Annotated in this window: 59 protein-coding genes, 1 tRNA gene and 2 pseudogenes (2 of these 62 cut by a window edge); 12 read left to right on the forward strand and 50 right to left on the reverse strand. The window is 43.8% G+C overall.

The window, feature by feature from the left end:
* Positions 1-658, reverse strand: the 5' portion of a protein-coding gene (gene cobA / locus BC792_RS10105; protein ID WP_148908886.1) for a uroporphyrinogen-III C-methyltransferase. 107 nt of this gene lie to the left of the window's left edge; 658 of the gene's 765 nt are visible here — the first part of the coding sequence; the start codon lies at positions 656-658; its stop codon lies off the left edge, out of view.
* Between the two features lie 20 nt (positions 659-678).
* A complete protein-coding gene (locus BC792_RS10110) occupies positions 679-2,781 on the reverse strand; it encodes a HEPN domain-containing protein (RefSeq protein ID WP_148908887.1) in 2,103 nt (700 codons plus the stop codon).
* 170 nt (positions 2,782-2,951) lie between these two features.
* Between BC792_RS10110 and BC792_RS10115 the strand changes: the two genes are divergently transcribed.
* The 4 genes from BC792_RS10115 to BC792_RS10130 are packed head-to-tail and all read left to right on the forward strand — an operon-like array spanning position 2,952 to position 6,424.
* The gene (locus BC792_RS10115) at positions 2,952-3,917 is read left to right on the forward strand and encodes a PstS family phosphate ABC transporter substrate-binding protein (protein WP_148908888.1); all 966 of its coding nucleotides are present in this window, start codon (positions 2,952-2,954) and stop codon (positions 3,915-3,917) included.
* Between the two features lies 1 nt (position 3,918).
* Positions 3,919-4,809 carry a phosphate ABC transporter permease subunit PstC gene (gene pstC, locus BC792_RS10120; RefSeq protein ID WP_148908889.1) on the forward strand — a complete coding sequence of 297 codons (891 nt, stop codon included), beginning with the start codon at positions 3,919-3,921 and terminating at the stop codon, positions 4,807-4,809.
* Entirely contained in the window at positions 4,806-5,660 is an 855-nt protein-coding gene (locus BC792_RS10125) for a PstA family ABC transporter permease (RefSeq protein WP_148908890.1), read from the forward strand. Before pstC ends, BC792_RS10125 begins: the two co-directional genes overlap by 4 nt.
* Positions 5,615-6,424 (forward strand): phosphate ABC transporter ATP-binding protein, encoded by an 810-nt coding sequence (locus BC792_RS10130; RefSeq protein WP_148908891.1) that lies wholly within the window; start codon positions 5,615-5,617, stop codon positions 6,422-6,424. The genes BC792_RS10125 and BC792_RS10130 overlap by 46 nt, the downstream gene beginning before the upstream one ends.
* A gap of 32 nt (positions 6,425-6,456) precedes the next feature.
* On the opposite strand, the gene BC792_RS10135 is transcribed toward BC792_RS10130, so the two are convergent.
* The 20 genes from BC792_RS10135 to BC792_RS10225 form a co-directional block, all read right to left on the reverse strand.
* Entirely contained in the window at positions 6,457-7,302 is an 846-nt protein-coding gene (locus BC792_RS10135; RefSeq protein ID WP_148908892.1) for a sulfurtransferase, read from the reverse strand.
* Positions 7,303-7,471: 169 nt separating this feature from the next.
* Positions 7,472-7,663: a 30S ribosomal protein S21 gene (gene rpsU, locus BC792_RS10140; RefSeq protein ID WP_148908893.1), complete on the reverse strand. Its 192-nt coding sequence runs from the start codon at positions 7,661-7,663 to the stop codon at positions 7,472-7,474.
* Between the two features lie 559 nt (positions 7,664-8,222).
* Positions 8,223-9,341 (reverse strand): response regulator, encoded by a 1,119-nt coding sequence (locus BC792_RS10145; RefSeq protein WP_148908894.1) that lies wholly within the window; start codon positions 9,339-9,341, stop codon positions 8,223-8,225.
* A gap of 1 nt (position 9,342) precedes the next feature.
* A complete protein-coding gene (locus BC792_RS10150; protein WP_148908895.1) occupies positions 9,343-9,783 on the reverse strand; it encodes a response regulator transcription factor in 441 nt (146 codons plus the stop codon).
* Complete coding sequence (locus BC792_RS10155) at positions 9,761-13,180, reverse strand: hypothetical protein (RefSeq protein WP_148908896.1); 3,420 nt, start codon at positions 13,178-13,180, stop codon at positions 9,761-9,763. Before BC792_RS10155 ends, BC792_RS10150 begins: the two co-directional genes overlap by 23 nt.
* A gap of 195 nt (positions 13,181-13,375) precedes the next feature.
* A complete protein-coding gene (locus BC792_RS10160; RefSeq protein ID WP_148908897.1) occupies positions 13,376-13,903 on the reverse strand; it encodes a hypothetical protein in 528 nt (175 codons plus the stop codon).
* 89 nt (positions 13,904-13,992) lie between these two features.
* Positions 13,993-14,808 carry a DUF4099 domain-containing protein gene (locus tag BC792_RS10165; RefSeq protein WP_148908898.1) on the reverse strand — a complete coding sequence of 272 codons (816 nt, stop codon included), beginning with the start codon at positions 14,806-14,808 and terminating at the stop codon, positions 13,993-13,995.
* Positions 14,809-14,836: 28 nt separating this feature from the next.
* Entirely contained in the window at positions 14,837-16,075 is a 1,239-nt protein-coding gene (locus BC792_RS10170; protein ID WP_148908899.1) for an ArdC family protein, read from the reverse strand.
* Positions 16,068-16,223 carry a hypothetical protein gene (locus BC792_RS18340; RefSeq protein WP_157739352.1) on the reverse strand — a complete coding sequence of 52 codons (156 nt, stop codon included), beginning with the start codon at positions 16,221-16,223 and terminating at the stop codon, positions 16,068-16,070. Before BC792_RS18340 ends, BC792_RS10170 begins: the two co-directional genes overlap by 8 nt.
* A 1-nt stretch (position 16,224) precedes the next feature.
* Positions 16,225-16,749 carry a M23 family metallopeptidase gene (locus BC792_RS10175; protein ID WP_148908900.1) on the reverse strand — a complete coding sequence of 175 codons (525 nt, stop codon included), beginning with the start codon at positions 16,747-16,749 and terminating at the stop codon, positions 16,225-16,227.
* Between the two features lie 49 nt (positions 16,750-16,798).
* Positions 16,799-18,835 carry a type IV secretory system conjugative DNA transfer family protein gene (locus BC792_RS10180; protein WP_148908901.1) on the reverse strand — a complete coding sequence of 679 codons (2,037 nt, stop codon included), beginning with the start codon at positions 18,833-18,835 and terminating at the stop codon, positions 16,799-16,801.
* Positions 18,836-18,870: 35 nt separating this feature from the next.
* Positions 18,871-19,719, reverse strand: a complete 849-nt coding sequence (gene traN / locus BC792_RS10185; protein WP_148908902.1) for a conjugative transposon protein TraN — start codon at positions 19,717-19,719, stop codon at positions 18,871-18,873.
* Between the two features lie 21 nt (positions 19,720-19,740).
* On the reverse strand, positions 19,741-20,904 hold the full coding sequence (gene traM / locus BC792_RS10190) for a conjugative transposon protein TraM (protein ID WP_148908903.1): 1,164 nt from the start codon (positions 20,902-20,904) through the stop codon (positions 19,741-19,743).
* Between the two features lie 15 nt (positions 20,905-20,919).
* Entirely contained in the window at positions 20,920-21,360 is a 441-nt protein-coding gene (locus tag BC792_RS10195) for a hypothetical protein (protein WP_148908904.1), read from the reverse strand.
* Positions 21,338-21,958, reverse strand: a complete 621-nt coding sequence (gene traK, locus BC792_RS10200; protein WP_148908905.1) for a conjugative transposon protein TraK — start codon at positions 21,956-21,958, stop codon at positions 21,338-21,340. Before traK ends, BC792_RS10195 begins: the two co-directional genes overlap by 23 nt.
* A gap of 21 nt (positions 21,959-21,979) precedes the next feature.
* Complete coding sequence (locus tag BC792_RS10205; RefSeq protein ID WP_246154976.1) at positions 21,980-23,122, reverse strand: TraJ family protein; 1,143 nt, start codon at positions 23,120-23,122, stop codon at positions 21,980-21,982.
* 18 nt (positions 23,123-23,140) lie between these two features.
* A complete protein-coding gene (locus BC792_RS10210; RefSeq protein WP_148908906.1) occupies positions 23,141-23,926 on the reverse strand; it encodes a hypothetical protein in 786 nt (261 codons plus the stop codon).
* A gap of 80 nt (positions 23,927-24,006) precedes the next feature.
* Positions 24,007-24,687 (reverse strand): hypothetical protein, encoded by a 681-nt coding sequence (locus tag BC792_RS10215; protein ID WP_148908907.1) that lies wholly within the window; start codon positions 24,685-24,687, stop codon positions 24,007-24,009.
* Positions 24,684-25,343, reverse strand: coding sequence for a hypothetical protein (locus BC792_RS10220; RefSeq protein ID WP_148908908.1), 660 nt, complete (start codon positions 25,341-25,343; stop codon positions 24,684-24,686). Before BC792_RS10220 ends, BC792_RS10215 begins: the two co-directional genes overlap by 4 nt.
* Entirely contained in the window at positions 25,340-25,990 is a 651-nt protein-coding gene (locus tag BC792_RS10225) for a hypothetical protein (protein ID WP_148908909.1), read from the reverse strand. The genes BC792_RS10220 and BC792_RS10225 overlap by 4 nt, the downstream gene beginning before the upstream one ends.
* 115 nt (positions 25,991-26,105) lie before the next feature.
* Here BC792_RS10225 and BC792_RS10230 point away from each other — a divergent pair, with 115 nt between their 5' ends.
* Both BC792_RS10230 and BC792_RS10235 read left to right on the forward strand, forming a co-directional pair.
* Positions 26,106-26,303 (forward strand): hypothetical protein, encoded by a 198-nt coding sequence (locus BC792_RS10230; RefSeq protein ID WP_148908910.1) that lies wholly within the window; start codon positions 26,106-26,108, stop codon positions 26,301-26,303.
* Positions 26,296-26,724: a putative toxin-antitoxin system toxin component, PIN family gene (locus BC792_RS10235; RefSeq protein WP_148908911.1), complete on the forward strand. Its 429-nt coding sequence runs from the start codon at positions 26,296-26,298 to the stop codon at positions 26,722-26,724. The genes BC792_RS10230 and BC792_RS10235 overlap by 8 nt, the downstream gene beginning before the upstream one ends.
* Positions 26,725-26,735: 11 nt before the next feature.
* Here the strand turns inward: BC792_RS10235 and BC792_RS10240 are convergent, their stop codons facing one another.
* From BC792_RS10240 to BC792_RS18705, 14 genes are all read right to left on the reverse strand, one after another.
* Positions 26,736-29,222 carry a TraG family conjugative transposon ATPase gene (locus BC792_RS10240; protein ID WP_148908912.1) on the reverse strand — a complete coding sequence of 829 codons (2,487 nt, stop codon included), beginning with the start codon at positions 29,220-29,222 and terminating at the stop codon, positions 26,736-26,738.
* Positions 29,194-29,505, reverse strand: coding sequence for a DUF4133 domain-containing protein (locus BC792_RS10245; RefSeq protein ID WP_148908913.1), 312 nt, complete (start codon positions 29,503-29,505; stop codon positions 29,194-29,196). The genes BC792_RS10240 and BC792_RS10245 overlap by 29 nt, the downstream gene beginning before the upstream one ends.
* Positions 29,502-29,810 (reverse strand): DUF4134 domain-containing protein, encoded by a 309-nt coding sequence (locus BC792_RS10250; RefSeq protein WP_028069947.1) that lies wholly within the window; start codon positions 29,808-29,810, stop codon positions 29,502-29,504. Before BC792_RS10250 ends, BC792_RS10245 begins: the two co-directional genes overlap by 4 nt.
* Positions 29,811-29,851: 41 nt before the next feature.
* Complete coding sequence (locus BC792_RS10255) at positions 29,852-30,157, reverse strand: DUF4134 domain-containing protein (protein ID WP_148908914.1); 306 nt, start codon at positions 30,155-30,157, stop codon at positions 29,852-29,854.
* Between the two features lie 7 nt (positions 30,158-30,164).
* Positions 30,165-30,485 (reverse strand): hypothetical protein, encoded by a 321-nt coding sequence (locus BC792_RS10260; RefSeq protein WP_148908915.1) that lies wholly within the window; start codon positions 30,483-30,485, stop codon positions 30,165-30,167.
* Positions 30,482-30,829, reverse strand: coding sequence for a hypothetical protein (locus BC792_RS10265; RefSeq protein ID WP_148908916.1), 348 nt, complete (start codon positions 30,827-30,829; stop codon positions 30,482-30,484). Before BC792_RS10265 ends, BC792_RS10260 begins: the two co-directional genes overlap by 4 nt.
* Positions 30,826-31,461 (reverse strand): ParA family protein, encoded by a 636-nt coding sequence (locus tag BC792_RS10270; protein WP_148908917.1) that lies wholly within the window; start codon positions 31,459-31,461, stop codon positions 30,826-30,828. The genes BC792_RS10265 and BC792_RS10270 overlap by 4 nt, the downstream gene beginning before the upstream one ends.
* Before the next feature lie 59 nt (positions 31,462-31,520).
* Positions 31,521-32,747 (reverse strand): relaxase/mobilization nuclease domain-containing protein, encoded by a 1,227-nt coding sequence (locus BC792_RS10275; RefSeq protein WP_148908918.1) that lies wholly within the window; start codon positions 32,745-32,747, stop codon positions 31,521-31,523.
* Positions 32,744-33,154, reverse strand: coding sequence for a ribbon-helix-helix domain-containing protein (locus BC792_RS10280; protein ID WP_148908919.1), 411 nt, complete (start codon positions 33,152-33,154; stop codon positions 32,744-32,746). Before BC792_RS10280 ends, BC792_RS10275 begins: the two co-directional genes overlap by 4 nt.
* A gap of 635 nt (positions 33,155-33,789) precedes the next feature.
* A complete protein-coding gene (locus BC792_RS10290) occupies positions 33,790-34,839 on the reverse strand; it encodes a toprim domain-containing protein (protein ID WP_148908920.1) in 1,050 nt (349 codons plus the stop codon).
* The gene (locus tag BC792_RS10295) at positions 34,760-35,593 is read right to left on the reverse strand and encodes a hypothetical protein (protein WP_148908921.1); all 834 of its coding nucleotides are present in this window, start codon (positions 35,591-35,593) and stop codon (positions 34,760-34,762) included. Before BC792_RS10295 ends, BC792_RS10290 begins: the two co-directional genes overlap by 80 nt.
* A 30-nt stretch (positions 35,594-35,623) precedes the next feature.
* A complete protein-coding gene (locus tag BC792_RS18595; RefSeq protein ID WP_246154978.1) occupies positions 35,624-36,148 on the reverse strand; it encodes a hypothetical protein in 525 nt (174 codons plus the stop codon).
* A 48-nt stretch (positions 36,149-36,196) separates the two neighbouring features.
* Positions 36,197-36,472 carry a hypothetical protein gene (locus BC792_RS10305; protein WP_037533307.1) on the reverse strand — a complete coding sequence of 92 codons (276 nt, stop codon included), beginning with the start codon at positions 36,470-36,472 and terminating at the stop codon, positions 36,197-36,199.
* Between the two features lie 160 nt (positions 36,473-36,632).
* Complete coding sequence (locus BC792_RS18705; RefSeq protein ID WP_148908922.1) at positions 36,633-36,887, reverse strand: helix-turn-helix domain-containing protein; 255 nt, start codon at positions 36,885-36,887, stop codon at positions 36,633-36,635.
* Between the two features lie 110 nt (positions 36,888-36,997).
* On the opposite strand from BC792_RS18705, the gene BC792_RS10315 reads away from it, so the two are divergent.
* Complete coding sequence (locus tag BC792_RS10315) at positions 36,998-37,216, forward strand: hypothetical protein (protein ID WP_148908923.1); 219 nt, start codon at positions 36,998-37,000, stop codon at positions 37,214-37,216.
* Here BC792_RS10315 and BC792_RS10320 read toward each other — a convergent pair.
* From BC792_RS10320 to BC792_RS10375, 12 genes are all read right to left on the reverse strand, one after another.
* Entirely contained in the window at positions 37,211-38,386 is a 1,176-nt protein-coding gene (locus BC792_RS10320) for a hypothetical protein (RefSeq protein ID WP_148908924.1), read from the reverse strand. The two genes, BC792_RS10315 and BC792_RS10320, sit on opposite strands and share 6 nt — an antisense overlap.
* Before the next feature lie 134 nt (positions 38,387-38,520).
* Positions 38,521-39,429 (reverse strand): hypothetical protein, encoded by a 909-nt coding sequence (locus BC792_RS18345; RefSeq protein WP_170250008.1) that lies wholly within the window; start codon positions 39,427-39,429, stop codon positions 38,521-38,523.
* Positions 39,430-39,462: 33 nt separating this feature from the next.
* Complete coding sequence (locus BC792_RS18505; RefSeq protein ID WP_148908925.1) at positions 39,463-39,687, reverse strand: hypothetical protein; 225 nt, start codon at positions 39,685-39,687, stop codon at positions 39,463-39,465.
* A gap of 42 nt (positions 39,688-39,729) precedes the next feature.
* On the reverse strand, positions 39,730-41,772 hold the full coding sequence (locus tag BC792_RS10335) for a heavy metal translocating P-type ATPase (RefSeq protein ID WP_148908926.1): 2,043 nt from the start codon (positions 41,770-41,772) through the stop codon (positions 39,730-39,732).
* A complete protein-coding gene (locus tag BC792_RS10340; RefSeq protein WP_211357520.1) occupies positions 41,772-42,371 on the reverse strand; it encodes a methyltransferase family protein in 600 nt (199 codons plus the stop codon). Before BC792_RS10340 ends, BC792_RS10335 begins: the two co-directional genes overlap by 1 nt.
* 22 nt (positions 42,372-42,393) lie before the next feature.
* Positions 42,394-43,134, reverse strand: a complete 741-nt coding sequence (locus BC792_RS10345; RefSeq protein ID WP_148908927.1) for a methyltransferase family protein — start codon at positions 43,132-43,134, stop codon at positions 42,394-42,396.
* Between the two features lie 101 nt (positions 43,135-43,235).
* A complete protein-coding gene (locus tag BC792_RS10350) occupies positions 43,236-43,658 on the reverse strand; it encodes a Fur family transcriptional regulator (RefSeq protein ID WP_148908928.1) in 423 nt (140 codons plus the stop codon).
* 15 nt (positions 43,659-43,673) lie between these two features.
* On the reverse strand, positions 43,674-44,951 hold the full coding sequence (locus BC792_RS10355; protein ID WP_148908929.1) for an efflux RND transporter periplasmic adaptor subunit: 1,278 nt from the start codon (positions 44,949-44,951) through the stop codon (positions 43,674-43,676).
* Positions 44,952-44,959: 8 nt separating this feature from the next.
* Positions 44,960-49,321: a CusA/CzcA family heavy metal efflux RND transporter gene (locus BC792_RS10360; RefSeq protein WP_148908930.1), complete on the reverse strand. Its 4,362-nt coding sequence runs from the start codon at positions 49,319-49,321 to the stop codon at positions 44,960-44,962.
* Positions 49,322-49,453: 132 nt separating this feature from the next.
* Positions 49,454-49,837: a DUF6660 family protein gene (locus BC792_RS18760; RefSeq protein WP_317131713.1), complete on the reverse strand. Its 384-nt coding sequence runs from the start codon at positions 49,835-49,837 to the stop codon at positions 49,454-49,456.
* A gap of 356 nt (positions 49,838-50,193) precedes the next feature.
* Positions 50,194-51,495, reverse strand: coding sequence for a site-specific integrase (locus tag BC792_RS10370; RefSeq protein WP_170250009.1), 1,302 nt, complete (start codon positions 51,493-51,495; stop codon positions 50,194-50,196).
* Positions 51,496-51,678: 183 nt separating this feature from the next.
* Positions 51,679-51,752, reverse strand: a tRNA-Ile gene (locus BC792_RS10375).
* A gap of 263 nt (positions 51,753-52,015) precedes the next feature.
* On the opposite strand from BC792_RS10375, the gene BC792_RS10380 reads away from it, so the two are divergent.
* Entirely contained in the window at positions 52,016-52,645 is a 630-nt protein-coding gene (locus BC792_RS10380; protein ID WP_148908932.1) for an HAD family hydrolase, read from the forward strand.
* 80 nt (positions 52,646-52,725) lie between these two features.
* Here the strand turns inward: BC792_RS10380 and BC792_RS10385 are convergent, their stop codons facing one another.
* Complete coding sequence (locus BC792_RS10385; RefSeq protein WP_148908933.1) at positions 52,726-53,013, reverse strand: putative quinol monooxygenase; 288 nt, start codon at positions 53,011-53,013, stop codon at positions 52,726-52,728.
* Between the two features lie 10 nt (positions 53,014-53,023).
* Positions 53,024-53,617: an NAD(P)H-dependent oxidoreductase gene (locus BC792_RS10390; protein ID WP_148908934.1), complete on the reverse strand. Its 594-nt coding sequence runs from the start codon at positions 53,615-53,617 to the stop codon at positions 53,024-53,026.
* 91 nt (positions 53,618-53,708) lie between these two features.
* On the opposite strand from BC792_RS10390, the gene BC792_RS10395 reads away from it, so the two are divergent.
* From BC792_RS10395 to BC792_RS18795, 4 genes and pseudogenes are all read left to right on the forward strand, one after another.
* Positions 53,709-54,629 carry a LysR family transcriptional regulator gene (locus BC792_RS10395; RefSeq protein ID WP_148908935.1) on the forward strand — a complete coding sequence of 307 codons (921 nt, stop codon included), beginning with the start codon at positions 53,709-53,711 and terminating at the stop codon, positions 54,627-54,629.
* Positions 54,630-54,877: 248 nt separating this feature from the next.
* Positions 54,878-55,864 carry a GTP 3',8-cyclase MoaA gene (moaA, locus tag BC792_RS10400; protein WP_148908936.1) on the forward strand — a complete coding sequence of 329 codons (987 nt, stop codon included), beginning with the start codon at positions 54,878-54,880 and terminating at the stop codon, positions 55,862-55,864.
* Positions 55,864-56,796: pseudogene (locus tag BC792_RS10405) on the forward strand (molybdopterin molybdotransferase MoeA); the annotation flags it as partial. The gene moaA and the pseudogene BC792_RS10405, both read left to right, overlap by 1 nt.
* Positions 56,773-56,903: pseudogene (locus BC792_RS18795) on the forward strand (hypothetical protein) (its annotated part continues 151 nt past the right edge of the window); the annotation flags it as partial. The pseudogenes BC792_RS10405 and BC792_RS18795, both read left to right, overlap by 24 nt.

Consider the following 56,903-nt stretch of genomic DNA (forward strand, 5'->3'; position numbering starts at 1 on the left):
CCGCTTCATCCAAAATAGTGTCGACGCGGGCTAGTGCTATCCGTTCTGTCGGTAGGGATCCGTTCTGGATAAGGGCAATAGGTAGTTCACCTTTACCGTAGCTTTTGTACAGATCGACAATCTGCGCCAGTTTAGCATATCCCATCAATACGACCACGGTGGCATTGGTCTGTACGGCCTGCTTCAGATCGTCGGACAGCCGTCCATCGGCCGTCGCCCCCGTAATTACCCAGAAGCTTTCGCTGATACCGCGGTACGTCAGCGGAAGCTGCTGCAGTCCTGTGAGGCCTATTGACGATGAGATCCCCGGAACGACAGCGGTGGGGATACCAAACTGCCTTACATAATCCAGCTCTTCGCCCCCTCTTCCGAATACAAATGGATCGCCTCCTTTCAGCCGGACTACATGTCCGTGCGTCAGCGCGTAGTCTACCAATAACTTATTGATGTAGTCCTGCGATGTGGAAATCCGCTCTGCCCGTTTGCCGACATATATTTTCGTGCAAGCGGGCTTGGCGTACGTTAAAATTTCTTCGTTTACCAAAGCATCGTACAGGATAACGTCAGCCTCCCGTACAGCCCTGATTCCTTTCATTGTAATCAATTCCGGATCTCCAGGTCCGGCGCCGACTAATGTAATAAACGGTTTGATCTGCATATTCTCTTCTCACTTTTCGGCTAATTTACCACCCGTAAATCCGCTCTTCGATTAGCACCCTCATAATGGAAGGCAGCTGATTGTTTTAAATATACCTCTGCAAACTCTTCAGAAGGCTCGTATTTGTTTATCTGTAAAACGCGTTCCGCAAACGTTGTCGGAAAATCGAAAATACCGGTCTGCACGTAATGTGTATCAAATTCGCTGATCACTGCCGCCTGCGAGCTTGCGTTTATGCCTTTGTCCAGCAGGAGCGCTTTCGCGGTGCCCACGAACGAGCTGTATGCATGATAAATAGCATCTGCATACTGCTTTTCCTGAAAAGCTTCGTTGGCAAGATCTATTTTTTCTTCGGCTTCAAACAGCAACGTAGCGACAAGGTCGATGACAACACCGGCGCATTCACCTACACCGATAGCTGTAGCGAAGGTCTCCTCGTGCCCCCAGTCAATATATTCGTCTGCAGACAAAGTTGTTAAATCAGCTAAAGGTTTCAACAGACGATAAAAGTAATCTTTCGTCTGCCGATCGTAATAAGCGTGGAAATTTTCGTCGGCGGCACTATTTTGTTTATAGTCTGTCAGGATGATATCGACGACCTGTGTCACGCGCTTCGTTGGAACTTTAATAACACGTTCGGCTACGCGTCCCCGCCCATTGCCCACAGTTCCGCCTGCGAGCATCACCTGCGCGGCCGGAACAACCTTACCACCGGCTTTCACCGAGCTTCCATGAAAGCCGATGTGTGCCAGTCCATGTTGGCCACAGGAGTTCATACAACCTGAAATCTTAATTTTCAGATCCCGTTCGTGAATAAAATCCTGATAGAACTCATGAATATATTTTTCCAATACACGGGCCATCTCCGTCGAATTCGAGATACCAAGGTTACAGGTGTCGGTTCCGGGACAGGTCGTTACGTCGGCGGTACTGTTGTGCCCCGGACTTGCAAAGCCAAGTTCGGTCAGCAGGTTGAAGATATGTGGAAGCGACTCGCTCCGCACATACTTAAACAACAGATTCTGATCCTGCGTAATCCGTATATCATCTGCGACATGGTCGCGGATTCCTGCAACGAGCTGCCGGGCTTTCGACGTGGCTATGTCTCCCGTTAAAACTTTCACGTATACGCCGTAGTACCCCCGCTGTTTCTGTTCAAAGACGTTTGTCGCCTTCCACAGTTCGTAGGCAAACGGGTCAGCAGGTTCTACTGGCTCTACCGTTCCAGTGGGAAGCACAGGCTCGGGAACATTTTGCCGATCCACTGTAAACGTCTTGATTCTCGTTGCCGTCCGCTCCTCATCGATGAGCCGGAGCACCTCATCCAATCCCAGTTTTTGAACCAGATATTTAAAGCGCGCTTTATTACGGTTATTGCGTTCGCCATAACGGTCGAAAACCCGGAGTGTAGCTTCAATGTAAGGGAGCACTTCATTTTCAGGCAGGAAATCATAAACTTCATGCGCCAAGATAGGCTGCGAACCAAGTCCGCCGCCCAACATCACTTTAAAACCTCTCTCCTCCTGTCCGTTTACCACGCGTATTTTTGGAATAAAACCAAAGTCGTGTATGTACGAGAACGCCGTATCTTTATCGCTGGACGAATAGGATATCTTAAACTTTCTCCCCATTTCGGCACAAAAAGGACTGCGTAGCAGATATTGAAAAGTGCTCTGAGCGTATGGAGAGACATCAAACGGCTCTTCGGGATCAATGCCGGCAGCCGGTGACGCCGTGACATTCCGGACGGTATTTCCGCACGCTTCCCGCAAGGTCATGTCGTCTGCCGCTAGCTTCGCCCATAACTCCGGCGTCTTGTCAAGGCTGACATAGTGAATCTGTATATCCTGACGGGTCGTCAGGTGAAGATTTTTACTCGCATATTCATCGGATATGTCCGCTATTTTAAGAAGCTGCCTGAAGGTCACGCGTCCAAACGGAAGTTTAATACGAACCATCTGTACGCCGGGTTGACGCTGGCCGTATACGCCTCTGGCTAAACGCAATGATCTGAATTTCTCTTCAGGTATCTCACCGCCCTGAAAAGCCCTTATCTTCTTTTCCAGTTCGATTATTTCTCTTTCCACTACTGGATTTTCCAATTCTGTACGAAAACTCTGCATGACGCTCTCTTCTCTTTTAAGACTTTATCAAATATCTATAATATCTACTATATTCTTTTCAACAACTCGACAACAAAGTTATAAAATATTTATCTACTAACCATACAATATCTACCAATTTAGTATATATTTGTAAAATATTTTAATAGATAAAATTACAGAACGATCTTGTGAGGAAACGTAAACTTATAGCTAATAGCCTGTTACTTTTACTGTTAGGAACGGCATGCGCGCCGAAGGTAAAGGAAGGCTACGACGAAGTCCGTGGTTATACCGGTAATATTTCTATTTCCGGCGCTTTCGCTTTATATCCGATTGTCGTTTTGTGGAGCGAAGATTTTAAGAAGATACATCCCAACGTACGTTTTAACATCTCTGCCGGAGGTGCTGGCAAGGGCATATCGGACGTGCTTTCAAATATGGTCGATATCGGGCTGGTATCGAGGGATCTACACCCGCAGGAACTGCAACGGGGGGCCTTCCCGATCCATGTTGCTAAAGACGCGGTCGTGGGCACCATAAACCGTAACCATCCGAACTTTGACATCCTTAGAACCCGGGGGCTTACTCAAAAGGAGCTTGTCGGAATTTTTGTTGAAGGGAGATACAGGTTGTGGAGTGACATCGATCCACAGCTCGTCCGGCAACCGATCGAAGTTTATGTCCGGTCAGACGCTGCCGGCGCTGCGGAGACCTGGGCAAAATTCCTGGGCGAACGCCAGGAGGGATTGAAAGGTGTTGGTATATTCGGCGACCCGGGACTCGCCCAGGCAGTCAAAGAAAAGCCGTTGGCGATCGGCTTTAACAACATCAATTATGTCTTCGATTTAAAAACGAAGCGGACCACAGACCGGATAGCCGTGCTACCGATAGACGTCAACAACAACGGACGGGTGGACAGCGAAGAGGATTTTTATGATAACCTGGATTCGCTGGTTTCCGCTGTGGCAACAGACCGCTATCCCTCGCCCCCGGCACGGGATCTAACGTTTATTCTCCGCTCAGATAAACAGACAAAACTTCTCCAGGCGTTTGTCCGTTTTGTATTGGACAAAGAGCAACAGGGATACTTGCTGGAAAATGGATACGTGCCTCTGAATGAAGAATTGAAAACACAAGAGTTAAATAAGTTGTAGCATGAACTGGAGATTAATAAAGGATAAATTAGTCGAAAGAAGCTTTTCATTATTACTGTTTAGTTCCCTTATTGTTATTGCACTTATATTAACGGGACTAATCGTGAAGTCAGTCCCTTTAGTTCAGGCTGAACACCTGGGCAAGATACTCACGGAAAGCGTATGGTCTCCATTAAAAGGCAGTTTTGGATTCCTCCCCTTCATCATGGGAACAATCTGGGTGACGTTGATATCGCTCATCATAGCCGTTCCGCTATGTGTACTTGCTTCGGTTTATCTGGTGGAATACGCCGGTGACGCACTACGTAGCATGGTGTTACCGCTTGTTAATGTTCTGGCGGCGATCCCTCCTGTCTTGTACGGCGTGTGGGGCGTATTATTTGTCGTGCCTTTGCTTGGGCAGTTCGTAGGGCCGCTGTTCGGCGTGGAAACCACGGGCTATACAGTGTTTGCCGGAGGAGTTGTGCTTGCCGTCATGATTTTTCCAATTATGATCAGCATTATGGTAGAGGTACTCCAAACCATTCCACAAGAGCTGAAGAATGCCTCGCTGTCTCTCGGTGCCACGAAGTGGGAAACGGTTACCAAAGTCATTTTAATCAAAGCAAAGCCGGGGCTTTTGGCGGCTGTGGTGCTGGGTATCTCCCGCGCCTTTGGCGAGACAGTGGCTGTTCTGATGGTTTGTGGTAATATCCCGCAAATTCCGAAATCTTTTTTCGATGCCGGGTATCCGCTACCGGCACTAATCGCCAACAATTTTGGTGAGATGATGTCGATTCCGCTGTATGACTCAGCACTTATGTTTGCAGCCTTATTATTGTTCGTCATCATATTTGGTTTTAACCTATTGTCCCGCATAATTCTAAATAAACTGGAGGCAAAAGCATCATGAGTAATGTAAAGAAAAGGCTTTTCAAGGAGAAAGTGGCCAAAGTATGCATGCAGCTGGCCGGCATCACTATTACGGGATCCCTATTTTTTATTGTCGGCACCATTCTTTATAAAGGTGCTCCCTATCTGACATGGGAAATGATCAGTGAAACGCCGAAAGGAGGATTCTACATAGGCAAAGACGGCGGAATTCTAAATGCGATATTAGGTTCGCTGTATCTGGCGACGGTGTCGACGGCACTGGCCACAGCTATCGGCGTACCCATATCAATTTACCTGAATGTCTATGTAAAGGCCGGTTCCTTTTTAGAGCGATTCAGTAAGCTGCTGTTCGACGTGCTCTTCGGCATACCCTCTATAGTATACGGAGCCATAGCTTTTAGTCTTATGGTATGGATGGGGATACGGGCGTCACTGCTCGGCGGTATCATCACCATTACGTTGCTAACCATACCCATTGTTGTGCGTACGATCGATGAGCTCCTAAAAACTGTCCCGGTTGATCTAAAGAATATCACTTTTTCGCTCGGCGCGACACAGTGGGAAACGGCGAAAATGTTCTTACGGTACATCAAACCGGGAATTTTCACGGCGATCCTGCTCGCTTTCGGAAGAGCTATCGGAGACGTAGCGGGTGTACTGCTCACAACGGGGTTTAGTGATAACCTGCCTAAATATATCGACGAGCCGTCTGCTACGCTACCTCTTGCCATCTTCTTTCAGCTAAGCAGCCCTATTCCTGAAGTCCAGGGGCGGGCGTATGCTTCGGCATTAATCTTAACTTTTATCATCTTAATAATCGTAATATGCACGCATCTACTAGCATCCAGACAGCAGAAACACAAGATTTGATCAACTTGTCAACGCCACATATACAGATTAAAGATCTCAATGTTACCATAGAAGGAAAACGTATCCTCAAGGACATCAATCTTTCTATACCGAACAATTCGATAACATCCATCATCGGCCCTTCGGGCTGCGGGAAGACCACACTTTTAAAAACGTTGAACCGTTTAGTAGACGATACCAAGGGCGTCGAGATTACGGGATCCGTATTGGTTAATGGCGAAGATATATACGCGAAGGATGCAGAAGTAACCCATATCCGAAAAAAAATGGGATTGCTTTCCCAGAAGCCTTTTCCCCTGCCCATGTCTATATTCGATAATATTGCGTACGGGCCACGTATCCATGGGGAACGCAACAAGGAGGTACTTAAACAGATCGTAGAAAGGCAGCTGCGGAACGTGGGACTGTGGGAAGAAGTGAAAGACCGGCTGGAAAGCTCAGCGAGCCGTCTATCCATCGGCCAGCAACAGCGGCTGTGCCTAGCCCGCGGCCTGGCGGTACAACCAGAAATCATACTTGGTGATGAATCGACATCGGCTTTAGATCCGATTTCTACCCAAACCATTGAAAATCTACTGGTCGAACTGAAAAAAGACTATACCATCGTGCTTGTTACACATATTCTACGGCAGGCCAGACGTGTGTCAGACCATATCATCTTCGTCTATGCCGGCGAGGTCGTTGAATTCGGACGGACAGAAGATGTTCTGTTGAATCCACAGAACGAGATCACAAAGCAGTATGTGAAAGGCTTTATCAGTTAAGCGGGCCTCCCAGACTTGTAGGAAACAAGACGTCACCCCCTGTTTCCGGTCGCTATCGGTTTGTCATTTCTCGACCACTCGCTCCAAGATCCGACGTAAAGTGCCGGAATATCAAACCCGGCATAATCGAGTGCGAGCAAGGTGTGACACGCACTTACGCCTGAACCACAATGTACCGCAATTGCCGAAGACTGTTTCTGATCAAAAAAAGGTCCGTAAAGCTTACGCAGTTCATCCGGAGATTTAAACAACCCGTCTTCCTGTAAATTATTTGCCAATGGAATGTTAACCGCTGTTGGAATATGACCGGCGACAAGATCTATCGGTTCACGCTGTCCGGCGTACCTGGCTTCCTCCCGGACATCAATAATCAGGGTTTCTTCCGGCCTTTTCGTATATGATGTTACGTCCTCGATATCTACCGTTGGTAGCTGCCAGACGTCAAATGAATATCCCGAACCTTTATGTTCTCCTTCGATTCCCGCCGCCATGGGTAGGCCCTTAGCTTTTGCAGTGCCGAATCCACCATCCAATACCTGCACCGCGCAGTGCCCTGCGGCGCGCATCATCCACCAGAACCGGGCCGCAGCGTTCGTCCCACTGGCGCGGTCATAGACAACCACACGCCGCTCTTCTGTAAGACCGATTCCCGACAGCAGGCCTGAGAAGCGCGCCGGCTCCGGCAATGGGTGTCTGCCCCCCTTTGCTGGATCGCCTATTTTCGATAAATCATGCTCCAGATCGACATATACCGCCCCACTTATGTGTTCACGTTGATACGCGGCCCGCCCTGCAGGGCCGGAAGTAGCGTCAACTAATAGTATATTCCCGGTTTGGAGGGCCTCCAGAAGTTCGTCTGCTGATATAATAGGCTGCATAACAAGCTGTGTTTTCCTAAATATAGTTATTAATCGGTTTATTCCCAAGCATGGGCTGTATATTTGAAATTACCGCAGAAAATTTGCATCAAAAAGGTTGTGATGCTGCCGGAAACAAAAAAAGAGGGCAACCTAAACTGCCCTCTTTTTATTATAGAATAAACAATACTTATACAGTTTCCTGATTTAATGATTGTTTATAGATCGCCTTCTTAATTTGGGTACGACGGGTTACAGACTTCTTCTCGTATGCTTGACGTGAACGTAGCTCGCGTAATACACCAGTCTTTTCAAATTTCTTTTTGAAACGTTTCAACGCTCTATCTAGAGATTCTCCTTCTTTTACATTTACGATAATCATGTGCTTTTATATACCTCCTTTCGTGCCCTTTTATTTTTTGTGTTTGCAAACATACAAAAAAAACACGTGTAATCAAAATATTATATAAAAAAGGTAAAGATATTTTTCAGTAGCACTTTACGTACCTGTGTAGCCGAGTGTTTGTATGCGGGCTCTCGGCGCAGTCTTCCACGGCACGCCCATATTACAGCTGTCACAACGGACTATCGTGCACCTTTCCGCCCCGCCCCACCAGCAGAAACCTTGGGAACAAAAAAAAGCCGTCTTCCCTTGCGAAAAAAACGACTTTCGATCTGTGCGCCCACCTGGGCTCGAACCAGGGACCAAAAGATTATGAGTCTGATGGTCATATATCTTGGAAATGGGTGAAAAACGCCATTTCTGTTTTACAAAGGCAATATATGAACAAATTTTGAAATCGCAAAATTTTCTTCCGTTACGTATTTGTTACGGTTTTAGAGCAAAACGTTTTTACAATTTTCTTCTTGAAATTCTACTCGGAAAATATCCCCAAAATCATAAACTTTATTGTTGATGGCAGAAAAATACTCCGTGGACATCAATTTCGCATATTACTGATCCCCAGTTTGCCTAGTACGTCTTGAATGAGGTATGATATGTATATAAAATCGTCCTTTGACAGACCTAACACGTATTTATTAAATTCTCCCTTAAAATTATCGTCTACTCGGTAAAGTGTTAACAACAATTCTTCTTGGGTAAAACCATTCGCTAAGAGACTACTTTCACTAATTTGATTACATTCTAACATAAGCAAATCAGTATCAATCACATATGATGACAAGGTTCTTCGGACAAGCCATCCTCTTTGCTTTGCTTCTCCATATATCGAAAAAGGGAAAAGGTCTTCAACAGTTATTGGAAAAGATATTCCCTTCGATTTCAATGCTTTTAAAGCGACTGAATATTTGATACAATTCTTTAAAATGCTGAATGTCTTACTTTCTGCCGAATCGAGTGGAATATGAGTTCTGATTTTTTCAATGGCTAGGTTCCCCGCAGCATCATCGTCAAAAATACCAACAGCCTTCAAATATTTATCAGTACCTGATTTTCGCACCAAACTCTTTCCCCAGATGAACAGCTGCCGCTCTACCCATGATGCCCCACCTCCATAAGTGATGCATTCTAAATTTATATGCTCTAAATAATCTGCAAAATAAAATCCAAAAGTAACGTTAATGATATTTTTATCTGTAGGCCCCTCTAAAAAAATAGTTTCTTTTTTCTCAAATACGACACGGTATTTAATTAAGCTAATATGATGTATAAGATCTCTAATGTTTTCACGCCATTCATTCGATTCTGAACTATAATGCCAAACTTTCCAAACTCCCTGATAAGTTTTTGTCAAATTATCAAATTGAGTTAGCCCAACAATATACAAAGGTAGATTTGCACCTGTTCTCTTTTTATACAAACTCTTCAACAGAACCAATCCTCCGTTATCATTTGGAACCTCATTTTCCCGAAGGGGCATTTGAAAATCAGTAATTAATAAATGAAACTCTCTCTTTTGAAGGTTTTCAATCGCCTCTTGAACACTTGACGCCTGTGTAATGTCCAAAGTTTCTGAGAAAACTTCCCTAATTTGTTTAATTATAGACGTAATTTTCGCAAAATCATCGTCGACTATGAGTATCGAAATTAGATTCATTTTACTCTCCCATCAACTTAGATAACTCCTCCATCCAACTGTCATCTTCGGAACTAAAAAGTACCGCACCAATATAAAAATCACTAAATTCCTTTTTAAATAATGTATCAACTTTTCCAAACGTAATATTGCCGTCCTGAGTAGGGAAAACATCAAACATCGTAAACAATATAGTTGGAGTGTACAATTTCCTACGTTTCATTTCCCTTAATACTTTTTCTCCTCCAAATTGCTCGTAGTTTCCGCCTAAATCATTGTTTCCTTTCTCCCATAAAGGGATTGTCATATCTAAAATAAGAAAATCATAAATTTTATGATTATTTTTCAACTCAGACACTCCAGCTTGAAAGGATTCCTTAACAACTATATCGTGTTGCCCTTGAAATTCTAATAATCGTTTAATTTTTTCTTTATCATCTTCAATTATCAATAATCGACGCATCTGAAATAGCTTTTTTAAATGGGAAAAATAATGTTATGCTAAACTTACCGTTTTCAAAGGAAAAATCAAAAAGATCTGTTTTTGCGAGAGCTTCATATAACAGAATTCTTTTTATTTTATCAAAACCACTTTCACCTTCTTTATTCGATCTCTCTATATTATCATGATTATTCCAATTTTGTTTAACTTTCTCTAGCTTTTCTATATTCAATGCATAATTAACCTTCGAATTCACATTATTAGAAAATGTAATTTGCATATATTTATCATCGTCTGATTTTTTTGCAATTACATCTAAAACAATATCCCGTGGATGTAAATTACTATGGGCAATAACGTTGTTTAATAAAATATTGAAAACAAATATTAAGCTACTGTAACCTCCAAAATCTTCCTCTAACTGTACATTCGGCACTAAATTAAACAAGGGATTAATCCTATTGGTAAGATGGAAGCTTGCATCTAACAGGGTGTGTATACTTAAAATAGAAGAAGAATTTGTCGTATTGAGATAAAACCACTCGGAAAGGTAGTCCAACTCTTGATTTATGTCCGTACTAGACTTCGTGAGATTTGCTATAAGCTGGCATTCATTCGGTAATTCAAGTTTTCTTAAATCAGTTATAGTGGACTCGATAAGAGTTTGAAAATAATTTGAGATTTCGTTAGAAAATCTAGTATTGATATCATTTTGTAGGTGGATTAGTGTATAGTTAACTAAGTTAGTTAAAATGATTTCAATTGCTTTATCCACTGAAATTAAAAATGGTTTATGTTCGCTATAAAATCTAAAAAGAAGTTCGTCATTTGTGAAATATGCGAATAATCCTTCTTTTTTTTCAGGTTGTTTTTCAGTCTGAATTTGAATTAAACTATCTCTAATATAAATCGTGTAGTCGTCAATTTGCTTCGAAAATAACTTTAGTCGCTCCTGTACCAAATTGTTTATTTCAGGGTTATGCGATAGTTGTCTATGCCATACTGGGTTATTAATGTATGTATCCTTGGATTTTGAACTTACTAAGTCAAGTTTTTCAAATACACTACGAATATGGTTTTTAAGTGCTCCATGTCTGATCCTAGTACTTAAACAACTATCTAATCCATATTCTTTACTAAATAGAAAATTATCTCTCGATTCTAAATAGATATTTTTGAAAGCCAAATAATCTGCGCTATTATAAAGATCAATAGTCTCATTTTTTTCGACCAATGCTTTATCCCAATTTTTAGTATTAAAAGGGTTAAACCCTATTAAAGTTTGATTAGTCGAAGACAATTCTATTTCTTTATATCTTTTAAAGTCATCTTGAAATTTGTTTATTTGTAAGTCCTTTAGGCTATTAACGTCAATATACAGTCTTCCCTCATCGACTTCCTTTAGAACTTTGCGGACACTACTTGCACGATAAATTTCGTCTCGTTCTTTTTCATATAATTGTTTATTTATCGGGTTAGCAACTGTCAGTTGTTCAAGAATATGAATTCGGTCTTCTTCCACCTCCGAAATTGAAACATAATCTGTATTATATTTAAGTGTATCGATAGTGGCAACCTTTTCAAGAAAATGTATGGTCTTTAGATTACCGAACTTTTCAATCATTAGATTTATATCTAAATCTCTTAAATCGTCTACTCCGAAATTCAATATAAAATCATCATAAACTTCAAACAAATCATATTCTTTGACTACAAGAGAAAATAATATTGACAATTCTATTAAACTAGTAAAATCACTTTTATCGGATAATCTTTTGATCTCATCAAATAATGACAGGTAGTCTATCTTTCTATAAATTAAATTATTGTCAAAATATATAGAAGAAAACAAAGTTAGGGCTTCTTTTAATCGTCCAAGGTGTAGATATGAAAAGTATATTAGGCTATTTTTCTTCTCCAAATAATAGTTTGGGATAACATTTTCTATTCGTCCTAGAATTTCGATTGTCCTTTCAAAATTTCCAATTTTAAATTGCTGGGTAGCACATGCAAATATTGTCTGTATTTCAGATTTCGAGTTAAAGTCAGTGTGTTCGTTTGTTCCAAATTCTATACCGTTATAAAATTTAAATGATTCTTGACTGGCAAACTTTAAAAGATTAGACTCAACATTTTGATGGAAGTTTAGGAATTTGATGTTCTTAGGAGTAATAAACGACGTAGATAATATGCCAGTGTAATAATTCCAATCCAATTGACCTTCTATTTCCGAAAGTAAAGCAAATATTTGCTTTCCTATATTAAAATTCATCAACTGAAGGGATATTTTCAACAACCTTTTTACGCAACTTTCCTCATCTTTTCGAAAATTAAATAGCTTAAAGGTATCGACAAGAATGCTGTTTGCTAATCCACTAAGGTTAAGGGGAATAAAGTCTAACCCCAAATTAATCAGAGACTTACAGTATACTTGATACAGTTCATATTCCAAAGGGTCTGATAGAAGTAGACCTCTTGATGTTTCCAGGGATTTTTCGAAATCCCCCATATAGTAGGAATTTATGCATGTAATATATTCAGAATTAGCGGAAGGATTGTCTGAATCATCTTTATGATTCACAATATTAAATATAGCCGTCAATCTTGGATCGTTGGGGACTAAACATTTTGCATTTTTAATAAAGCTCAAAAATAATTTGTCATACTCTGCATTTCGAGAGATGTTGTAAATTATTGAATCTAACAAAATTAAATATTGATCGATTACTGAAAAGATATTGGATACATATAAAACACTACTTAGATCTTTGAATTCGTATTCATAATTAGCATAACTAAAATTCTTAAAAACAAAATAGTCTTTAACAAAACCACTAGCTTGGATATTGTCAATATCATTTTGGAACTGTTTTAGAAAACTTTCATATGATAGGTTAGACTCGGCTCTCTTACTACTTGAACTAATGTTAAATTCATAAATTGAATTCTTAATTATGTTTAAATACTTTGAGAGTGCATTCCAATTTGCTTCGGATCCATCATAAAGATCTGTTAATAATATTCGACAGTCTATACTCCATAACGAGACACCGAATAGGCTTTCAATGTAAAGAATCTTAGATTTTGCATTTTCTAAATCTCCAGTAATTAATATTTTCTCAAATTCATTTTTTAATTGAAAAAACGAGTTTATTTCAGAAAAATAATTTTCAACAATGTAAGCTAGCCATCTAAATTCTTTTTTAAAATCACCTGTGAACTGAAATGGCTCTTTTATTTGAATATCCTCAATACTTTTAAAAAAAGGTAGTTTAAAAAGATACTTAGCGATAGACGGATGAGATAGGGAGTTCTTGTAATCACCTGATTCAACACGGAGTTTAATATTATTAATTTTTTGTGGTAGTGATAGATTCCTGTTACTCAATACCGACCTTACAATTTTCTTATAATCCATTTGATTAATGCTGGGTAATTGAGTACCAAAATAGTAAAAAGCATACAGAAAGCCAATTCTGAATGATGTTACTGAGTTCGTTTTCGATAACCTATATATTTATGATTAATCACATTTTCTCGAAACCATATAATACGACAAAAACCCCTGACCCAATAAAGGATCAGGGGTTTCGGTGGGCTGGTTCAGATTAGCTCATATATTTGTAAAGGATTGATAGAACGTTTCAAATGGCGCTTTTGGTTTATGTGTTCGGATACCCGAACGGATACCGGATAATTTTTCAAAACGGCTCAATGAAAAAATATTGACTGGAATACGGTACTTCTTTTTGTTGTAATAAAATTCTCCGAGGTCACCAGCAAGACTAAACCTTGCACTCTTGCCGATCTGCCACGTTGCCACTTTACAATCGGCTACACGCCCGCTTATTCCTCCATCAAATACAGTATGTATTTTTGCATTGGTGAAAAGGGATTTTAGCCAAGTAAATTGTTCTTTGGTCGGCAACAACCCCAATGAAGCAAATGCACTCAAACAAGGTGGATCAACCCAATTGGGGTGATAATGGCAAAAGCACAACAGATCGCTTGCGGAATGACCGATAAAAAGATGGGTGACGGATACAGGCAAGCCGTCCGTCACCAACCACATACCTTTACAGACAGGAATACGGACACCGTTTTCACTCCACTGCTCTTTGGCTAAAACCTGATTTTCCAATGTATAAGGAAACCGAATGTTATCCTCGACTATATTGATATGTGGTGCAAAGAAGTTCCGAACTTCGGGCTTCAATCGGAGAAATACCATTACCTCGCAACGGTACGGGTATAGCCCCTGCTCTCTTGTTTATCATGAAGATGTTGCGCAAGGTCTTGAACGGTTTTCTCGTTCCCTTTTTCCCTTAGCTTTTTGTCGGCCATCATCATGTCGGTCAATGCGCGGTTATACCCTTCGCTGTATCCCTCGCTCTGTGGTTCAAACCTACCTTTTAGGTTATTGATACCTCGGAAAACCAAATAAGATATACCGCCGTCCAATAGCACCGATAGGATAAGCCGTTTTCGGTCTGAACGGATGCCCTTGTTGTCCGTTGCCGAATGTTGGATTTTCGTTCCGTCTTTGAGTTCTACCACTTCACCGTTGCGGAAAGCCTCCTGTTGCTTTTCCGAAAGTTCTTCGCCGTTTACTCTGATCGGGGCCTGTACTTCGTCGGGTTCATACGCTATAAATTCCCTCGTCAAGTCGTCATATTCAATGATGACTTTCTTCTTTTTGTTGCCGTCAATCTCCTGCTCCTTGCTGACTACGTGCTGTTCTCCTGCGATCAGGGCTTTTTCCTCGTCATCGCTCAATAATGGATGCCATTGCGGTTCTCTGTAAATGGGATGTATGTTGAGCTGGACATCGCCGAGCTCATTCCGGCTAAGGGATAACTTGGCGTCGAGTTGACGGATTGCAAGCCCGTCGATGTTCAGACCTGCCATGCTCAACATATCGGTTCTTCTCCCTGCAAGCAGGGCATCGATATTCTCCGGGCTGATGCTGAACCCTCCGTCTTTGTAAAGCCCCAATTTTTCAAGTTCATTTAGGGGCATTTCATTTTCGTTGATGGGATATTTCATGATGTAATTGTTTGTTAAGTTTTATATTTTATCTTCTGATACCATAGGCAGCAACAGCTTCCTTTTCGGCATGTACCGGGCGGTGCAGGTCTTCACTTATTTTGACAGCATCGGGATGCTGTTTGGCATGGAGCAGTGAACCGTATAACCGATCAGTTTTCGATAGCGGGAAAATATTTCCGGTAGTTAAGTCTTCCACACGCATACGGCCACGTTTCAGATGACCTTGCACTTTGTAGACGGTATTGTTATAGGCAATTTCATCACCTATAGAAAGGCTGCTTTCTTTTGTCCTTTGTGGTCTTGCTTCGGCCTGTACCTCGGCCTGTACCTCGGCCTGAACATTCGCGGCTGCTTTGATTTCCCTTTTTTGCTCAAATGCCAAAAGATAATTAAGTATTTTTTCGGCATCGGCAGCGGCTGCATGTATTTCAAAGGGTGTGTCACGCAATATCTGTATCCAACTGTCCACGTAGGCAATGTGCTGGCCTGGATCATGGCCAATATTGAGTTCCTGACCTATTAGCATTGAAGCGATTTCGGCACGAAGTTCCTCACGGGCATAACCCTCCGTTCCAAAGCTGCCAATCATACTTCTGTCCAGACGATCTTTATGCCCCGTCCAATGGCCGAGCTCATGGAGCAGGGTGGCATAGTACTTATCCGATGCGTCGAATTGTTCGCGCATAGGCATGGTGATACTGTCCAGTGCCGGACTGTAATACGCTCGATCTCCTGATTTGTGGGTTATGTCCGCTCCCGAAGCCTGAATGATATTTTCTGCCCGTTGGATGGAGTCCCATTGGAATTGCTTTACGTCGGGTTTTACCAATGGTTCGATGCCATCGATCTGCTGCGCATTGAATACCCATGCGCTGGTAATGATTGCCCGGTTCAGACCTACTTTGGCTTTTACAGGCTTGCCCTGTTCATCCATAATCGGCTTCCCCTGTTCGTCTCTTTTAGTAACAAGTTCATGGGTCTTGACAAATTGGATCAGGGATGCTTTTTCTCCCTTTCGTACTTTCCAACCGTTTGTCGAAGCCTGATTGAACGTCATCCAACGCGGGTCTTCATGGTCTGACGATAACAGCGACAGGCTGTTGATACCTTTGTAACGGTTGCCTGTAATTGCATTATAGGGCAGTTCAAAAGCTGGACTGTTGCTGTTCCACGGCTTCTGCCACGGCGCTGTACCCTGTTCAAGTTTCTTGATGATGTTCTCCGCAACTATTTCATGCAGGGATTTTGAATTTTTGCTACTCATCTTCGTCCACCTCCGGGGATTCGTCGTCTGGCCATTCGTCGGCGTATTCTACGCCATAAATGGCCGCTTCCGCTGGTGTTAGTCCAATGTCTTCACCACTGGCCAGAACACTTAGTTTTTGTTGCAGTGATCTTAAATGATAGTCCATATTATTCGATGTTTAAGGATTGATCTGATTGTTCTTTTATCCTGCGTAGAAATTTCAAAGGGTCAAGGAATTTACCGTTGAATTTCACCGAAAAATGCAGGTGTTCTCCTGTCGCTCTGCCTGTGCTTCCGGTGATGGCTATAGGCTGTCCAGCTATAACTGTATCACGCGGTGAAACGAGTATATGGGAAAGATGCCCGTAAATGGTTTCTACTTCGCCATGTGCTATACGTATGTACTTGCCGAGCAACTTATGTTTTCCGGTTTCTTTAATCCGGCCGTCAAGTACATTGAAAACGGGATCGGAACGGGCGGCAAAGTCAACACCGTTATGGTGTGAAGCCTTACCGCTGATCGGGTGGATACGGTATCCGAATGGCGATGTAACCTTTAACTTGTCCAACGGTGGGCTATAGTCGAAAACCTGTCCACAAAGCATAAAGGGAACAAGCATCAACCACCCCCAAAAAAGGCTTGGTACGGCAAGTCTGTTCCGTAGATATGCGAAACGTTCGGATTTCTTCATGATGTTTTTGATTTTGTTAATGGGCTATGCCCCTTTAAAAGTCGGGCGACTATTTTCTTTTATTGTACTCCGTTGTTTCGGTTGGTGTTGGGAATTGCATGTTGTCCTGAACGGGAATAAACTGTTCGACAATTTCTTCGACCTCCCTGTTGATACGGAAAAAATTGTCCAATAGGATTTCTTCTTTTCGATCACCAAAGTCGTAATAGGTCGGCAGTTCCCGATAATTCGCTTCTTCCTTTTTGAGGGCATCCATGTCGAGATTGACACGGCAGTTTACTGCGGTGGTCTCGTATTTGCCCGTGTAGGTTTCCATAGTATCACGGGCAACGATACCGACAATTTCACCCGCTTTTAATGATGCTATCTTTCCGGCGGGTATCAGCGGTTCGAGTTTTTCGTTCAAAGAAAGCGAGGTTTTTGTACGGTCGATGCTTAGGCTTTCTCCCGTCTGCTTGACCTTGCCAAACAGACGTTCCAGCCACTCCAACGTTTCTTTGCTCCTGACCGCCCCGGACAATACATTACCCATGATAGACGTGATGGTTTCGGCCGTTTCCTTGCCGTATTGTTGGCGCAACATAGGCAACTCCTGAAGCCCCAAAACCACCCCAGAAAAATTGGATCTGCTCTGTGCCACCAATAGGTCAACACGGTGAATATAAAGGCTTGGGGCCTCATCCACAACCAAACCGATGGGTAAATTGCCTTTCGTATTGATAAGTTTGGTTACCCGATTAAGTACCACCGACAGGCAAGCGGAGTTGATGCTCTGGGTGCGCGGGTCATTGGCAAGCACCAGAACACCGGGGTGTTTGGGGTTGCTGACCTGTAGTTCAAAATCATCCGCACCGAAAACCCAAAACGTTTCTTTGGTGGCCATTCTACTGATAAAGATTTTTAGCGTTCCAACTTGCCCCTCCAACTGATCGTACGATTTCGCCTTGTAGGCAGACATGAACGGCGACAAAAGGGAACCAAGCTCTTGGTTACTGAACAGCACCGTAAAAATCTGTTCATACGACAGATTAAGAAAGGCAAGTACATGGGGCAGGCTGGAATAACGTCCATCTTGATAGCTACTGAAAAAGTAAATACAGGCGGCAAGGAAGTTGATCGCAGACTGTGTAAAGAATTGGTCGCTACCCCCGCTTTTATCTCCCTTTTTCAACGCTTCAACGAGTGCTTCGGCTGTTTCCGAAGCATCTGCGAGGGTATTAAGATACTCCCGTTTCAAGGGGTTTACCCGTCTGCTCTTTTCGGGTTCATTGAGATTGATAACGTGGAAGCTGTAATTTTTGCACCGACCGTTCTGCTTGGCAAGCAGGTAATGATAATAGGCTATTTGACCGAGATCGGGGTATTTCAGATCGTATAGGCACATGGTGAACGAATTGGACAGCATTTGGCGTATGATCGGCATAATGATCCCAAACGATTTTCCACTGCCCGGAACCCCGCAAAGAAGCAGGCCCCTAAAAATATTTTCAATTAAGATGTACCCTTTACGGACTTTTCCTTTGTAATAGAACAACGTCGGGATGTTGATCGCATACGGGCTTACGACGGGTTCGGTCGGCTGCATAAAGGATTCTTCTTCGACGTTCCAGCGATCCTTTCCCAGATTGGAGCTTATGATCTTGGATACGTTGTCTATTGCAACGTGTACCAAAATCGCGCCCGCAAAAGCACTCGTGACATAGGCGAGGTCATACCAATTGACAGATTGCCATATCGGGGCTGCTTGACGTCCCTGCAACCATAAACCCGAAAAAAGAATGAGCATCCCCAATGCTAAAGGGTAACCGATCTGTGTTTTGGGATTGAGGTCTTTTTTCTTTCGGCTCAATGTTCCGACGGAGACCAGACAGATCAGCACAAGCGTAAAGAGTTTACTGTTTATCAGTTCGGCATAGAACGGCACCCTCGAAAGTCTCTCCGCAAACAGGAACAACCCGTTATCGGTTGTTCCTGTCAAGAGGAAGCTATCTACATAGAAAAAAAGAAAGACTTCGAGGACAACGGATAGGTATATGCCAAATTGCAGGGAACGGTAAAGTCCCTGTTGCTCTTTGGTTTCCTCCATAATAATTTGATTTTCAAAGGATGGATACAGCCGACCTAAAAGGTGTCGGCTTTCAATATATCTCCGTATTTTATCTTTAGGTTAACCGTGCGTCCTGAAATCTGTTTTTCGGTGAGCGTTACCCGAAGTACCTTACTGCCGGGAAAGGTGGCCTTTTTCAGTACGAACACATTGCGGTGTCTTTTCTTAAATTCCGTCAACGGCTGGTATTGCCACAAGGGTTTAATCTCGACGGTCTGCACGTTCGTTGCTTTGGTGATCTTCTTGTCCTCAATGAAAAACCGGAGTTCATCCACATTGTAGGAAAGGTTTGAGGTATTGGTAAACGACACGTCAATAAAGATATAATCGCCCAATGTGCTGATACCGTTAAGTATAATGCCAACACCGTAGTCCCTCGTGCTTCGTATAGGATGGTGAACACTTTTTGTAAGCAGACCGAGCGCAAGGTTTTTCATATTACTACGGCTCAATCCGATCTCTGAAATTTCCAAAGGCCGGGTGTGTTCCGGTTTGATTTCCAGCATGGCCGGAATGCTCTCGTCATTAACCCATAATGGGGCGGTAAGACGGTATTGCGCCACGAAGTTATCACCCACAATGGTAACCGTTCCGAGTTCATGATCGAGGTGGTCTGTCTGCGTGGTGTCTTCATTCAATTTGATCCGCAACACGTTTTCAAGGGGCAGGTCGCCCGATACATGGTGCGAAGCGATGTCAACGTACCTAATGGGTTCGGGTGAAAGTATATGAACCGTATGGCCACGGTGCAGGCTTAGTTCGGGAAGTGTTCCTAATCGGGTATCCGTGGCCTGTTGACTGTGGGCGGAATATCCGATACAACATAAAAGGAAAAGGATAAGAAAATGATGTTTCTTTTTCATGGTGAAATCTTAAAGTGGTTTTTACTGTTTATAGTTCTGTTGGCTTTGGCGGAGTCCCTGGGGATCGATGAGGTACACCATTGTGTTGAATTTCAGTTTGGCCCTGTTCTTCCGAATATGCTTTGATACGGCGGTCGTTGTGGATTGGAACATCCGCTGAATGGCACTCATGACCAACTGGCTGTTGTTTTCGGCCTGTTGTTGCAGGGTAATTCCCTGTGTGGTGTTACCGCCAAGCTCGCGGCTAAACTCCCTGAATGCTGACGCGGGCACATACAGTCCGGGTGAGCCGTCATTGTCGTAGATTTCCAACCGGACGGGCAATATGTTGTTTTCGTGCATAATGGAAGTGATGGTAAGCAACACCCGTTGTCCTGAAAAACCGGAAATCCTTGCAAATACGTGCGTACCTTTCTTAACGATGTGCTGGCCGACCAACAGGTCATCCATAAGCCGTATCCGTAGACGGGAATCGGCATAACCCGTTATGTTTTCGTCAATGATGGCCTGTATGAAAGTATTGTCGCTTTCGGGTCGGATGGTGTTGAACACTCCCTGACCTATACCGTATTTGGAAACGGACAGACGGGGCTGGTTTTCGAGTTCTTTTTTAGCTTCCTCCATGCGTTCACGTTCCTTGCGGGCAGCTTGTTCGTCCGGGTCGTTCGCCCTTGCCATACTGTCCGCATAGGCCATCTGTTTGCGGAAAAGTTCCATCGGATCGGTCTTATCCGGTTCCGGTTTGGCAGGTTCGGGTTTTCGCTGTAATGAGGAAAGGGCCTGTTGCAATGCTCGGTCTTGGTCGTCATTTTCCGAATTTCCATTAGTGGAAACAGGTCGCTGATTTTTGAGCGCCCGTTCGATGGAATCAAGCCTGCGCTTTTCTTCCTCGTTGTAGAGTTCATCAAAACGGAATTGTTCGGCTCGTTCTTCCTGTAGCTGGCCTATTGCCGTATAGCCGTCACCACGGCGGTACTGCTCACGGTAGGCGGCAAGTTTGTCGGATAGCGCGCGGTTCTTCACGTCCTCCGATACTTCGGCAATCTGCCCCTGCAAGGGATCTCCCTCTTGCTGGGGTGTTTCTTCCTTTGCAAAACCTGTTTGGTAGACGTAAAAAAACAGGCATAGAAAAGGCAGCGCTATGAGGGGCAACACATAGCGCGGCTGTCTGAAATTGATTTTCATCTTTGTTGGATTGTATTAGGGTGAATTATGGTGTTTGTTTGCTTCGGCCAGTCGCTTTTCGAGGATCTGCATCCTGTCGATGGCACTCTCCATCAGCAGGCTGTCAGCACTGTCTAAACTGTCCTTTTGCATAAGCGTGTCAAGGACAGTACGGATTTCAAGCAGTTCCTTTAAAGCTGAAACGGTGGTAACAATACCGCCCATTCCGTCCATTAGGGGTTGTTGCATGGAAAGTTGTAAGGGTTCTTTCTTCGGTATTTCCTTTGGGAGAAAAAGAAAGCAACTGGCAGAAACGAGGATGCTTGCCACCATTACCGAAAATACCGCACGTGGCCGGGCTTCAAGAAACCGTTTGGTACGTGTGATGCTCCCATCGATGTACTTGCCAAACTCCTTATAAAAAGCTGCCCATACCGTCGTGTCGGGTGGTCGGTTAGAAGTTATTTTTTTGAACATAGGATATATCTTTGTTTTCGAGTGTTTTCCATCGGGTTATCAGTACACCGTGACCATTGTTCTCCGTACGCATTTCAAGGTCCCGTAAATAGCCCTCGGTGACCAGCGAGCGTATTACGGTAGAGCTGCGCCGATCTATGGTCTGTTTGCCATAAAACTTAAAGTATTTCTTTACCGGATCGACGTGGATGGAGTCTGTCTGGATGGTGAGCACGGAGCTGGACGAAAGCACGGAATTGAAAAATCCCTTTTCCCGTAGATTATTGTACTGCAACGCACCGGATTCATCGATCAGGTACATGGCTTTTTTCATCTGGTATTCGATAAACTTCTCGTCGGGCGCGAGCGTAAAGAACAGTGAATGAAAAAGGTTGATATGTGTACGGTATTCCACGGGCCTGTTTACCTCTACGTCGGTTTGGCTTGCGGACATGGGTACATTATTGGCATCAAGTATATACACGGACTTCCGTGCATTGCCGACCTGTTTGTAGGCAAAAAAAGATACCGCCACTACCATGAGCAGGGCGGCGATCAGGCTTGCCCCTGCAATAAAAGTGGCAAGCCTGATCTTGGCTTCGATATTTTTTATTATCATAGCATTACGTGTTTAAAGTGGTTAAAACTTGGCGATCAGCTTTCTCGCGGTACGGGCTGCGTTGGAAGCACCGCGCCCCATTGTGGCGGCAGCCGAAGTAATGCCGGATGTCGATACGATCCATGTGCTGATGCTCGGCACGGTGAGCATGGTCAGTCCTCCGATCAGGAATGTCACGATGACGATGCCAAAACTTAAAATCCCGTTGCCCGCAAACCAGCCCATCTTCTCCAATGTGTCGCCCGTGCTTTCAAGGAGTTGTTGATACCTTGTAATCTCGGCTTCCATTGCATACTGTTGGAATAGACTGGCTACGTGCATGACCAGATAGGCAATGCCCGAATACAGGTTAACGGCGATAAACCGGGCTATCCACGTACCAAAGGAGTCCCTAAAGGCAGGCAGGATACTTACGGCAACACTAAACGGGCCTAAAATGATGAGGATGGTCGAGTAGATGATCTGGATAATGAATATGATATAAACGCAGATGCGCAATACCCAGACGGCCAACGTTTCTAAGGTATAGGTCGCCAGTAGCTGTAACCCCACTTGCATACGGTTTTTAAGTTCAACGATTGGGTTCCACACCGAAGCAAAACCCTCCTTTACGGTCGAGGTGACCGCATCCCACGCCTGTCCGTACCATGTATCTGCTTCTTTTTCGGCGATCTCGGTTTCGGCCTGTATAGTGGTCAGTTGATCGGCAACGTCAACCATGAGTTTTGCACGTTGCAGGCGTAGGTTGTTAACTTCGATCTGCCCGCTGTCAAACAGGCTTTCCGTTTTGGCGGCAACGATGTCCGTGGGATACGCAAGTACGCGGGTGAACGTTCCCCACCAGATGATGACCATCACAAGCCCGAAAGGGCGTAACAAAGGCATGATTTCCATTTTTTTATCGCCCGCCATCATTTCGTATGATTTGATGGCAAAGAATATGAGCATGAAAATGGCGGCAAGGGCCTGTGCATCGGTGATGAACGTATCGAAGTGCGTCCATATCGTGTTTTTCATGCCTTTGAGAAAGTGCATAACACCCTCCTCATAGACACCGTTCCCCTGTAAAAAATTGAACGTGTCTTTAAACGAGTCCGGCACATTTACAGGATTTCCCTGCAATAAAAAACGGGGCATTAGCCCCGTCATGTTGATAAAGTCCATAAAGTAATCTGATTTTGGTTATTGGGTTCTTTTTAGGATGTCCTCTGCAATCTGTACGTCGGAACGATCCGTTGCAAACTCCGGCAGATCGGGGTTGTCACTTTGCAGGCGGTCACGGTTCTTGGCCAATAAAAGGAATTTGGTGGCATAGTTCTTTTTGGCTTCCCATGCGGACAGTAGTTTTCTATGTTCCCCAAGCAAACGGTGATAGGCCATGATACGGCTACCTCGGTCGAGCGTGGTCGTTCGGGCCGCTTCCAACCGTTCTTTGAGTTCCGCCCGTTCTTCGCCGTACCACTCCAATAGCCCTTTGTTCCGCAGATAATCCCCCACGTCCGGTGAAAGTCCGGCGAGTGGATCGCCCTCCGTTCCGTCGATAAGGTTTCCAAATTCCTTGCGGTAATACAGGAGCCATAAAGGGTCGGCATCCGTGACCAGACCGGAATAATTGAGGGCTTCGGTCACCGCCACATTTCGGATGGTATCTGCGTGTTTTTTATAGGCTTCGTCCGTCTGATGCATGGCGAGTACCATCCCCATGCGCAAGGTCTGCGGGCCTGTACCGCTCAAAGGTCGGCGGTCGGTCTTGGGGTAGTTAGGGTGCCACGCCCAGGTGAGCCAATATTGATAGTTCAGTCCCAAAAAACCTTTGGTTGGCGTAAACTTCTTTCGATCCCATTGCTTATGAACCATGCGTTCCTGTTGGTTTACGATATGTTTATCGGTCTGTCGCTTCACGTTCTGCGCCATCGTTCCCGTGGAAAATAGGAACAGCAGTAGCCAAATGATATTTATCTTTTTCATCGAAATAATTGTTTTTAAATGGTGATGAAGCTATCGGATTTATTCATCCCATTAGATGGTTTGAATAAATCATGATGGTTTCATGTTTGGTCCTTTAGTAGATAATAGTTCCGTATGATCTCGTCCGCTTTGCGTTTGTCCATGTTGATAAAGTTTCGGTATGGGTTCGCCATTTTCAGTACGCCGTTGATCTTGGCATAATACATTGACCTCTCCATACTGAATACCAATGCCCGAATTACTTTCAGTTCGAGAATGATCTTGCGCATGAGGTGGTCTCTTTTCTCGTAGTCCATCAGCACGTTTTTTCCCTCTTGTAGCACGAAGTCGGAGACTTCGGCGGCAAGGTTTATTCCCCTGTCTTTGAGCTGTCTGGCAACGTCCTCGGCAAAGAGCAGCAACCACGGTTCGCCTTTGGCGGTTTCCAACATTTTCGTACTATGGGTGGCGATGTCCTGAACAAGTCTCGAAATATGGAGCGCGGAACGGCCGGACTTCAATGCCCGATCCACTTCGGTCAATGATCGGTGGATCATGTTCTGCACCAGCACCACGGAAGAAAGATTGACGTTAATATCGTCGATCCGTCCGCAGATGTTGCCGAGCATATTGTTATGGGTCTGTTCGGAAGCGAGCCTTACCGCACCGTTTTCGTTTACGATGGCAAGATGCTTGGCATCATAGATGATCGTCACATAGCTTTGGGCGAAAGTCATCTTTGAAAGACAGATAAACAGCAGGATTATGAGTTGCTTCTTCATGGTTTAAAGTCCTCCAATTGCCTTAAAATGTTATCGACTATACGCTTGTCCTCATTGATATAACCGGAAAAAGGGTTGAGGGAATCAAGCAGCTTTTTTCGTGTCGAATAGTATAGGGTAGCCGCAAGCCCCCGTGATGCTCCTGCGATCTTCCGAAGCTCCTGCAGGACGTGTCCGTAAAGTATTCTCCTGTCACTTGCTTTCATCTGATTGAGATCGCCGATACTGATAAAAAGTCCGGTCAGGTAGCGTGCGAGCTGCACGGCTTTTTCTGCCATATCTTTTTCTGCATCGATGGCAAGCAAAAGAAATTCGGGGTGTGTGGATACAATGCCTACAATCCTTTTTTGTTGGTTTATGATCTCCGTGACAATTGGCGCGGATTCCAGCCCCATACTAAGCCCCTGCAATGCTGTTCCCAAAACCTGAAAACGGCTGTGCAACTGCCGATAGCGGGTTTTGAGTTTTGCCGTTTCCTCCCGGTTTACTTCCTCGTTGGCCGAGGTAATGGCCTGTCTGTTTCTTGCGGTGATCTGGCGGTCGTATTCATCTTTGCTGTGTTCGACTAATTGGTGGAGCAGTTCCACATTGAGCTGTGCGTTTGCTCTGGTCAAAGCGATGACCAAAAGCAAGAGGGTTAGGATAAAGTATCTCATCGTTTGAGCAATTTTGAATTACGGATAATGTCATCGGCAATCTGTTTATCGATATTGATAAAACCTGCGTATGGATTAAGGGAGTTAAGGATACCGCGCTGTTTCGCCCAATACATACTTCTGTGCATCCCAAAGGCTACGCCCCGCAGGATGGTCAGTTCCGTACGTATCCGGTTGAGCAGTTTTGCCCGTTCGCCCGCATCCATCAGGTTATCCTTTCCACCTTTCAGCACAAAAGCGCTTACCTCGGCAGATAGGTTCGTGGCCCGTGTCTTAAATTCCCTTGCGCCCGCTTCGGCAAATAACAGGAGTACCGGATTTCCGCTTGCGATGTTCATTGCTTTTTCCACATCATTAACGATGTCAAGGGAAATACTGGCAATGTCCTTTACGGTGAGCAGTGAACGGACAACGCCGGATACTTCGCTTAACCCTTTGTAAATCTTATCCTGCAAATCGTTCACGATCAGGAGCTGGCCCGTGACGGCGAGCTGTCCACGCTGGATAAGCGTGAGATTGTCGTTCACGTTGTTGAGTTGGCTGTTCATCACTCCGGCATGGACGCCCGTTGCGGCTGCGACGGCGGGGTCGATGTAAATCTGGGCATGGGCTGTTAACCAGAGCAGGTAACAACCGAGAAATGACATGATTTTTATTAGCATAATTTTTGATACATTTTGGTGAGTGGAATAATCGGTGATCGGAAAAGGCCATTTCAAAAAACAGTTAAATTTTGTATTTTTGTGAAAAGGGGTTATTGATATGCAGAGCCAAAAATTAAACAGTTTGCAATTAGAGTTGCTTAAAGTCTACTCGTTTGAACCGAGCAAGGAAGATTTGCTTGTGATAAAGGATTTTCTTGCCAAGCATTTTTCGGACAAGCTCTTGAAAAACGTACAGCACGCTATCGAGGAAAAAAACATTACCGAAGATGATCTTGACAGTTGGGTGAATGAATAAACTGCGACTTGTACTCGATACCAATATTTTCCTTGTATCATTGGCCGTACACTCCAAATACCATTGGATATACAAAGCATTGATAGGCAAGAAATTTGATTTGGTTGTTTCCAATGAAATTTTGACCGAATATCAGGAACAGGTCTCCATTCGCTATGGTCTTGATTATACAGATGCTTCCCTTGAATACCTTTTACTGTTGCCAAACGTGATACTTACCAATCCATCTTTTTTATGGCAGTTGGTAGAAAACGATAAGGACTATAATAAATTTGTGGACACCTATATCGCAAGCCAATCGGATTTCATCGTCAGCAATGACCGCCATATCCATCAGATAAAGGACAATATTTTCCCCCAGATCAATGTTCTGCGTTATGAGGAGTTTGAAAACTCCTACAAATCCATATTCACAACTTAATCCGTTTCCTCTTAAAAATCAGGTTTAAAATATTCCCTTTGTGTTTCAACGGGCGCGTTGTTCTCGTTCACCCTTTGCACAAAATCGCCTAATACAAGACCACTCTTTTCCATATCGGACACGAACGCTGTTAGGGCCTTTGGGTAGCTGCCATGATGTTTGGCGTAAATCTCCACGGCGCTTTTTTCGGGTTTTTCGGTCGTGAATGCCAAGTGGTGGTAAATGCTGACCTCCACGCCGTACACTTCGCCCGTATTTCCCCGACGGATATAGAACTCGTTGAAACGGGCGCGCCCCTCTTTGTTTTCAAGGCGGTTTATCGTGAAAATCTTTTTCTGTTCGGCCTCGTTGATGGAGAGCAGTTCGGCGACCTTTCTAAAATCGGCTTCGTTCTGTTGCAGTAGGATAATGGTGTCCGAGTTGTTTATGATGCTGTCCTTGATAATGGGGTTGCCGATGATGTCGTTGATCTCCTGTGTCACTTCGATGATTTCCCCCCAGAACTTCCGTACGGTTTTGTTTAGGTATAAAAGGAAATTCGCCATCATGGGCGACGAAATGGCCCGCCATGCTTCCTCCAAGATCAGCGTTTTCCGGCGGTTCTTCCGGTGGCGCATCTTTTGCACGAACAGATCCATTATTATGAGCGTGACAATCGGCAGAAGCGTCTTATTATTCTGTATGTTGTCAATTTCATAGACTATGAACCGTTCGTTGAACAGCGATTGGTCGGCATCCTCGTTAAGAATCGCTTCGTATTCACCCCCTCTGTAAAACTTCTTTAGTACAAACCGAAATTCCTCTACGTCAAAAGCTATGCTTTCTTCATTCCTTATATCTGGGATTTTCCGAACGGCAAATTCATAAAAGGAATTAAAGTCCAACCTGTCTACACGGTCTTCGATGGCCTTATCGAAATGATGGGCGTAATAGGCTGAAATGACATTGGAAATTACGTCACGCTCGACGGTGGCCACCGTACCCTCGGAACCTTTCCAGAGCAGACAGATCAACGTTATCAAGAAATCCTTTTTCTCGATGTTGTATTCTTCCTCGCTGATCGCAAAGGGGTTCATCGTGATGGGCTTTTGTTCCGAATAGGTGATGTACTTTCCTCCGTATGTACTGCAAAGACCGGAATAGGAATGCCCCACGTCCACGATCACCACATCCATGTTGTATTGCAGGTACTGCTGACAGATCGCATTTATGGCATAACTTTTACCCGTGCCACTGCTACCTAACACGAAGCGATTTCGATTTTTTATGCGGCCTGTCCTCATAACCAAATCCGATGGGTCAATCGCCACGGGCACCCCCTGACGGTCGGTAAACCTTAACAAAAACTCCGAGGGTTCGTCCGTCGGCAGCCGTTCCTTGAAAAAGAAACAGAGGGCGGCATCGGCGGTAGTCAGGAACCAATCGTATTTTTTCAGTTCCACGCCATTGCCCGGCAGGGCACACAGGAACAGCTCCAATTGGTTGTAAGCATTTCGTGAGGGAATGATCCCCTGTTGGAACAATGCGGCTTCAATGAAATTGGTCGTTTTGTCGATCTTGTCCGTATCGGCACATACGATCATGGAATAATGCGCATTTACCAATAGCTGGTTATCGCGTGCCACGTCCACCAATAAACGGTCGATGTCCTCCACGCACATGAGGTTGGCCGGATCGGGTACGCTCGAATGCCTTTTTCGTTTTACTTCAAGTTTGCCCAGCGTGATCTGTTGGTTGGGTATCTCCAATAATTGGTTATAGATAATGGTGCGATAACCGGGAACATTGTGCAGGAAAAACAGGTTGTCCACCGGAAAATCACGCATGCCGTTCGTTTCATTTTTGGCTGTAAAGGTTCCGACTTTTTCGGGCAGGTCAACCGAATCGGTGTTGACCATGCTGATACAGCGGACGGCCCGGTCTCCGATCTGCAACTCACGGTCTCCGCAGCGGAGATTGTCCAATGTGATGTGCGGCTGTTCAAACTCCACCGCGAGCACCCTGTTTACGAAACGGTTTATTTCCGCTTCGATAAGGTATGCGGGGTTAAGTGCGGCGCCGGAAAGTAGGTCAAATACTTTCGCCATGTTCTGTCCGAAAGTGGCCAGCACTTTTTTGTCATACGTGTAGAATGCCCCTTTTTTGACCAGACGGGTAACGGTCAGGTAGGTTCTGATTTCGGTATATTCCCGGCCCTCAAAATGTTCTTGGTATTTCTGTTCCAAGAACTCGGTTGCAGGTTTGGGCCGGTATTTCCGTTTGATGAATACATCGTGCTTTTGGATGATATGTCCCTCGCCAAGTATCTTGATGACGTTTAATAAAACGTGCTGGAATGTGGTATAGGCTTCGGGATCGGCACCATACTGTAAGACGGGATTGGTCAGTCGCATCACGACTGAAAAATCGCCACGGTCGCCGTACAGTATGGACATGCCCTGATAATGGTCGATACCCATATAGGGCATTTCAAAGGCTGTCTTTCTCTCTGTTCTCATAGCTGATTGATAAATGTACGGGGTGGATAAATATGCCTCGATGGCGGGTTTTGTCATGGAGACCGTTACCCTGTTTCATGAATGTATAGGCAAGTCCTGCACCCATCAGGGCAAGGGTGGCAAAGCCGCCCAGGATCAGGTTGGTCAGTGCGCCGATAAGTCCACCGATGGCCAGACCACCGATAAGGGAACCTATGCCCCAATAGATAAACTTGCCCTTGAAACCGCGGTAAATAAGGGGCTTTTGCAGCCCCTTATAGATAGGATAACGCCCGTGTGTCATACGCCAAAAAACGCTTTGATGACCACCGACACAAGTACCAAGAACAGGCAGGAACCTCCCCACGACATCAATTCCTTATTGATGTCCTGATCTCCGCTGTTCCACTTGATGTACACCCGTATTCCCCCGATCAAGCCGACGACCGCGCCGATCGCCAAAATGAGCGTCGAAATGGGGTCTACGTAGCTGGTCAATGATGATGTGGCGGCATCAATACCAACTGTACCGCCCTGTGCGAATGTTGATTGGGCCGCTGAAAGGCAAAGCGCGGCCATTGCAAACAGTTTTTTAGTGTTTACTGTCATAGAGATAATGGATAAAAAGTGAATAAAAAATGATTCGTTTGTCAGTTTACCCCGAAAAGGGCCTTTAGTGCGGCGCCGACGAGCGACAGGAACAGGCAGGAAAAGAACCACCCCATGACCTGCGCATCGATGTGGTGCTTGCCGGACTGCCAGTTGCTATACACCCGCAAACCGCCGAGCAGTCCGCACACGGCACCGATGACAAAGGCAAGGTCAGAGAAGTTGTAGTACCACGTATTTACTTCCCTGCGCACTTCCTTAAATTCCGCAAGGCCGGGTTGGGCGGTTGCGTACAGGGCAAAAAAAATGGCAGTAAGGAATACTGCCACAAAGCGGATTGGTCGCATAATGGATTTAATAAGGGATGGCTTTGGTGTACTCGATAACGTCGTTCTGTACGAGCGATACGAGCTGCTTTAGATTTATGCCTCCTGTGGATTGCAGTGGGCCGGACGAGATAACGGGTTTCCCCTCGGTTACCATAGGTTCGTTTTCTCTTTTGGATGGTTCGGGAATAACCCTTTCGGGCGGGGAATCTTCATCAAATGTCAATTCGTTTCCTCCATCGGCCGCCCGTGGAGCACGGCGGTGGATAAGCAGGTCATACAGTACGTTTAGGGCATAGTAAATGCCATAGATGGCGATAACGCCGAGCAGGAATTGTGTCCAGTTCATAGATCAAGGGTTTTAATGTGTTCTTTGATGTATCGGGTGAGTTCGGGATGGGTTTTTAGAAATTGGTGCAGGCTGTAAGATATGATCTTGGTCATGTCGATACCTTTGGCAACTTTCAGTTGTTTGAGCAGAAAAAGGGTCTTGTCGTCCAGACGGATCAATAATCTTTCCCTTCCGGCCAGCTCATGGTTTAGAATATTTTCAAACAGGCGTTCCAGCGTTTCTGCTTTTTTCTTTGGCGTATCCTTTGGTGGTTGTGCCGAGGGAATTTCATTTGCCTGTGGCGGTTTCCCTTTCCGCATGGAATCCCGAAGCTCGTCGGCAAGGCTTTTTATTCCGCTCATAATAGTTCCTCCTTAGCAATGTACTGTTCATAGATCTGGTCTAAGAGCGGCAGGATAACGGGATATAATATGATCGGTGTCTGGAATGTATTTACCCGCTGGAAGTCGATACGATCCGGCAGGCCGGGTGCGACCGTGCCAAAACCGCGCAGGACATTTTCGACTTCCGTCCGGGTTTCGTATTTGACGGTGTTCTTGATACGGTTCGGCACGAAAATCAGGGGTGCCCGCTTGTTGATCCTGCCGATGACCATTGCAAACAGCAATGTGGAGTCCACCGAAAATTCGTCAAAGGCAAACGGACAGATCACCGCATCGGCGGCGGCAAATATGGGGATCAACCCATCGTCGTCCATCTTGCCCGGCAGGTCTATCAGTACGATTTCGTTCCGTGACTTCCCCAACTTACGTTGCATTGCCGGAAAATGGCTGAGGTCGGCGGGTACGATTTCGTACAGCGGTTCATTTTCCAAGATTTTTGCTTTCTCGGCTTTGGCGGAAAGTGATTGCTGGTAATCCATGTCAAGTATCGTAACCCGCCGTTCCTGTTGCTGGGTCAGGTAGTTGGCGAGCAGCAGGGTGAGCGTACTTTTTCCGGCCCCGCCTTTTTGGTTTCCTATAAGTATGAGCATAGTGCGTGGGTTTTAAAGGTGTTGTTGATAAAGTGATGTCAACGGGTATTTGTACGGGCTTAGCGCTTACGTCTCCGGTTGCGTCCGTGGATCGCCTCGTCGTCGATGTCGTCGGAAATGTCGATCTGGATATTTGGTATCCATTGCTCCGATGTTCCCTGTACATGATCGGTATAGGTAGCGGTTTCTTCGGATGTTGATCTCCGATCTTTTTCGTTCGGTTCTGCGAAGTCGTCTTTGGCTGGTTGCACATGACCGTTTCCGGTGACTGTTTCTTCGGGGCGAGGTACCCAACCCTTTACAGTCGGTTTCTTTATATCCGCTTTAGGCGACATTTCGTTCCTGTCTTCCGACGGTGCGATAAATTCTGCCAACGGCATGAGGTCTTTGCCCTTGTAGACCATTTTCCTCGAATGGTCGATGACGGTATAACCGTATGGCGGTTTTCCGTCCTCACCGTGGAATATGATCTGTACCCCGAATTTGTCTGATAGCATCCGCGCCATTGCCGAAGTGTAGCCCGATGGAGCGGAAGATCTATTACCGGGAAGCGGGGCCGTAACATGAACGATAGCCGGATCGTGCTGGCCTCGGTACTTGGCAAAGACAGCGCGGAGCTGTGCCAGCCGACTGATGTCTTTACTGAATGTGCCGATCTTGGCGTCCACCTTTACCAAAGGCACCGTACCTTGTCTTTTGCCGTAACGGCTGATCTGATAAATTCCATCGGACAGTTTAAGCGAATAGCCCTGCGCTTCAAGTACCATCATGAATTGCGCCCGTGTGGAGAAACCATAGCTCAATGCTTTTTCGATATTCTTATCGACCTCTTGCTTTTCATCCACGCCGACTATACGGTTCAGTACTTCGTAGGCACGGATTTTCTCAAAGCTGTCGTTTATCTTTTTGCCGTCTCGGTCTACCCGTGTGGAAACGATATGGATATGGTTGTTTGCCGTGTCCTTGTGGAATACCAAGAGGTAAGGTTGTTCACCGTAGCCCATTCCTTTCAGCCATTGTTCGGCGATGGCTGTAAGTTGTTGCTTGCTATGGGAACGTCCTTTGCAGGAAATGACGGCGTGGAGCTGTGGGTATTTCGTCCGTTTACTGGCTGCGGATTGGGCTTCCAGATAATTGACGTAATCTTCTGGGCGGAGATTTTGCAGGGCCTGCAAGGCACCGAAACCCGATACTTTCATCAGTTCGCCCTTGTCCTTGTCCACTTTGTTCGTATTGTAACGCACCCCTTTGAACGTGGTTGACGGGTCAAGTATCTTAACGATCATGTCTGCCCCCTTATAAGTCTGATAAGCTGCCGGATGGACTGTTCCAGTTCCCGTTGCAACCTGATATATTCGGTAAGCAATGGGATAAGGTCACGGATAAGGACATCGTGCAGCATTCCCTGTTGTTGCAGGATATTGGCATGTCTTGCCAATTGGTTGATGTTGTTGCCGGATCGGCCGATTTCTGTACCGATACTGTCCAATAGTTTCATGACTTCCGTTGTATTGACCAGCATCTTTTTGGAATGTTGGAGCACACGGATACGCACGATGTCCGCACGGCTTAGGCCGAGTGCTTTTTCAAGTTCAAGAAACTGCGCCCGTTCAGCTTCGCTCAACCGGAGCTCAAAGCGTCGGGTACGCTGTTCATGGGCTGTGGGTTTTCGGTTTCCTTTTCTGTTTTTCATGGTGCTTGGTGGTTCAGGGTAACAGCATGTATTGTCCTGAATATTGCAAGGACGATAATATGCTAATGGTGTAAGGATGTATAGATGGTTCGCCGATGACGGCGAGCATGGTGCGCTATGCAGGAGAAAAAGGGAGTTGCGACCTTTTTCCTACCCTGGTACAGACCCGCTCCATCGGAGCCGGGCTGTTCCGGGGCAAGTTGGTTTTTGTGGGTACGGCAGAGGTACGAGAGCCGTACGTACAAAAACACAACTTGCACAATACAAAACAAAAAACAGGGGTTATACCGCAAGGGGCAAAAAAGTGGATTTTGGGGATGTTTTTCGCATATAGGTTTGGGCATGGCCGATTAATAAACCACGTTTAAATCGGTCATATATCCATATATACAGCTATCGGGATAGCTGTATATATGGATAGCTGTATATCGGCATGTGCAGTTATCTGAATATCTATATATATGGATATGTGGATATTCATATATCCATATCGCTACCTATCTGGATGTACCTATATCGGGATATATTTATATCTATATGTATTGCTATCTGCATTGCTGTCTATCGAAATATCGGGAAATACCAATATCCAGTTATCTATATAGCTGAATAACTGATTTCGACCCCTCCAAAAATCAACGCTTGGGCCCCGCCCGTTGGTGCTGTAATTCCTGCTCATTTAGGGCAGCTCTTAGCATATCGTTGTAATCCTTGTAAGCCCCATAAACACCCGAACGATCTTTGGCCTGTGGCACGGCTTCGATCAGCCTTTGTGTACACTTGCGACCGGAATCGTCATTGTCGAAATACACGTCCACGGTGGGTATGCCTTTCACTCGCTCGATGGCATTCTTTAACTGGACAATGGAATTTAGGACGATAGCGGTCGGTGCAGGATCTGGGCGGTTCACTTTAAACCAACTTAGATAGTCCATATAACCCTCAAAGAGAACGGCATGGTCTGGATTGCAGGGGATCACGGATATACCTTTCTTGCCGATACTGCTCTTGAAACCTTTGGCATTGGTAAACTCCCAATTATCCTGATCGTTCTTCCAGCCAATGGCGTAGAAAATGCTTTTATTTTCGTTGTCAAGACGGTTTCTGTAATAGATTTCGTGCAGGTGTCCATGTGCAACGTCCAATATCCCACGTTCTTCGAGGTATTTGGTCAGGACAAAGTTTCTGCCGACTGGCTGTGTTCGCACGAGTTCAAAGGTGTATCCTTTCTGCTCTTGTTCTGTGGGGGATTTCACGGGTTTATAAGCTGGTATCATGGATGCCTGCATATCGCAGGTATCCTTTATTTTATTGAGTACTTCGACAAAGGAAAGCTGGGGCCAATAGGCAAGGCCGAGCTGGACGATACTACCGCCCTGGATGCCTGTCGAGTTCGGGCCACCCCGGTCGATCCATTTTCCGCCCTCATCCCATACCGTAAGGGATGGTGTATCTTGCTTGGTTTCCCGTAGCATGCTGTGGTAAAACAGTTCCTTGCCCGTTTTCCGTACAGGATGGTGGCCGAGCCGGGCGAGAAAGTCCGAAATTGGGATTTCCCGCAGGTCGTCCACGTTTACATATTTTGACAAAAGCAAGGGTTGGAAACTAAAGTGGTATAACTTCTGTGTTTGGTAGTTTTTGGGTGAATGCTTCCGTCGCCAATTGGTATCCGTCTCTCGTTTCATCGATATAGAGCAGTACCTTTTCAAAATGGCTGGCACGTTTCAGCGCTGCGGACAAAAAATCAGGAAGGTTCAGTATCAGTACCGATGCGTAGTGCAGGTGATCATCGTTCCGTCTTTTAAGATAGTCCACATATTCGGGAAATATGGCAAGCACGGACCCGCTTACCGAAATAAAGGTCATTCCCTTTGTACCGATACAGCCTGTATAATTTTGGGCGCGCACTTCCCAACCTCCGTTTTCGTTCATCCAACCTGCGGCACAAAAATCCTTGCGGTTGCCTTTTTGGTCAATGACATAATAATAGACTTCCCGGATGTTCAGATCGGCGAGTTCCCAGAGCCCGCTTTCCATCAGAAATTCGGTTACCTCATTGTTGTGTCCCAATGGGCGGGCGCGGTCTATCTGATAATGGGGTATCTTGGTCGCTTTGCGCTTGCGCAGGCGTCTATCTTTTTTCGCTGATTGGCGTTGTATCTCACCAAGTTTTTCTTCAATCCGTCCGATGGAAAGAAGTGGCCAATAGGTACGGGCAAAGTCCATGAGGTTGCCGCCTTTGCCAAGTGAGCTGTCAAACCAGCTTTTAAATTGTTGGTTGACCGTCAGGACTATTTTGTTATTGGTTCGCTTTCCGAACACGCTGGCGTACCCAAATTCATCGCCATCTATTAGTACAGGTTCATGTCCCAATGCTTTGAGCAGGGCAACGATGGTCAATCGCTCGTCGTGCGATGTGTTGTTTTTGTAAGATGTCATAAGGATTTTATTTTGATGTGATGGATGGGTTTATAGGTAGCGCATGGCTTCGCGGGATTTGCTCACGGCTTCGATCTCCATGCGGTCGATCCTCCACGCTGCAGAGTGGTCGCCGTCCTTTCGCGGGGTAATCAGTCCCAGACCGATCCAATGGTCTACGTTTTTTCGTCCGTACCGCTTGAATGCTTCTGATTTTTTGAGGTACGGCCTGATATGGCCAGTTTTGGACAGGGCCAGTTTTGCGCCCATTTCGGCGGCATAAGAAAGCAATGTCTGCAATTGCAGCGGTGTCAATAGTATGTTCATGGCTTCTTTGGGGTTTAATGGTTTACTGATAAGGGGAAAAGGGATTTCCCATAATGGAACCGGCAACGGGCAACGAACCCGAAATGATCCGCTCTTGCCGATTATGGTTAAGTTGTCGGAGCTACCCACGTCAGTCCATACAGACCGGGCTATCGCCTGCCAATGCGCTTTCAGTATATTGGTATCGCCAAGTTTTCGGCTTACCTCACTTTCGCAAAATTTCCCGCTCCTCACGGGATAATGCTTCACTCCTCGATATCAAAGACCGTTCTTGCTCCGCTATCGCAGCGGATGCGCTTACCTGTCCGCTACGGGCAGGTAGGTGATCCGATTGCTCGAAGCCGCGACGGCTTCGAGTTCCGATCTGTCAAAAAAGATTTGGGAAGTGTCGGTAGGTTGTTGTTTGGAGATCAGCCCCTCACGGAGCCATCTATCTACATTGCTACGACCATACAGGCGGTAAGCGTCGGCTTTGGTCAACTGATCTGGAACAGGTTGTTCTTCTTTGATTGCGTTTGCTGTTCCTTGTTCGGCTGCATTTTTTAGCAGCGTTGCCAGTTCCGTGTACTTCATTCTTCCCGATGGGGTTATTTTCCCATCCGGTTACAAAGCACGAAAATGGCATAGGGCAAAAACAGTGAAAGGGGGTGAAAGAAACGTTTCACCCTTACACTAAAATGTAGGATTAAATAAAATTAAATGGGTTTTTTAGGAAAAATAAGGAGAGTGGATTTTAGCGGAGAGATTCCGCGTCCATTAAAAAGGCGAGGGAAATATCGAGCCCTTTGGCTATGGCATATAGCGTACTTAAGCCGGGGTCGGTCTGGCCTAATTCGATGTAGGAAAGTTGTCGGTAGTCAATGCCGGAAAGCTCGGCCAACTTTTCCATTGTTAGCTTTCTTTCCGATCTTAGGTCTCTTACCCGTTGGCCGAGAGCTTTAATTATATCGTCATTCCGTATGTACTTCACATAACGAAATTGCGACATAATTACCTGCTATGTTATGAAGTATATTTCATATTTAGAATTTGGTATGTTAAATTTGTGGTGATAAGAATATTTATGATTAATTTTCACCTTGTAATTCAAATCAACAGATGACATCCTCTGATTTATCCCTTACGGCATTGAACATAGATGCCGATTTCATTAAGCAAGCTAAAGGTATGGGCTTGGAAACGCTCGGAGACATTATGGATATTAAATTACCGGATTTACGAAAGAAAAAAGGGTTCAACTATATCTGGTATTCTGCTTTATTAGAGATACTGGAAAGGCTGGGGCTTCTTGAAGAATTTGAACGCAGGCAGTTATGAATCTCTGTGATTGGAAACGTTGTAATGTTCATTCAGCCAATTGACCATACCGATCAAATGCCCTTTCATTTTCTTTGCAGTGGAAAATTCCACGTCGGTTGATTTCTTTTGTAAGCTTTCGGCAGAAATAAACGGTGTTTTTGGAGTGCTGAAATGCCGGGCATAATAGGCAAAGGTCTTGCCTACTTCTTCTTTAGGTAATAACCCTTTCTCCATGAACAACCTTATGAGAAGTCCAAATTGGGCTACGGGCAAGTTTACTTGCGCACGTTCTGTTTCATCGTTAAGTTTAGTGTCTTGGATTTCCAATCGTCGTAGTTCAATTCGCTGTTGGATATATTGTTTCTTCTCCGTAAGAAGTGTCATTATCTGTTCTCTAATGGATTTATCTTTTGCCATCCATCTTGATGTACATCGTGCTGGTAGACTGCTGATTCTGTCCTCCAATCCGATTAGTACTTCTAATTGTTCATGTAAACTTGGCGTATCTATTATTACGCGGGTGCAGCACTTTGCACAATAATTAAAAAAAGCCGGGGTATTGAAATCGTACTGATACAACAGATTTTCCACCTCAATCGTGGTAAACGGCTGTAGCTTTTTCAATTCTTCCAAAATGATTGATGCATATTTTGCATCAGATCGGCTCATTCCTTGCCGTTCGATTAGTCGTTTTAACCCTCTTAACACCAACTCTCCCAATATGGGTTCAATGTCTGATTCGGCAATTATATTACGCACGATATTTAATCTTCGCTTTAATTGCATACGGATACTCGGAATCGAATATGCGGTTACGGGTAGTTCGGATAAAGTATGCTTGTCGAGCCTACCGCAAAACTCTAACAACATGTCCAGTAGGACCAACGTTTGAAGATAAAGCTGATTTACTTGTCTGGAAAAAGGATATTCTTTTCGCGATCCTGCCATAGCAACCATATAGTTATGAATTGTATTACTAACAATTGTCAACTGCAATAGGACGGCTTTTGCTTCCGGTTTGGAACGACTGATTATGTTTAAAAAATACGGTTTGAATTGTTGTGTGCTTTTAGTTAGGTCATCAAAATAGTGGGTGAGACCTGAATGATGTTTCGCAGCTTTATTTAGCACATTTGGATGTAAATTTTCCTCCAACACATAAAGCCAATTTATAAAATTTCCCCTCATAACTAATACTTCTTAATGTGACCACAATATTGAACAGATTTGAAATCAAATTAATTTTGCACATCCGAGCAACAAAAATCAGTATTCTTAAAAAGTCAAAAAGTCCTAAAATGGTCTTTTAGGACAATATTTATCTATAACATTTTGTTAATGTCTATTTTTTTATGTGGCTTAGGGCGTTTATCGGTTTTGGATGGGGTGAGTATTGTCTTGACGGTTTCTGGGCTTAGTTCTTTACCGTTTTTGTCCACAAAAGAATTTACAATAACGGCAACTAAGTCATTTATATTGCCGTCAATTAAAGGTTTACCATTGGTAAACAATTCCCTGTTTAGTTGATAGAAAATATCCACTAATTGATTAATATTACAGTTAATCTGTAGCTTGTTGAATGACATACCATTTTTATTCTTGTTCATCTCCTCGGTTGAAAACTCATTGGTCAATCGATTAAGATGTTGTATCTGATCTATCTCTTTTTGGCATTGAACAGAATAATCGGGCAATTTGGGATTGATGAAATCAATACTTGCCTGCTCATAGTCAAATTTCTCTTTGGTAAGGAACATGATTTTTTGTGTGTAGCTCTGCAAATTGTCCACTCTCTTTTTAGTTTCCTTAAATGAGAAATACCTTGTTTCACATTCTGCATTGACGTATTGCATCGGCAGTTTTGCTGCAATATGTTTATAGCCGGTCTGTTCTATTTCCTTTCGCTTGCTCTCGATAATGGTGTAACACTTCATCATCCTGCCGCGGTTTGTAGAGCTAACAAACAATTCTTCGTTTTCAGCAATTAGCTTTTCAAACTTATTAAGCCATTTTAAGGGATTTGACAGAAAATCACAATGATGGGAAAAGAAATCGGGTAATTTTGCATACGGCAAAAAAATAATCTTATTCATCAATTCCTGACAATATGAAGCATTATCTGTAATATCATCCGTTAAAATATCAAACAATGCATTCTCTGATTGCTCTTTCGGTATTACTGTCCGTTCTGGAAATTGAACTGTTGATCTTATTTGATTTTTGTTTGGCATAATTCTTTTTTGCTCGACATAGGATTTATAGTTCTATCTGTGATGGTGGTGATGGTGATGATGAGTATCTTCATCAAAATAATAATGTTTAATTACTATGGCTATCATCGTAAGGAGCCATAATATTAAAAACACCCCAAAAGCTATTAAAAAGAATGACGGTTTCTTTTTCTTCGAAGGATTAGCATCTGAAAGTTTAGCGGCTCCATATCTTTTGTAGGGGGGCACTTTTGTATAACTTTTACCTTTTTTACCCATAGCCTATTCTACCTGTTTTTAAAAGGACACGATTACCTATTTCTAAAATTTCATCCGTTGTATCCTTACAGCATTTAATATTGCCAATAATGCCACACCTACATCGGCAAAAACGGCTTCCCACATGGTAGCCAGACCTCCTGCACCCAAAACCAATACAATTCCTTTTACAACAAATGCCAATGAGATATTTTGCCAAACGATTTTCTTTGTCTGTTTGCCAATGTTGATGGCCATAGGTATTTTGCTTGGTCTATCATCTTGTATCACTACGTCTGCCGTTTCAATCGTGGCATCGCTTCCTAAACCGCCCATTGCAATACCTACGTCACTTAATGCCACAACAGGAGCATCGTTTACACCATCCCCAACAAAAGCAACCGTTTCATTTTTGGCTTTGATTTCTTTTACCCTGTTTACTTTATCTTCCGGCAGCAAATCGCCAAAAGCATTGTCTATACCTAACTGCTCTGCTACATATTTTACGACGGTACTTTTATCTCCGCTAAGCATTGTGGCTTTGACATTGAGTTTATGCAGTTGATTTATAGTGTCCTGTGCGTCTTCTTTGATGGTGTCGGCAATAGTGATATAACCTACAAATTTATTATCATAAGCAACCGCAATTGTGGTATAAACGATAGTGTTCGGGTCTAAATCATATTGTATTCCGAACTTATCCATCAGTTTGAAATTGCCAACCAATAAATCCTTACCATCGATGGTTGATTTCAATCCGTGTCCTGCAATTTCCTCTGTATTTTGCAATTCAACTTCATTACTTGGCTTTCCAACGTATTCGTGAATAGCCGTTGCTACGGGGTGGGTACTATGGCTTTCCAATACGTTGACCATTTGCAGGATTTCGGTTTCATTAAATGCAGAATCAAAAACAACTTCCTGAACCTTAAAAACGCCCTCTGTCATCGTTCCCGTCTTATCCATAACTACGTTTTGAATATTGGAAAGGGCATCTAAAAAGTTACTCCCTTTAAACAATATTCCATTTCTTGAAGCTGCTCCAATTCCTCCGAAATAACCTAACGGAATAGAAATAACCAAAGCACATGGACAGGAAATAACCAGAAATACCAAAGCCCTGTACAACCAATCAGTAAACTGATAATCGTTCACGAAAAAATAGGGCACTAAACAAATGGCTACGGCTAAAACCACTACAATAGGTGTGTAGATTTTGGCAAACTTACGGATAAACAACTCCGTTGGTGCTTTCTGTGATGTGGCGTTTTGTACCAATTCCAAAATCTTGCTCAATTTACTGTCGGTGTATGCGGTTGTAACCTTTACCTGCGATACGGTGTTTAGGTTTATCATTCCAGCCAGAACCGTTTCGCCTTTGTTCTTTGTATCAGGTTTGCTTTCACCTGTTAGAGCTGCCGTATTGAATGACGATGTTGCGGATAACAGTTCTCCGTCCAGACCTAATTTTTCTCCCGGTTTCAGTTGTATGATTTCGCCAATTTCTACTGTCTCTGCTTTGACGGTCTGTGGTTCATTGTTTCGTAAAACGGTTACTTCATCGGGTCTTTGGTCAAGCAATGATTTGATATTTGCTTTGGCTCTGGAAACAGCTAATGTCTGGAACACTTCTCCAACGGCGTAGAACAACATGACTGCAACACCCTCCGGGTACTCGCCAATAGTAAATGCTCCGATAGTGGCAATTCCCATAAGAAAAAACTCCGAAAAGATTTCGCCTTTACCTATGCTTTCTACGGCCTCTTTGAGTACAGGCAATCCGACTGGAATATAGGCAGCGACATACCAAACAATCCTTACCCAATCCGTAAACCATGCTTGCGGAAACCAATTATCCATTGCAATACCTGCGAGCAATAGCACAAGGGAGATAATGGCAGGCAGAAACATTTTGAAAATATTGTCGTTACCATCCGAATGCGAATGGTCGTGTCCGTCTTCATTATCGTGGTCGTTGCTGTGGGCTGTTTTGGGATGCTTTTGTTCCAATAGTTTTTTAGCGTCCGCATCCGTGTAAATTTTTTCTTCCTGTGGTGTGCAACAAAGCTGTTTGCCCTGTGCATCGTATCTGTGTTTGTGTTCCATTACAATAATCTTTTAGTTTTCTGTTTATATTCCTGATATTGTTTGCCATGTTCTCTTGTTAGAAACGTTTCTTCTAACCGTATCTGAACTTGAATAATGAAATATGTGGTTAGTGCAATAAAAAAAGTAAGTGCATTGGGAATGATAAAAAACAATCCCAATACACTTACAATCATTCCTAAAAAAATCGGGTTGCGGCTTATTGAAAATATACCCTTTGTTACTAATCCCGTTTTGTTTTCTTCATCAATACCGATTCGCCAGCTATTGCCCATTTGTAATTGAGCGGTACAAATCCAGACCAAAGCGATGTGGATGATGGTAATACCTGCTATCTGTAAAAAATATGTTTGCAGATAACCGATGGGAACGAGATAATTGTACACCTTCTCACTTAACGAAAACATCAGCACGGCAATAAAGAGCAGTGCGATCAAAAGTTTCATTACAAATCCAATGTAGTCGTGCGCATTATCGGATTTACCGAAAGTTATCGGATTGACACCTGTTTTTTTATAGGTACGATAAGTTGGCAGCACAAAGGTTACCAACATATATAGCACCAAGTAAATAGGTAGATAAAGTTTTAACCAACTCATAATTTTATATGTTCGTTCTTTTTCATCGGTCATTATTTAAGTATGCAGTATTCATTTTTATGATTTTTAATATCACATAGATTAGCATAGTGACGATGCAACCGATTAAAAACAAATAATTAAAGTGCGTATGGTTTTTTAACCATTCCCCAATAAGGTTAAAGGCAGTGAAGATGAGAAACACGGCAAATAAGCCGTTTTTCTCTTTTTTCAGAACTTTCCTTAAACTAAATGAAAGCGTTGGTTTATTGAACAGACCCAATTTTGGTACAAAGGCAGGAACCTTTTCTGCCCATTCTTTATACGCATTCCCGAATTTTCTTTCTAAAAATTGTTCTTCGGCAAACATTATTCTTTCATAATAAATCCAATAGAATAAGATAAAGGATACGACAAACCAAATGTTTTCTGTTAGCAATGCTATTCCCAGCCACATGAAAAAATTTCCGAAGTATAACGGATGTCTTACAACGCTATAAATACCTGTTGTGTTTAGTGTGTCTGCTACTTGCCCCTCTGTTGTGTTTCTGCCCGATGTATTTTTAGGCGCATAACCTATCGTGTATATTCTGATAGCTAAACCTATTAAACTTACAAACAGGCAAAAGGTGGCAAAGTAAGGATTGCAAATGTTAGACGGTGTCGAATGGGAGTTGGTTTGTATAAACACAAACAACCCAATCACTAATATACTTATAGGCAGAAAACTTCTGTACTTAAAAAGCCAGTTGCCTTGTGTTTCAAATTCTTCTTTTAGTGCCATAAATTAATAACTGTTGCATTTTTATTCCATGTTTTCAATATTCATGTCTACTTTTATAATGCCTCATTAAACCTAAAATTAAGCAAGGGGAGCTTGCAATACTATTGCAAACTCCCCTTTAGGCAATCCTCACAAATACCTTTTCCGAATACTTTTATCTCGTCAATCCGGTATTCTTGGCTTCCATTCTGCGGCATTATAAAATCTTCTTTGCAAGTCGTCTGTTTACATATCTTGCAATAGAAGTGTAAGTGCCAATCCTTATGGGTTTTCTCATCGCACCCATCGTGGCACAAAATATACTTGGTAGTCGTATGCTCCTGAATGCTGTGTACAATGCCTTTTTCCTCAAAAGTTTTCAAAGTCCTGTAAATCGTAACCCTGTCGGCTTTGTAAAAATGACTTTCGATTTCGGACAAGGACATCGCTACTTGCTGTTGCTCCAAAAAGTCGTACACCAAAATCCGCATACTGGTTGGACTGGTATTTTTTTTCAACAGCTTTTGTTCAATATTCTTCTTCATTACTACACAATTTTTTTAATGGGCGTGACCGTGTTCTCCGGTATCGTTCATTTTTGCATTCACAAAAAACGCTCCCTTTACTACGATATGTGTACCATGTGGAATTTCACTAACAGGCGTTATAGCGGTATAACCTAATTGAGAAGCGCCTATAGTTATTTCCATTCTTTCAAAACGAGTGCCTTGCTCCGAACCGTGATCGTGGCTATGGTCGTGACTTTCTCCCTCTTTATGGTCGTGAGGTTCTTCTTCCTGCTCTTTGACTAAAAAGATATAATATTTGCCATCGGCATTGACAATCGCGTCGTTGGGTACAGCCGGACTTAATACATTATCTAAACTTACCACTCCGGTTATATTCATGCCATCAATAAGCCCTGTTTTATCTCCGATAATCTTACTGTGTACTGCTATTGTCTTACTGCCTCCGATAAAAGAAGAACCAATGTTGTACACTTCGGCAGAATAGGTTTTATTAGGATTGTTGGTTACGACAAAATCTATTTTCTGACCTATTTTGATTAAAGGAATGTCTTTTTCAAACACCTGCAAATCCAGGTGCAAGGCACTATTCTCGATTATTTCGGCAATAGGCGATGACACATCGACATAACTTCCGATTTTGGCAAAAACATCGCTGATTGTTCCGCTTATAGGACTTGTAACGACCAATGACGATTTAAGGCTCGCATTTGATAAGGATGTCGGGTTGATACCCATCATTTGGATTTGCTGGTTCAATGATGCCTTTCGTGTCCGCAGGGTATTCAGTTCGGTAGTTGCATTTTGCAGATTTTTTCTTGCTCCGACATTTCCATCGTTCAGCTCTCTTTGTCTCGCAAGCTCCTGTTCGGCAAATTCTATCCGGCTATTGATGCTTAAATACTCCTCCTGCAACTGTATGAATTGTGGGTTAGAAATAGTGGCAATGACCTGACCTTTCTTCACGTAATCTCCAATCTCTACATTGAGGGATTTAATGATTCCACCAAACATTGAAGTTGCGTTCGCTTTATTGCTATTGGGAACTCTTAATGCCCCATTTGCTTTCAAAGTCGCCGATAACTGTTTCTGTTCAACCATGCCGATTTCAATGCCGACAGCTTTCATCTGCTCATCGGTAAGCACGGCCGAATTTTCTTCTTCGTGTTCGTCCGTCGCTGGTTCTGCTTCTGCCTCTGTACCGTGATTATGTCCGTCGCCCTCTTTATGGCTGTTCGTACAGGCGTTAAAGGCAAGGAGTGTGACAAAGGCAATAATACCAAAAGCTATCTTATTTATGGTACGTTTCATATATTGTATTATTTACTGATTAATGAATGGATAAGCGTTACAGATTCATTGATTTGCTGTATGCTCTTTAAATAGTTAAGCTGAATATCGGATGTCGTCTGTAAAGCAAAAAGATATTCAACATAGGAAATCTCTCCGGTACTGTACCCCAGCTTTGCTGCTTGAATAATTTCATCAGCGTTCGGAAGTGCCTGCTCCTTGAAATAGGTAAACTGTGCCACATATTGTTCGTATTGTTTCAAGGCATTTGTCAATTCCGTTTTTAGCTGCTTCTCCTGCCATTGGGCATTTTGTTCCAACGATTGTTTCTGATAATCAAGGGAGCGGATTCTTGCTTTTGTTGCACCAAAGGTCAGCGGGATGGATACACCCACATCAAAAAAACTGAACCGCTGTCCTCTGCCGTAAAATTGTTCTACACCGTTTTTACTGTGCATCCCTATCAACGATACGTTGTTATATCCGATCATAAAATCAGGCAGCCCATTTGCACGTTCTACTTTTTTGTTCTGTTCGGCAATTTTTGCCTCCTGATACAATAGCTGGATACTTGGATGGTTTTCAATAGCTGAACTGTCCATTACAGAAGTTAAGAGCAACGGCTCATAATCTGATCTGGATTCAATGACAAATTCTTCATTGATCTGCATGAGGTTTTTAAGGTTCTGATACGCATTCTGTCTAAGAGTCTCGTTTTGCTGGAACAACAAATTAATTTCCCCTTGTTTGGTAACAGCCGTACTGACATCCAACCTGCCTATATCTCCAGTTTTGTACCGCAATTCTGCGACACGTATAAAGTCTGTATAAATACTGTCCAGACGTTTCAGAACAGCGGCATTATTTTCAAGATATGCTAACTGATAATAATACGACCTGACCTGTTGTTTCAGTTCGTTTTCAGTTAGTGCCTTTGCCCACTGCTGACCTTTTACCTGCTCTTTGACAAGGTCTTTCTTTGATCCAAAAAGTGTCGGAAAGGGTATAGTCTGCGAAATCTGGATGCCGTCATTGTATTCAAATCCCTCATTATTTCCATATTGAAAGTTTACATCGGTCTTGGGCAATTCAAACGCTGTCTTGCTTAGGCTTTGGACAGATTGAATATCAAGATTTTTGGAACGGAGTTGAGGATTATTCTCCATAGCTATATCAATAGCTTTGTCTACATTTATTGAGCTTTGCGCATTACTGATTGGAGAAAAACCCAAGAACAACAATACCAATACTACCGGAGTTATAGCTTTCATTTTATTGTTTTTAGGGGGTCTATTATTTCTCATAAATACAAGGTATAGCAGGGGCAATACAAACAACGTCAATGCAGTAGCCGAAATCAATCCTCCGATGACTACGGTTGCCAACGGTTTCTGTACTTCCGCACCTGCACTCGTACTCAACGCCATTGGTAAGAACCCTAAACTTGCCACCGATGCCGTCATCAATACAGGTCTTAGCCTCGTTTTTGCTCCCTCGATAATTCTTGGAATAATCTCGTTCCAACCCTCTTTTTCCAATCTGTTGAATGTGGCAATCAGTACAATTCCGTTTAGAACGGCGACACCGAACAGTGCGATAAACCCGACACCTGCCGATATACTGAACGGCATATCCCTCAACAAAAGGGCAAACACACCGCCAATGGCACTCATCGGGATAGCCGTATAAACCAAAATGGCCTCCTTAAATGAATGGAATGTGAAATACAGTAAGATAAAAATCAACAGTAATGCAATAGGTACTGCAATCAGCAATCTGTCGGTTGCTTTTTGAAGATTTTCAAACTGGCCTCCATAAGTAAAATAGTATCCTGTCGGTAACTTAATCTGTTCAGCCAATTTATCCTGAATTTCTTCTACAACACTTGCCACATCCCGTCCCTGCACATTAAATCCGACATATATCCTGCGCTTTCCGTCTTCACGGCTGATCTGTGCAGGGCCTAATTTATAGTCAATGGTGGCAACCTGCGAAAGCGGGACCTGTTCTCCGTTTGGAAGTGGAATAAACAGGTTATTCACGTCCTCAATGGAACTGCGGTGTGCTTCATCAAGACGTACCACCAAATCAAACCTGCGTTCGTTTTCATAAACCACACCTGCTGATTTACCTGCAAATGCTGTACTGACAATATCATTTATATCTTGTACATTCAAGCCATAGTTAGCTATTCGTGTACGGTCGTATTCGATATTGATTTGCGGAAGACCTGCTACCCGTTCTACCTGCGGAGCGGTTGCACCCTCCACCGTTTGGATGATACTGTTAGCCTTATTGGCATAAATCAACAGGCTGTCGAGGTTCTCACCGAATATTTTCACGGCAACATCTTGCCTGATACCTGTCATCAGCTCATTGAACCGCATCTGTATGGGCTGATTGGCTTCAAAGAATACGCCCGGAATAACTTCCAGCTTCTCCATCATCTCGTTGGAAAGCTCATCATACGATTTATCTGTTTTCCATTCGTCCCGCGGTTTCAGGATAATCATCAGGTCGGTTGCTTCGGGTGGCATGGGATCTGTCGGTACTTCGGCGGCACCGGTCTTACCTACGACCATTTTTACTTCGTCAAATTCTTTAATAATCCTTGATGCTTGCATGGATGTTTCCAGACTTTGGCTAAGCGATGTTCCCTGTGGCAAGATACAGTGAAAAGCAAAATCGCCCTCTCCTAATTTTGGCAGAAACTCGCCGCCCATCCGTGAAAAAAGAAATATACTTATGGTAAAAAGCCCAACGGCAATAGCAATAACTATATATTTTATGCGTATGGCTTTTTCCAATAGGGGCTTATAGATACCTTGAAGATAGTCCATCATTTTGTCTGAAAAATTCTTTTTGGTAATCGGTTTTTTAGACAAACACAATGCACTCATCATCGGAATGTAGGTAAACGACAAAATCAATGCTCCTAAAATGGCAAAACCCACCGTCTGTGCCATTGGAGTAAACATTTTTCCCTCTATACCTACCAAAGTGAGGATAGGGATATAGACAATGAGGATAATGATTTCGCCGAATGCCGCGCTTGTACGGATTTTTCTTGCCGATTCAAAGACCTCGTCGTCCATTTCATTTTGGGTAAGTTTCTGTGTCGATTTCCGTAAGCCCAAATGGTGCATCGTCGCCTCAACCACAATCAGGGAACCATCTACGATCAGTCCAAAATCAATAGCTCCCAAGCTCATCAGATTGGCACTTACTCCGAACAACCGCATCATAGCCAATGCAAACAACATCGATAACGGTATCGCTGATGCTACGATTAAACCCGCCCTGATATTTCCGAGAAAAAGAATAAGTACAAAAATTACGATCAATGCTCCCTCGATCAGATTTTTCTGTACGGTGCTGATAGCCCGTCCAACCAAATCCGTTCTGTCCAGATAAGCCTCAATCACAACATCTTCGGGTAAAGATTGTTGGATAACAGGAAGTTTCTCTTTGATGCGGTTTACAACGGCAGCACTGTTATCGCCTTTGAGCATCATCACAATTCCCCCAACGGCATCAACTTCACCGTTATATGTCATTGCACCGTATCGTGTAGCGTTTCCGAATTTCACTTCGGCGACATCTTTAATATATACCGGAATACTACCTGTATTTTTTACGACAATGTTCCCCACATCCTCAAGCGTTGTTACCAACCCAATTCCCCGAATGAAGTACGCATTGGGTTTTTTGTCTATATAAGCTCCTCCGGTATTCTGGTTATTGGTTTCAAGTGCGGTAAAAATATCGGAAATGCTCACATCCATTGCCTTGATACGGTTAGGGTCAACGGATACCTCATATTGTTTGAGCAGACCGCCAAAACTATTGACTTCCGCAACTCCGGGCGTACCATAAAGCTGGCGGGCAACAATCCAGTCCTGCATTGTTCGCAAATCCATTGCGGAGTACTTATCCTCGCTTCCTTTTTTGGGGTGGAGAATATATTGGTACACTTCGCCAAGACCTGTACTGACAGGGGATAGCTCTGGGGTTCCGACGCCCTCCGGTATCTGTTCCTCTGCCTCTTTCAGTTTCTCATTGACCAATTGCCGGGCAAAATAAATATCAACATCGTCTTGAAATACAACGGTTACAACGGAAAGCCCAAACCTCGAAATACTTCTTATTTCCTCTACTTTCGGAAGATTAACGATACTTTGCTCTACGGGAAAAGTAACCAATTGCTCTACTTCCTGTCCTGCCAATGTCGGACAGAGCGTAATAATCTGAACCTGATTATTGGTAATATCAGGCTGGGCATCAATCGGGATTTTGGTGGCACTCCATACCCCCCAGATGATAAGTAACAAGGTCATCAGTCCTATAATGAACTTATTCTTTACGGAGAATTTTATAATATTATCTAACACTTTTGTTATGATTAATGATGAATTAATAATGATAAAATCATAATGATTACCGTTTAGGTCAAAACGACTTATAGCCAAAACTTCCAACTTAATGCAGTTTGCACCAAGCCGTAATCACTAAAACATTAAAAATTATGCATTAATCTTAGGCGGTTGCCAGATTTCCCCGAAGTAGCGGGGAATAAAGACGTATTTATAATATACTTTAGGCTTAGGTAAATCAAAAGATATTATCTTGCCAATATTAAAGGTACTCCATTGAAGAACTACGCCAGAAACTATTCCGCAACAACCGCAAAAACAGAACGGACTACACATATCGGTTGTTTCGGGGTGATCGTGGCTATCTTCATGCGCTATTTCCGTAGAATGTTCGTGTTGATGAAACACCTCTTTTTCATACATATCGGCACAAGGTATTATGAATAATACCATCATATAGAGCGCCATTATGGAAGAAAAGACTTTCATACTACTTTGCAAAGTTAGTAAAAAAGTAGTGCAATTCCATTGCATTGTTTTTCGTCAAAGAAATTTAACGTGCATTCTGTCTGTGGTGGCTTTTTTGGCATTTAGATTCTGAACGAAAAACCAAAAATTTAGAGGGTATAGAAAATCTTGCCTTTCTTATTAACGCCTACGTCTTCTTGGTTTCGTTGTAGTCCACATAAATATAAACCATACCCCAAAAGCTACGGCAAACCCTATCCACGGAGTTTTCATAGATAAGGCTGCAAAGAACCCTACCGTTGCAATGATGCAGGTAATAAAGAACCAAATTACATTTTTCATCGTTATTCAAATTTACGTGTTTAAATACTTAAAATGAATTACATGAGGAAAATTATTCCCATGTAATTCATTCTCTTATATTAGGCAGCGATTTTTTCTGTTTCGTTTTCCTTTTGTGTTTTCTTCATCACTTTGACTTCGACTTTACGAAGTTGTGAAATGACTTTTCGTTGTACATCATCCACAATCTTCCAATCTTTGGCAATGTAAATATCCGTTGTGCGGTTGCCCTCGTCAACATGGTTGAGCGCAAGAGCCACATCGTCCTTGCTCATTCGGCAATCGTTACGAGCCGTATTCGCAAAAGTGTGCCTTGCCCAATACAAAGTTAGTTCGGGTATTCCTGTCAATTTGCGTAACTGTTCCATCCCTTTGCATAATGCCCAATTAAGGGCATTGGCACTTGAATAGCGTTCACGCAATTTCCCTAAATATTTTTCCAATAAAGGCTTGGCTTCATCGACAATCTTAATGCTGATAAAGGCATTATCCTTACGTTTGCCCTGTGTCTTGGAACGGTTATAGTCTAAACGTCCGTTTCTAACGTCACGCTCTGTTATTTGGTACAGGTCTACGGCATTTATGCCACAAAGGTAGAACGAAAGCATATAAAGTTCCTTTGCCAATTCCGCACGGCTTCCGGGGATGGTTACACAATCCCGGATAGTCAATACTTGTTCAAGTGTATTGTTCCTTTTCTTGGTGAGGGGTGGGGAACCAACCTTGTATTTCTTGAATGGATAGTGTTTGATGCGGTAAATGCCGAGGTCTTCATTATTATAGACTTCTCGTGCGGCATTAAATAATGTTCTTAAATCCCTCATGTGGTTGTGCAGCCCGCTATCAGACAATCCTTTTTCGGTTGTGACAACTGGCTTGTTGTCTTGATTGTAGCGTGTCATTGTTCGTTCTGTCCGTAAATAACGCTCATAGGCCATTAGCATATTGGAGTTAATCTCTTTAATGGAAACGGATGGCCGTTTAAAATAATCGACAAGGCTGTTACGGATTACCGATTGATTTTTGGCCGATCCACCGCGTCCTTCTTTCTTTAGGCGTTCGATGTGTTGAGTACAAAACTTAATAAAGTCGATGTCCTCGTCCTTATCACGCAGGTAGTCCCGCAGTGATGTGGCTGTAAAATAATCAAGTCGGTCGTCGAGGTCGCTAATCATCTTTCGATAATCCCTTAGCTGCTGTTCGACCTTGTCTGCAATAAAAGGATCTTTGATCTTAAAATCCTTGGTCAGCTGCTTCTTGACAACAAAGTGATTGGTGTCAATAAACTTTCTTTCACTTTTGTGATGGACACAAATTTTTACGTTGTAAGTTCCATCTGCTTTCTTGTGGTGTTCATAAACCTTTGCGCTTACGGTTGCCATAATTTTTTCAATTAGCACGCAAAAATTTCCGTTACCTATTTGTTACGGTTTTGCGTGAAGTTCAACAAAAAACTATGTAAAACCAGCCGTAGGGGCGATTTGCCCGTGACCGTCTCGCCGATGAAATCGGCTCAAAGAAATGAAAAAAAACCGCTTCAAAATTTCTTCTGAAACGGCTTTTAGTGCGCCCAACAGGGCTCGAACCTGTGACCAAGAGATTATGAGTCTCCTACTCTAACCAACTGAGCTATAGGCGCTTACGTTATTTTTCCTGTCGTTAAACAGGGGATTTATTGTAAGTTTTTGAGTTTTTACAAACTCTGTTTTTTTAATGCTAATCAGAACACTTATTTTACTATGCTGTCCTGACTTTCAGCACCTTAAGCTGTTAGATTATGAGTCTTCTACTCTAACCGACTGAGCTATAGGCGCAGCTTCTATTAACCTTGTCAAAAGCGCAATGTTATTCCGTTTTGACGATGCAATTATCGATATTTGCGCTGAGAAAACAAAATTTTCCATGCAAAAAATTAAAAATATTATTCTCGATTACGGCAATGTTATTTTCATGATCGACTTCCTGCGGGTGCGGGATTCTTTTATATCGTTGGGTATCAAAAATGTAGATAGCTTTTTCGGACATAGGTCTCAGGACCCGTTGTTCGACCTGTTCGATCGCGGGGAAATTACAGCTGCACAGTTCCGCGAAGGTATCCGCATGCGGACGGGTAGACCGGACCTCACCGATGAGGAGATAGACGCCGCCTGGAACACGTTGTTAATTGGTGTTCCGGAAGGAAAACACGAAGTGCTGGCATATCTCCATAAAAAATATCGCTGTTTTTTGTTGAGCAACAATAACGAGATACATTATCAGTATTGCATGAACCATATAAGGGAAAAGTATGGTATTAACGACAATTCCATATTCTTCGAAAAGACATTCTACTCCCACCTCGTGGGATTAAGAAAACCTGACGCCGCGATCTTTCAGGAAGTCGTCGATCAGACCGGGATCGTGCCCGATGAGACCTTATTTATTGACGACAGTCCTCAACATTTAGAGGGGGCGCAACGACTGGGCTTTCGAACTGCGCTATGCACGTCGGAGGAACCGCTGGAGGTGCTTGTCAAAAAATTTAATCTATAGGCCATGAACCACAGATCCTCGACGGCCGTATCCGCAATCTGCTTTCACCGCTGGCAGATACCGCCGTCGCGAGCTGTCAGCTAGATTTTTTCTGTGCGGTAGACAACAATGTCGTCTTCCAGTTTCTCGCCGGCCAGCCCTATAAATGCCTGAATATAGGGCTGGCTATTATGTTTCTCCAATTCCTTTTCATTTTCCCAAATTTCATAGAAAACAAACACATCCTTGTTGTCTATTCCCTGGTGCAGATCATATTGAATACATCCGCGTTCCTTCCTGGTTTCCCGTACCATGTTTTCTAATACTGCCAGTACCTCTTTCCGAAATGCCGGTTTGGCCTTAACGACTGCCGTCAAATATATATACATCTCTCTTATTTTAGGCGATTACTTTTTCTAAATGCTTCCTATACGCGTCTTGGTATGCTGTTATACGCGCCTCCGTGCCGTTTTTTTCCACATCGTGAAAATGAAAACCAGTAATCCGTTCCATTCCCACAAATTGATTCATCTTATGAAAACCGAATAAAACGCCGTCGTCGACCGAATGTCGTTCAAAGAATTCTCCCGGAAGCGTAAATGCGGTATCCGGTGCATTCCACGTCGTGGTCACCATATAGCGCTTTCCTTGCATAAGTCCGCCCGTGCCATAGTTTACTGCGGGATTACTCCGGCTTCTTCCGTCACTTTTGTACATACCGTTTTGGTGACCTGCAGTGAAGACCTCGTCAATATATCTCTTCATGCCGTTGGGCACTTGAAACCACCATATCGGTGTGTGGTAGACAACGATATCCGCCCATGTGAAGTTTTCTACCTCAGCCCGCGCGTCAAACCCATCGTCTATTCGGGTAACACGATATGAAATTCCTTTTTCTTCTGCAAAACCAATAGTCCAACGCGTAATGGTCTCGTTAAATCTGCCGCCCGAGTGGGCAAACGTCTGTCCGGCATTAATAATAAATATATTCATCTCTAAACCTGATTTGAGATGCAAAGTTCTCACCTAATTTTATATAATAAAAATAATTTAAATTGTATTATTGTATTATAAATATAATAGAATGAAATGGAATCTCGAATGGCTGCGTACATTCAAAGCCATCTACGACAACGGAACGCTCTCGGCCGCTGCACAGGAGCTATTTATATCGCAACCGGGTGTCAGTCTTCATCTAAACTCGCTGGAGGCATTTACAGGGAGTAAACTATTTGACCGGTCGGCAAGAAAGATGGTGCCTACCGAAAAAGGAAAAATGCTCTATAACGTTATTCTCGAACCGTTGCAGAAAATGGAGGCGGCCGAGCAACACTTCCATCAACGCTCACAGACGGAGCGCGTAACTGTCAGTGTCGGCATGTGCTTCGAGACGTTCCAATATACACTTGAAGAGCACATAACGGGTCTACCTTTTAATTTAATACTCAAATTCGGCGAATATCCGCAAATGCAGCATGATCTAGAAAACGGCTTTCTCGACCTGATCGTAACGCCCCAAAAAGGAAGCCAGCATAACCTTCAATACGAACCCTTCTCGAAAGAACGGATTGTGCTGATAGCCGGTGGTGCCACAGACACCATGGCTATCTCCGAACTGTTAAAAAAAGGGGACACTAAGGAAGCCGTCACTCAGCTCCGCCAACAGCTATGGTATAGTACGGCCGCCGACATGGAGCATCTCCGAAACTTCTGGCTGAGGCATTTCGGCGAATACCCTGGATTCAGCCCTAACTATATTGTGCCCAATATAAGTTCAATTATTCGCTGCCTCAGCAATGGCCAAGGCTTCTCTGTCGTCCCTGATTTTTTATGTCGGCAAGCCATTGCGTCGGGTGCTGTCCAGCTTGTGTGGGAAGGTGTGTCGCCCTTGGAGAATACACTTTTTTTTGGAACCCGAAAGAAGACCATATATCGGGATGAAATCGAGACGTTACAGAATTTTCTCAAGCAACGCTGGGAATCAGCCGAGGGACACAAGAAATAGCCCCTTCGGGCCGTTAAAACGAACCAACAATGCAATATATTCGATTTTTATATTTTTTTTACAGAAAACGCGAGACAAATACAGAACTATTTGCTCATACATAGCAAAAAATCAATAAAAAAGCAAATAAAAACAAGAAAACAACAAACAATATTTGATAAATGAAACAAAAATCACATTAAAATATAAATAATTTATAAACTAACAACAAAAAACATTACATTCGTCATGAAAAACTAAGCAAAACCATGATTACAGATAAATTTGGGCGAACCGCCAGTTATTTGCGTCTCGCTGTCGTGGACCGATGTAACCTCCGGTGTACCTACTGCATGCCGGCTGACGGGTTAGAATGGTTGCCCAAAGCAGAACTCATGACACCCATGGAAATACTCCGTCTTTGCCGGATTTTTACAGAAATGGGAGTCGACAAAATCCGGATTACGGGCGGCGAGCCATTTCTGCGCAAAGATCTGCTTCCTCTTTTGAAAGAAATCACGCGCTTATCAGGCGTTCGCGATGTCGGAATAACCACCAACGGGTTGCTAACTGAACAATATATCCCTCATCTCAAGGCAATAGGCATCAGATCGATTAATCTCAGTCTCGACACCCTTGACCCCGCACGGTTCTTTAGCATCTCCCGCCGACATGGGCTCGAACGCGTGTTGAACACACTAAATTCTTTAATTAAACATGGCTTTGACATAAAAATCAACACCGTGGTTATGGGTAACACGAACATAGCGGATATTGTTCCGTTGATAAACCTGACCCGTAACCATCCTATCAGCGTACGTTTCATTGAAGAGATGCCCTTCAACGGAGATATACACAGTGCCACAACTACATGGACGGCATCGCATATTACGGACTACATCAGACAGCATTTCCCTTTATTGAAAAAAAACAGCCGACAAGCTCATTCGACATCATGCAGCTATGCTATTCCCGGCCATCAAGGTGATATCGGCATAATAGCGGCCTATACCCGTTCTTTCTGCGGAGACTGCAACCGCCTTCGACTGACTCCTTACGGCTTGCTGAAAACATGCCTCTACCGCGCTGATGGTGTAGATCTGAAGACTGCTATCCGACAAGGATACGACGACGATGACCTTAAACAGATGATTAGACAAGCCGTCTGGGATAAGGCGACCGATGGCTGGAAAGCTGAAAATCTTTCTGCTTCACGCGCTGCCACATACCAGTCGATGGCTACAATCGGAGGCTGATGGAATTCATAACTGTACATGAGGCAGAGGAAATCATCCTCGCAGAAACACGCAGCTATGGCATAGAACAGCTCCCCATCGGAAGAGCCAGTGGCCGTGTGCTCGCCGGCACCCTCCGGGCCGACCGCGACCTTCCACCCTTTGACAGGGCAACCGTCGATGGAATAGCCATAGGTGCCGAGGCTGTCGCACGAAACATCAAGCAGTTTACGATTAAAGGCGTTCAAGCTGCCGGAATGGAGCCGATCCCGCTGTCCGGCCCCGACAAATGCATAGAAATCATGACGGGAGCGGCCGTACACCATAGCGCTGTCGCCATTGTCCGCTATGAAGACGTAGAATTAGACCGCCCGAACGCCCAGTTGACAGGTTCCTCGCCACTGATCGGCCAACATATACATCGAATGGGACAAGATAAGCGGGTGAATGACGTCGTCGTACCGGCGGGACGGATCGTCGGCCCCAGCCTTATGAGTATTGCCGCCTCGTTGGGCTCTTCGTACATACCTGTCAAAAAGCTACCCCGTGTTGCGGTCATCACCACGGGAAGCGAACTGGTTCACATAGACGACACGCCCTCCCCTTTTCAGATACGTCGATCGAATGATATAGCCATACAGGCCGCGCTATCCCGTTACGGCATTTATGCCTCCGCCATACATCTTTCCGACGACTATAAAAAGATGGAGGCTTGCTTAACCAGCTGCGTTCAGGACTACGATGTGCTGCTCCTGACGGGAGGCGTTTCGATGGGCAGATTCGATTATGTTCCGGATGTCCTGTCAACGTTGGGTGTCATCAAAAAGTTCCACAAAGTAAAACAACGGCCCGGGAAGCCACTCTGGTTCGGCGCTTTTCAGCACGGCCCGATTGTATTTGCATTTCCCGGCAATCCTGTGTCGGTCTTTATGTGTCTGCACCGTTATTTCATCCCTTGGCTTGAGGAGTCGCTCGGACTAAACAGACCGGCAGAATACGCAATACTCCAGAACGACATCTGCTTTGCGCCTCCGTTGCAGTACTTCCCGCAGGTGTCGGT

The organism is Sphingobacterium allocomposti (assembly GCF_008124885.1).
Taxonomy (GTDB): Bacteria; Bacteroidota; Bacteroidia; order Sphingobacteriales; family Sphingobacteriaceae; genus Sphingobacterium; species Sphingobacterium allocomposti.

What these genes read in the sequence shown, in the direction of transcription:
- BC792_RS10275 (WP_148908918.1), bottom strand. Translation starts at nt 32,747, where the DNA reads ATGATCGTTAAGATACTTGACCCGTCAACCACGTTCAAAGGGGTGCGT.
- BC792_RS10255 (WP_148908914.1), bottom strand. Translation starts at nt 30,157, where the DNA reads ATGCGACCAATCCGCTTTGTGGCAGTATTCCTTACTGCCATTTTTTTT.
- BC792_RS10370 (WP_170250009.1), bottom strand. Translation starts at nt 51,495, where the DNA reads ATGGCAACCGTAAGCGCAAAGGTTTATGAACACCACAAGAAAGCAGAT.
- BC792_RS10290 (WP_148908920.1), bottom strand. Translation starts at nt 34,839, where the DNA reads ATGAAACGAGAGACGGATACCAATTGGCGACGGAAGCATTCACCCAAA.
- BC792_RS10345 (WP_148908927.1), bottom strand. Translation starts at nt 43,134, where the DNA reads ATGGCACTAAAAGAAGAATTTGAAACACAAGGCAACTGGCTTTTTAAG.
- BC792_RS18340 (WP_157739352.1), bottom strand. Translation starts at nt 16,223, where the DNA reads ATGGACTATCATTTAAGATCACTGCAACAAAAACTAAGTGTTCTGGCC.
- BC792_RS10395 (WP_148908935.1), top strand. Translation starts at nt 53,709, where the DNA reads ATGAAATGGAATCTCGAATGGCTGCGTACATTCAAAGCCATCTACGAC.
- BC792_RS10350 (WP_148908928.1), bottom strand. Translation starts at nt 43,658, where the DNA reads ATGAAGAAGAATATTGAACAAAAGCTGTTGAAAAAAAATACCAGTCCA.
- BC792_RS10240 (WP_148908912.1), bottom strand. Translation starts at nt 29,222, where the DNA reads ATGAGAACAGAGAGAAAGACAGCCTTTGAAATGCCCTATATGGGTATC.
- BC792_RS10165 (WP_148908898.1), bottom strand. Translation starts at nt 14,808, where the DNA reads ATGAAATATCCCATCAACGAAAATGAAATGCCCCTAAATGAACTTGAA.
- BC792_RS10390 (WP_148908934.1), bottom strand. Translation starts at nt 53,617, where the DNA reads ATGAATATATTTATTATTAATGCCGGACAGACGTTTGCCCACTCGGGC.
- BC792_RS10380 (WP_148908932.1), top strand. Translation starts at nt 52,016, where the DNA reads ATGCAAAAAATTAAAAATATTATTCTCGATTACGGCAATGTTATTTTC.
- BC792_RS10145 (WP_148908894.1), bottom strand. Translation starts at nt 9,341, where the DNA reads ATGAATCTAATTTCGATACTCATAGTCGACGATGATTTTGCGAAAATT.
- traM (WP_148908903.1), bottom strand. Translation starts at nt 20,904, where the DNA reads ATGAAAATCAATTTCAGACAGCCGCGCTATGTGTTGCCCCTCATAGCG.
- traK (WP_148908905.1), bottom strand. Translation starts at nt 21,958, where the DNA reads ATGATAATAAAAAATATCGAAGCCAAGATCAGGCTTGCCACTTTTATT.
- BC792_RS10355 (WP_148908929.1), bottom strand. Translation starts at nt 44,951, where the DNA reads ATGAAACGTACCATAAATAAGATAGCTTTTGGTATTATTGCCTTTGTC.
- BC792_RS10210 (WP_148908906.1), bottom strand. Translation starts at nt 23,926, where the DNA reads ATGAAAAAGATAAATATCATTTGGCTACTGCTGTTCCTATTTTCCACG.
- BC792_RS18760 (WP_317131713.1), bottom strand. Translation starts at nt 49,837, where the DNA reads ATGCAATGGAATTGCACTACTTTTTTACTAACTTTGCAAAGTAGTATG.
- BC792_RS10205 (WP_246154976.1), bottom strand. Translation starts at nt 23,122, where the DNA reads ATGGACTTTATCAACATGACGGGGCTAATGCCCCGTTTTTTATTGCAG.
- pstC (WP_148908889.1), top strand. Translation starts at nt 3,919, where the DNA reads ATGAACTGGAGATTAATAAAGGATAAATTAGTCGAAAGAAGCTTTTCA.
- BC792_RS10250 (WP_028069947.1), bottom strand. Translation starts at nt 29,810, where the DNA reads ATGACAGTAAACACTAAAAAACTGTTTGCAATGGCCGCGCTTTGCCTT.
- BC792_RS10225 (WP_148908909.1), bottom strand. Translation starts at nt 25,990, where the DNA reads ATGTCATTTCTCGGTTGTTACCTGCTCTGGTTAACAGCCCATGCCCAG.
- BC792_RS10180 (WP_148908901.1), bottom strand. Translation starts at nt 18,835, where the DNA reads ATGGAGGAAACCAAAGAGCAACAGGGACTTTACCGTTCCCTGCAATTT.
- BC792_RS10110 (WP_148908887.1), bottom strand. Translation starts at nt 2,781, where the DNA reads ATGCAGAGTTTTCGTACAGAATTGGAAAATCCAGTAGTGGAAAGAGAA.
- BC792_RS10265 (WP_148908916.1), bottom strand. Translation starts at nt 30,829, where the DNA reads ATGAGCGGAATAAAAAGCCTTGCCGACGAGCTTCGGGATTCCATGCGG.
- BC792_RS10385 (WP_148908933.1), bottom strand. Translation starts at nt 53,013, where the DNA reads ATGTATATATATTTGACGGCAGTCGTTAAGGCCAAACCGGCATTTCGG.
- BC792_RS10335 (WP_148908926.1), bottom strand. Translation starts at nt 41,772, where the DNA reads ATGGAACACAAACACAGATACGATGCACAGGGCAAACAGCTTTGTTGC.
- BC792_RS10170 (WP_148908899.1), bottom strand. Translation starts at nt 16,075, where the DNA reads ATGAGTAGCAAAAATTCAAAATCCCTGCATGAAATAGTTGCGGAGAAC.
- BC792_RS10220 (WP_148908908.1), bottom strand. Translation starts at nt 25,343, where the DNA reads ATGAGATACTTTATCCTAACCCTCTTGCTTTTGGTCATCGCTTTGACC.
- BC792_RS10195 (WP_148908904.1), bottom strand. Translation starts at nt 21,360, where the DNA reads ATGTTCAAAAAAATAACTTCTAACCGACCACCCGACACGACGGTATGG.
- traN (WP_148908902.1), bottom strand. Translation starts at nt 19,719, where the DNA reads ATGAAAAAGAAACATCATTTTCTTATCCTTTTCCTTTTATGTTGTATC.
- BC792_RS10215 (WP_148908907.1), bottom strand. Translation starts at nt 24,687, where the DNA reads ATGAAGAAGCAACTCATAATCCTGCTGTTTATCTGTCTTTCAAAGATG.
- BC792_RS18345 (WP_170250008.1), bottom strand. Translation starts at nt 39,429, where the DNA reads ATGCCAAACAAAAATCAAATAAGATCAACAGTTCAATTTCCAGAACGG.
- moaA (WP_148908936.1), top strand. Translation starts at nt 54,878, where the DNA reads ATGATTACAGATAAATTTGGGCGAACCGCCAGTTATTTGCGTCTCGCT.
- BC792_RS10150 (WP_148908895.1), bottom strand. Translation starts at nt 9,783, where the DNA reads ATGCGTCGATTATTGATAATTGAAGATGATAAAGAAAAAATTAAACGA.
- BC792_RS10125 (WP_148908890.1), top strand. Translation starts at nt 4,806, where the DNA reads ATGAGTAATGTAAAGAAAAGGCTTTTCAAGGAGAAAGTGGCCAAAGTA.
- BC792_RS10340 (WP_211357520.1), bottom strand. Translation starts at nt 42,371, where the DNA reads ATGAGTTGGTTAAAACTTTATCTACCTATTTACTTGGTGCTATATATG.
- rpsU (WP_148908893.1), bottom strand. Translation starts at nt 7,663, where the DNA reads ATGATTATCGTAAATGTAAAAGAAGGAGAATCTCTAGATAGAGCGTTG.
- BC792_RS10130 (WP_148908891.1), top strand. Translation starts at nt 5,615, where the DNA reads ATGCACGCATCTACTAGCATCCAGACAGCAGAAACACAAGATTTGATC.
- BC792_RS10315 (WP_148908923.1), top strand. Translation starts at nt 36,998, where the DNA reads ATGACATCCTCTGATTTATCCCTTACGGCATTGAACATAGATGCCGAT.
- BC792_RS18705 (WP_148908922.1), bottom strand. Translation starts at nt 36,887, where the DNA reads ATGTCGCAATTTCGTTATGTGAAGTACATACGGAATGACGATATAATT.
- BC792_RS10245 (WP_148908913.1), bottom strand. Translation starts at nt 29,505, where the DNA reads ATGACACACGGGCGTTATCCTATCTATAAGGGGCTGCAAAAGCCCCTT.
- BC792_RS10305 (WP_037533307.1), bottom strand. Translation starts at nt 36,472, where the DNA reads ATGAAGTACACGGAACTGGCAACGCTGCTAAAAAATGCAGCCGAACAA.
- BC792_RS10270 (WP_148908917.1), bottom strand. Translation starts at nt 31,461, where the DNA reads ATGCTCATACTTATAGGAAACCAAAAAGGCGGGGCCGGAAAAAGTACG.
- BC792_RS10155 (WP_148908896.1), bottom strand. Translation starts at nt 13,180, where the DNA reads ATGGATTATAAGAAAATTGTAAGGTCGGTATTGAGTAACAGGAATCTA.
- BC792_RS10235 (WP_148908911.1), top strand. Translation starts at nt 26,296, where the DNA reads ATGAATAAACTGCGACTTGTACTCGATACCAATATTTTCCTTGTATCA.
- BC792_RS10230 (WP_148908910.1), top strand. Translation starts at nt 26,106, where the DNA reads ATGCAGAGCCAAAAATTAAACAGTTTGCAATTAGAGTTGCTTAAAGTC.
- BC792_RS10280 (WP_148908919.1), bottom strand. Translation starts at nt 33,154, where the DNA reads ATGAAAAACAGAAAAGGAAACCGAAAACCCACAGCCCATGAACAGCGT.
- BC792_RS10295 (WP_148908921.1), bottom strand. Translation starts at nt 35,593, where the DNA reads ATGACATCTTACAAAAACAACACATCGCACGACGAGCGATTGACCATC.
- BC792_RS10260 (WP_148908915.1), bottom strand. Translation starts at nt 30,485, where the DNA reads ATGAACTGGACACAATTCCTGCTCGGCGTTATCGCCATCTATGGCATT.
- BC792_RS10175 (WP_148908900.1), bottom strand. Translation starts at nt 16,749, where the DNA reads ATGAAGAAATCCGAACGTTTCGCATATCTACGGAACAGACTTGCCGTA.
- BC792_RS10320 (WP_148908924.1), bottom strand. Translation starts at nt 38,386, where the DNA reads ATGAGGGGAAATTTTATAAATTGGCTTTATGTGTTGGAGGAAAATTTA.
- BC792_RS18505 (WP_148908925.1), bottom strand. Translation starts at nt 39,687, where the DNA reads ATGGGTAAAAAAGGTAAAAGTTATACAAAAGTGCCCCCCTACAAAAGA.
- BC792_RS10135 (WP_148908892.1), bottom strand. Translation starts at nt 7,302, where the DNA reads ATGCAGCCTATTATATCAGCAGACGAACTTCTGGAGGCCCTCCAAACC.